Genomic DNA, 57671 nt, shown 5'->3' on the forward strand with positions numbered 1-57671 from the left:
AAAACGCGTGAATAATGTTAAATAAAGATTTTTAAATGAGTTCTGATGAACTTTAGGAAAAGAGTAAATAATGAACTCGTTCGGTATAAATAAACTTATGAAAGTGTTTGTTTATTGAGGGATTAGTAAATTACTCCAATCTACAGGGTAATTTTCAGGTTCAAAGTGGAATCATGGAGGAATGTAACAATGGAAGTATTATTTTTTAATTGGGTTCATATATAAGAGCATATGTTATGTTTTCTGCACTGGACGGCGCTTTTCTACGGGATATTGATGTTTTTGAGCGATACGTGTAATAGCTTTTTCCAAAGGTTCAATCATAACATCCATAGAGAAGCCATTTGCATGAATGATATTTTCCTGATCAATCATAATGGCGACATGGCCTTTCCAAAAAATCAAATCACCTCGTTGAAGTTTATCATGATCTGTAAGTTGTTTGCCTATCGTTTTCTGCTGCATGTCAGTATCGCGTAAAACCATTTGGCCGGACATAATCATGGAGAGTTGGACTAGCCCCGAGCAATCAATTCCGAAACCACTAACACCACCCCAGAGATACGGTGTGCGTATAAAAGTTTCGGCAACCGTAACATAATCTTCATACACGTGCCCAATAGGACTGAGATGATGGGTAAAGATTGCTTTTCCATTTTCAAGTATAGAATATGGTGTGCCATGGACCTCTATTTCATCAACAACACTTACTTTGCTGCCCATGGATAAAGGATATTCCATTGGTCCACGTAAGTCAGCCTGTAAATATTGAAAAGTGCGTGGCACTGAAACGACATGTGTCTGTTTTACATTTGATGTACAAAGAACTGTTGTATCAATATAACCGACATAACCATCTTTGAGAGATTGTCCCCATGACATGGTTTCTCCTTGTTCAAAGATGAGGAGTTCCTCTCCTAATAAGCACTCTGTTTGTCTCTCGCTTTTTTTATTGTTTTCTTTGAAAAGTCCAGCAACAGCTGTATTAACACGTTTTTTTTCACCTTGAACAAAACGCAGTGCTGTAATTTCTGTTTCAAGACGTTTATCTGCTAAATCATTTCTGAATGCATATAATCGGGGATCTTTAAAGACCATTTGTTGACCTTTCATTTTTTCTTTAAAGTGTAAGATCACAACAACTATATTTGTAAGATTTTTCATCTTCAAATAAAGCAGAAACGCAACTTAAAGCGATAAGAAATAGCTCCTAAATTTTCAGAATTACTCAATTTTGTGGTTATTTTGTGTCAATTTTTAAAGAGATTATAAAGAGCACGAATAACTTGTGCACAACCACCGACAGGGAAGCCTGGTTTTTCTTTTGGTACCCATCCGTAAAGGTCAAAATGCGCAAAATATTTGGCTTTTTCAACAAAAGAATTCAGAAATAAAGCGGCAACTACCGAGCCTGCGAAGTTATTTCCACTTATATTATTAAGATCAGCAATTGGTGATGATAACATTTCTTGATAAGGCTTCCAAAGTGGCATTTGCCAAAGGGGATCTGAAACAGAATAAGCAGATTGAGAAATTTGTTGAGCCCATTCTGAATCATTGCAATAAAATGCGGCAAGATCTGGTCCTAATGCTATACGTGCCGCTCCTGTTAAAGTTGCCATACAAAGCATGAATTGTGGACTTTCTTCATCACCATAGGCAAGTGCATCAGCAAGGACAAGCCGGCCTTCAGCATCTGTATTACCAACTTCTACACTTAAACCTTTACGACTTTGGAGGATATCGCCTGGTCTATAAGCATTGGCAGAAATTGTATTTTCAACAGCTGGAATCAAAACACGTAGACGAAAAGGCAATTTGGCATCCATAATCAGTTGAGCCAGCCCCAAAACATGTGCCCCCCCTCCCATGTCTTTTTTCATGAGTGACATGTTATTAGCTGATTTAATATTGAGTCCTCCAGTATCAAAGGTTACACCTTTTCCAACCAATGTTATTTTAGGATGATTTTCTTGTCCCCAGTGTAGATCAATGAGTCGTGGTGCAATGCTGCTGGCTCGTCCTACAGCATGGATCATTGGAAAATTATGTGTTAAAAGTGCATCTCCACAAATGCTTTGAACCTGAGCACCGTAAGTTTTCCCCAATCGGTATGCTTCTTTCTCGAGGGTATCAGGGTTCATATCATTGGCTGGAATATTGATGAGATCACGTACAAAAAAGACGGTTTTATAAATTCGTTGAAGTTCATCAAAATCAACCCTATCGCTAACAGAGAATGATAACGATTTGGAGGAAAAGTTTTGACGATAGCGGTTGAATTGGTAACTTCCAAATGCCAAGCCAAGATAGCTATTTATTTCATGGGAGGCATCTCCTTCTAAATGCCAATGTCCAGTAGGAAGTTTTTTAGCAAGAAGCCCTGTGATAAAAGGTTCATCACCGTTGCCAAGTCCAAATAAAACTTTTTTTAACTGCCCATTTTTGTGAGGAATAAAGAGTATTTGTCCTGCTTTGCCGGTAAAATCATTAGCTTTCATCCATGTTTTTGTTGATGCATCAAGCGATAACTCAGCAATATTTCTCTGATTTACCAAAAGTATGGGACAACTATTATCGATACGTATTGTGCTAAAATGAATGTGATGTAAGTCCATATTTATGAAATCCTCATAGTCGTCGAAGTGCGACATATTCAACCAAATGGTCTTTCCCTTTACGTAGAATGAGATTAGACCGTGGTCGTGTTGGCAATATATTTTCTTGTAAATTTTTCAAATTAATGGTTTGCCAAAGGTCTTCAGCAATTTTTAAAGCTTCTTTTTCGGTAAGATGTGCATACCGATGAAAGTAGGATTCAGGATTTTGAAAAGTTGTTTTACGCAAACGTTTGAAACGTTCCAAGTACCAGTGACGAATGATTTTTGTTTCAGCATCTACATAGATTGAAAAATCAAAAAAGTCTGAAACAAAAGGAATGATTTTCCCATCTTTAGGAAGATCACTGACCTGTAACACATTAATTCCTTCAACAATTAAAATATCGGGGCGATCAATGATAATTGTTTGATTTTCTAGAACATCATAGGTCATATGTGAATAAAGTGGGGCGCTAACATTCCCTATACCGGCTTTTATAGCAGAAAGAAAGCAGAGTAATTTTTTAATGTCATAGGAATCAGGAAATCCTTTACGATTCATACGATTTTTTTGCTGTAAAACAGCATTAGGATAGAGAAAACCATCCGTTGTAATCAAATCAACTTTAAGATTAGATGCCCAACGTTTCAAAAGTTCTTGAAGAATGCGAGCGGTAGTTGATTTGCCTACCGCAACAGAGCCAGCAATCCCAATGATAAAAGGCGTTTTTTTTGTTCCTTTTTGATGTAGAAATTGTTGACGCTTATGAAAAAGTTGCTGTACTGCTTCAACATGGCATGATAGCAGACGTGATAAGGAAAGATAAATACGTTGTACTTCTTCAAGATCAATGGGATCATCGATTGAGCGCAAACGTTTAATTTCATCAAAGGTTAAGGTTAGCGGTGTATCTGCACGAAATTGGGACCACTCTTGTGCCGTAAAGACACGGTAGGGCGAATATTGATCAGAAATAGATTTGACCAAGTTATCTTCTTGATCAATTTTTGAGAGAAGCGTATCAATCATTTGTGTTGGTCGAGAATTCTTTTGCTGCAGTAATTGACGAGGGACAAACAGGTAGGCTATTTTGTATTCAAATGCGCTTTATTGTGCATGTTCTCTTCTTTAAAATGACAGATAGTCTTTTGTTAGCTTATAGTCCAGTCATTCCATTGTGCGTTGATTTGTGCCAATGAGCACCCTTGTGCCAAAAAAGCCCACAAAAGTAAACGTGCTTTTACTGCTGATAAATAGCCAGACATAAGGGCACCAGAAGCAATCATATCAACTTCTGAACCTTTATAGCCATAAGTTTTGCGGGTTGTCGAGCCAGTGCAGGTACGGCTAGCGATAATAATTGGCATTTTTTGTGTATATTGTCGTATGATGTCTGCTTCTTCAAAACTGCAATGTCCTGATCCAAAACCGGCAACGACAAGTCCAGCATAATGCCCACTTTCAAGGCAGAATTTCATTAATTGTGTGTCAGAGGATAAAGAGGAGTATAAGAGTGCAACTTGATGGTCATAGTTTTGGGGAAGGTCAAATGTTCTCGGAAAAAAAATTTGATCATTAAAATACAGCAGTTTTCCTTCTAAAAGAGTTCCTAAAATACCAACGAGGCCTGATTGAAATGTCTCAATTTTGACAGTATGGCTTTTTTGAACCCAATAAGGTGAATGAATGGTATCATTGATGACAACGAGAACGCCTCTGTTTCGACTTTGTGGATGAACAGCAACGCGGCTTGCTGCTAAAATATTAGCCGGTCCATCAGCGCCTGCTTCACAAGGTATGCGCATAGCACCCGTTATAACGAGCGGTTCTGCTTTATCCCAATAAAGGGAAAGAAAAAAAGCAGTTTCCTCCAGTGTATCAGTACCTTGGGTTAACACAATACCTTCTGCACCAGCTTTTATTTGTTGTGTTGCCCACTCTATGATTTCAAAAAGGATCTTAAAAGATAAAGATCCACTCGGTAATTGTGTTAATGTTTGCGCATGAATATGAGCAACTTTATTTAAATCGGGAACACTTTTGATGAGAATATCTGAGGTTAATGTTGGTTGCATTTGGCCAAAATTGTCGGCCGCCATTGCAATTGTTCCTCCCAATGTTCCTATGGCTATTTTTTTCATCATTTTTCCTTTAAAAGACGCAAACTATTTACAAAAACTATTTAGCAACAATTTGCATTGATAACAATGATATCATTTTTTTATTTCAATAAATTGAATTGTGCTGAATCATTGTGTTTTGCAGTGTATGTTCTTAAATAAAGACAATAGTGATTGGATTTTACATTTGATGAAAAGAAAACAATATTAAGAATAGAGGTCAATATTAATGAGTTTCCTTATGGAAGAACATAAACCAGACATAATGTATGGTACAACTATTATTACTGTACGAAAAGGTGGCAAAGTTGTGATGGCTGGTGATGGACAGGTATCACTTGGGCAAACGATTATGAAAGGCAATGCACGCAAAGTTCGTCGTATTGGCAAAGGTGGAACAGTTATTGCTGGTTTTGCAGGTGCTACGGCGGATGCTTTCACTTTATTGGAAAGATTGGAAACGAAGCTTGAGCAATATCCTGATCAGCTTATGCGTGCATGTGTAGAACTTGCAAAAGATTGGCGAACAGACCGCTATTTGCGTCGTCTTGAAGCAATGATGCTGGTAGCTGATAAGAAAATAACTTTAGCGTTAACAGGGCTGGGTGATGTTTTAGAGCCAGAAGATGGTGTTATGGCAATTGGTTCTGGAGGCAATTTTGCTCTTTCGGCTGCTCGAGTACTTATGGATATGGACTTGGATGCAGAAACCATTGCTCGTAAGGCTATGGATATTGCCGCTAAAATTTGTGTTTATACCAATGATCATTTTACGATTGAAACATTGGATGCAGAATTATAACTTTAGAGAAAGCTATTTGAATGTGTGTTGTATTTTCCCCTCGTGAGACTGTTTCTGAACTTGATCGTTTTATTATTGGCCAAGATGATGCCAAACGTTCTGTTGCTATTGCATTGCGTAATCGGTGGCGTAGACAACAGCTTGATGGTCCTATGCGTGAAGAGGTTATGCCAAAAAATATCTTGATGATAGGGCCAACAGGTGTTGGTAAAACAGGTATAGCGCGTCGATTAGCAAAACTTGCTGGAGCGCCTTTTGTTAAAGTAGAAGCGACTAAATTTACAGAAGTTGGTTATGTAGGACGTGATGTTGAGCAAATTATTCGTGACCTTGTTGAGATTGCTATTTCTCTTGTGCGTGAAAAAAAACGAGAGGAAGTTAAAGTAAAGGCACACGTTAATGCTGAAGAGCGCGTTTTAGATGCTCTTGTTGGAAAGACGGCAAGTCCGGCTACTCGTGATAGTTTTCGCAAAAAATTGCGTGAAGGTGAATTAGATGAGAAAGAGATTGAAATTGAAGTAGCCGATAATAACAGCAATAGTGCTTCGACTTTTGATATTCCGGGGATTCCTGGTGCGCAAATGGGAATTATGAATTTGTCAGATATTTTTGGAAAAATGGGAGGACGTACAAAGGTCCGCAAAACGACAGTAAAGGATGCTTTTAAACCTCTCATGGATGATGAATCTGAAAAGCTTCTTGATCAAGATCAAATTATACAAGAAGCACTCCGTGTTACGGAAAATGATGGAATTGTTTTTATCGATGAGATTGATAAAATCGCAACCAGAGATGGTGGAGCAAGTGCGGCTATTTCGCGTGAGGGTGTTCAACGGGACCTTTTGCCTCTGGTTGAAGGAACAACAATTGCTACAAAGTATGGTCAAGTCAAAACCGATCATATTCTTTTTATTGCATCAGGTGCGTTTCATGTTTCTAAGCCATCTGACTTATTGCCAGAACTTCAAGGACGTTTACCCATTCGCGTAGAGTTAAATGCTCTCACAAGGGAAGATTTACGACGTATTCTAACCGAACCTGAAGCCAGTTTGATTAAGCAATATATTGCTTTAATGGCAACGGAAGAGGTTCATTTAGAAATTACTGATGATGCGATTGATGCTTTAGCGGATATTGCTGTAGATTTAAACGCAAGGATTGAGAATATCGGGGCACGCCGTTTGCAAACGGTGATGGAACGCGTTTTAGATGAGATTTCTTTTACAGCACCAGATAGAGCCGGAACATCCTTTAAAGTTGACGCTGCTTATGTAAGACAATCTATAGGTGAGCTTGCTTCTGATATCGATCTTTCACGTTTTATTCTTTAGAGTTATTGCTTATTTTCGTCTATCAGCGTGCTTCTATAATTTTGAAACCATGGGCTTTTTCATGTATCAATACTGTGCGAAAAATGTCCCTTAACAATGTCTCATAAGGCAGGTGGCGGTTAGCAACAAGAAGCAGATTGCCACCTGGCTTTAGGTATTTTGCAGCCTTTATAATAAAATGCTGTCCTAATGAAATGTCTGTTGTTTGTTGTGTGTGGAATGGTGGATTGGAAATGATGGTATCATATAGGTCTGTGATCGGTTCACACACGAGATCATGCCAATAAAAATGAATCGGACAAGAAGCCGCTTTGTGTTTAAGGTGTTGTTTAGCTGCATTCAAAGCGTTGTAGTCGGCTTCATAGAGGTCAAGAGCTGTTAATTTTTTACTTTGTTCGAGAGCAGCGTAAGAAAGAAAACCCCAACCAGCACCAAAATCCGCAGTTTTTCCTGAAATAATTTTGCGCATATGGAAAGCAAGAGCGGCAGATCCCGGATCAATACGGCCGTGTGAAAACATGCCAGAAGTGGTCTGAAATTTATTTTCAAAAGTGAGCGGTGGTGAGCGCAATTGTGCAATATGCTGTCTCTCTATTTGTTGTGGAACTTGAAGCCAGAAGACCAGTCCATGGTTTTTAGACAATTTATCGGTAACGGGAACAAATGTTTTAACCCATTTCATCATTGAGGAAGCGCCGGCAGTTTTATTTCCACCGATAATAATCCATCCACCAGGTTTGACGCATTCTAATAAATCAAGAAAACAATTTTGGTTAAAACCACGATATTTGCTCAAATGTAAAAGTGCACCATCATAGGTGAAGGTTCTATCTATTTGGGGAGCACAATGAAATTGAGCATTGGCAAATTTTAAAAAATCCGGTCGCCAAGAGGTTATAATTTTCAAATTTTTTGCCCACTCTGGAGCAGGAATTTCCGTTAAACCAAAACCCAACCAAGATTGACTTGGATTGGGAAGAGGGAGGCTATGTTTTTTAAAAGGTAAAAACAGCAACACATATAGCTCTTTCAAAATAAAATGCCATTCTAATATGAGGATGGCATTTTATTTTTCGATAAGAAGGCAAATTACCCTTCTTTTACTGGATTATCATTTGTAATTTCTTTACCGGTTTGTTGATCGATGATTTTCATTGATAACCGGACTTTACCACGCTCATCAAAGCCCATTAATTTGACCCAAACTTTATCACCTTCTTTAACAACGTCTGTTGTTTTTGTGACGCGTTGTGATGCGAGTTGAGAGATGTGAACGAGTCCATCACGTGAGCCAAAGAAGTTTACAAATGCACCGAATTCTGCAGTTTTCACAACTGTTCCTTGGTAGATAGCACCAACTTCAGGTTCATCAACAATGGAATGAATCCAGCGTTTTGCTGCTTCAATGGTTTTAGCATCGGCAGAAGCAATTTTAATTGTTCCATCATCTTCAATATTGATTTTTGCTCCAGTTTGTTCAACGATTTCTCGAATAACTTTACCACCAGAACCAATAACATCCCGAATTTTATCAACAGGAATGTTCATCACTTCGATGCGCGGAGAAAATTCGCTGAGTTCAGCACGGGCACTGGTTAAAGCTTTAGCCATTTCATTAAGAATATGGATTCGACCACTTTTAGCTTGCTCGAGTGCGATTTTCATAATTTCTTCGGTAATACCATCAATTTTGATATCCATTTGCAAGGCGGTAATACCATTTTCTGTTCCTGCTACTTTGAAATCCATATCTCCGAGATGATCTTCATCTCCTAAAATATCAGACAACACAGCAAAGTGTTCCCCTTCTTTAATCAAGCCCATAGCAATACCTGCGACAGGGCGTGCCAAAGGAACACCGGCATCCATAAGAGCAAGTGAAGTGCCGCAAACGGTTGCCATGGAGGAAGATCCATTGGATTCAGTAATTTCTGAGACAGCACGAATTGTATAGGGGAAGGATTCTTTTGTTGGCAACATAGGATGAATTGCACGCCATGCTAATTTTCCATGCCCAATTTCGCGACGTCCAGGAGAGCCAAGACGCCCTGTTTCTCCTACGGAAAATGGTGGAAAATTATAATGGAGGAGAAATGTTTCCTTATACATACCTGTTAAGGAGTCAACATATTGTTCATCCTCACCCGTTCCTAGTGTTGCAACAACAATTGCTTGTGTTTCTCCACGCGTAAAAAGTGCGGATCCATGCGTACGGGGTAAAATACTCACTTCTGATTGAATGGGGCGTACTGTTGAAAGGTTTCGCCCATCAATACGCTTTTGGGTATCAAGAATGTTCCAGCGAACAATTTTTGCTTGCAACTGTTTGAAAACGGTTGAAATTTGGTCTGCACTAAATTTACATTCCTCGTCTGTTTCTGGCATAAATTTGTTGGTGATTTCCGTTTTTATGGCATCAATTGCAGCATAACGTTCTTGTTTATCTGTAATAGTATAAGCTTTTCGTATATCCTCTTCAGCCATTTCCCGCATGACTTTTTCAAGATCAGAAAGATCTTCGGGAACAAAATCGCGTGGGTCTTTTGCAGCAACTTCGGCAAGCTTGATGATAGCATCAAGAACGGGTTGAAGGCCTTTGTGCCCAAACATAACGGCACCCAACATGATGTCTTCCGGCAATTCATGTGCTTCTGATTCAACCATCAACACAGCGCTTTCAGTTCCTGCTACAACAAGATCAAGTTTTGATTCTGGCATTTCATCGATATGAGGATTGAGAACATATTGTCCGTTACAATATCCGACACGAGCACCAGCAATGGGGCCCATGAAAGGAACACCTGATAAGGTCAATGCGGCAGAAGATGCAATCATTGCAAGGATATCGGGATTATTCTCAAGATCATGCTGTATAACGGAAACAATGACTTGTGTATCATTTTTATATCCATTGGCGAAGAGGGGGCGAATTGGGCGATCAATCAAACGTGAAATCAAAGTTTCATTTTCGGTTGGTCTGCTTTCCCGTTTTAAATAACCGCCGGGTATTCTACCAACAGCATAAGATTTTTCTTGATAATTAACGGTAAGTGGAAAAAAGTCTTGGTCTGGTTTTGGACTTTTTGCTGATACAACGGTTGCTAAGACAATAGTTTCTCCGTAGGTAGCAATCACTGCACCATCAGCTTGACGGGCTATTTTTCCTGTTTCAATGGTGAGTGGCCGCCCAGCCCATTCAATTTCTATCTTGTGCGTTTTGAACATTTTTTATCCTTAATGACCAGTGTTCATATTTTTAAGTGCTCGCACTCTGATTTTGCGGAGCATATTTTAAAGCTATGGGCAAGACAACGAGACACTTCTGTTTATTCGCGAGAAGAGAGAAGTAAATCGCAATTTAAAGACGAAGCAACGAGCAATCCTGCCCCATGATGATTATTCGCCAGTTTTTAACTAAAACCAGTAATGAAAAATGGGCGGCTTTTTAGAAAGACCACCCACCCATTTTCCTTTTAGCGGCGCAAACCTAACTTCCTAATAAGTGTCTGATAACGATTTTGGTCAACTCCTTTCAGGTAATCAAGAAGACGACGACGTTGGGAGACCATCTTCAAAAGACCACGACGAGAATGGTTATCCTTTTTATGAGATTTAAAATGGTTCGTTAAGTTAGAAATACGTTCAGAAAGTACAGCGACCTGTACTTCTGGTGATCCTGTATCACCGACTTTATTTGCGTATTCTGCAACAAGAGCTTGTTTACGTTCAGCTGTAATCGACATCGTATTATCCTTTCAAAAAATAAAGAAACAAAAGTCACCCATAGCCGAGATGTCGTTCAGCAAGGGTCTATGAAGAAACCAGAAGAGTTGAAAGCTCTCACCTGCTTTAGCGTTTATATAGGAAGGCGAGTTAAAATACTAGTCCTTAAAAGCATCTTGAAAACCTTCTTTAGAGAAAGGAGTTTGTTTTGAAATATTGATTTTAAGAGAATTTTATGAGAACTTTTAAAGAATTATGCATTCTTTTGATACAAAGATGACTGCTTTATAGAGTGTGTGTGGTAAGAAAAGCGATAAATATCGATTAAGAGGCAAAAGATGCAGAGCATTGCAACATTAAAACTTTTTCATAATTCGGTATTTCGAAATTTGTGGTCATCCACTCTTATTTCTAATTTAGGGGGGCTTATTCAAGCTGTAGGAGCAGGTTGGTTAATGGCGTTGATAAGTTCTTCGCACTCCATGGTTGGACTTGTTCAAAGCGCTACCACATTACCACTTGTGATGTTTTCTCTGATGGCAGGGGCATTAGCTGACAATTTTAATCGGCGCCAAATTATGTTGTGTGCCCAGATTATAATGATGGTTATATCCATGAGTTTAGCTATTTTATCCTATATCGGCTTTTTAACACCAGGGCTTCTTTTATGCTTTACGTTTTTGATTGGGTGTGGAACAGCCTTTTATAATCCTTCTTGGCAGGCAACAATAGGAGACATTGTGAGCAGGGAAAATATTCCTGCTGCTGTGAGTTTAAACAGTGTTGGCTTTAATTTGATGCGTAGTGTTGGTCCTGCTATTGGCGGTGCTATTATTGCAACTCTGGGTGCAGCCGCAGCCTTCTTATTTAATGCGATAAGTTACATTCCTTTAATTGGTGCTTTGTTTTTCTGGAAACCGAGCTATGAAAATAACAGATTGCCACGCGAAAGGCTTTTAGGAGCTGTTTCAGATGGTTTGCGTTATGTTGCGATGTCACCTAATCTTCTCAGTATTATGGTGAGGGCATTCCTTTTTGGTATTGGAGCGATTTCGATTTTGGCACTCTTACCAATTGTTGTACATAAAATTCTTGGAGGAAGCGCTCTTCTTTATGGAACATTGCTTGGGTGTTTTGGTCTTGGAGCTATGACGGCTGGTATGATTAATTCATCTGTACGGCGTTTTTTTCGTTTAGAGACGATTATTGCAAGTTCATTTACTGGTTTTGCCTTTTCTTGCTTTTTTTTAGCAATGAGCCGTTCATTAATTGTAAGCCATATTGCTTTGTTTCCTGCAGGCTTATGTTGGGTTTTGGCATTGTCTTTATTTAATACATCTGTACAGCTTTCTACACCGCGTTGGGTTGTTGCACGTGCTTTAGCGCTTTATCAAACAGCATCTTATGGAGGAATGGCAATTGGAAGCATAATTTGGGGTGTTTTGGCTGATGGTTATTCTCCTACCGTTGCTTTGAGTGTTTGTTCTCTTTTCTTGGTTTTTGGAGCCCTTGCGGGGATAAAGTTTAGAATTCAGGAAATACCTCAAATAGATTTGGATCCGCTTGATCATTTCAGAGAACCAGAGCTTTTACTTGACTTAAAAGCACAAAGTGGTCCGATTATGATTATGATCGATTATCAAATTCATGAAAATGATCTCGAAGAATTTCTCAAAGTGATGACACGTCGTCGCCATATTCGTTTACGTGATGGCGCTCGCCAATGGGTTCTCTTACGAGACCTTGAAAGACCTGAATATTGGACAGAAGTTTATCATATGCCAACATGGGTAGATTATTTACGCCATAATCACCGTCGCATAAAAGCAGACGCAGAGGTGAATAAGCTTCTGCGTCATTTAAATCGTGCACCTGATGGGATAAGAGTTCACCGCATGATTGAGCGGCAGACAATACCACAAGCCAATGAGATGCTTTTAAAGTCCTCTGCTGATCAATTACCTTAAAGATAAGGGGAGAATTATACAGGAAGTTTATTTTTATGGAATGAATTTGTTAATATGGACAGAAGAAAAAAGAGATATTTCAATGAGCACTTTATGCCGTTGGTAAGTTGAGGATAGATTTCTGTTGAATAAACAGTCGAAGATTATAAGTGTTGTATTTTATTTAAACTCAAGCCTTTCCCATTCTATAAAATTTTCTTAACACTAAAGATATGCACGTATATCCAGTAATGATCAGAAATAATTTAAAACAACAAAAACAAATTCTTGTGCTTTTTTATTTATAACAAGAAAAGGTTCGACTTATGCATACCTCACGAATTGAGGATTGATATGGATTATCATAAAAGGGTAAAGCAATGAAAAAAGCTTCTTCGTTTGATTGATATAAAGAATATCTTTTTAAGAGGCTGTTATGAATCAAATTGTGAAAATCCGCTTTGGTTTGAACAAGCTTTTATCGAGAGAGCCTATAGCAAGAAGTTGGCCTTTGTAGATGACACAAACCTCATCTTCATCAAGAGGTACCTCGTGATGACAAAGAGGTATAGGAATGCCCATCATGACCCGCTGTGCTTGGGTTTCGCTAAGGGTGTAATGAGAGAGGCAATCCAGTGCGGCGCCTGTTTCAATTAAAAGTGCATCAAGTGTTGAAAAGTTTCTTTTGGAAGAAGTATCATTCTCATTTGTTGCATTTTTTTCCAGTGCTACCGCTTTTAATTCGTCCCATGTGATAAGATCATCTTCGCCAAAGGGAGCCACTGCGATACGTCTTAAATCAGCAATATGCCCATAACAACCAAGATCACGTCCCATATCGCGCGCTAAGGAGCGCACATAGGTTCCTTTTCCGCAGGTTATTTCAAAGAGTGAACAATCTTTGTTAGGATTTTCTATTAATTTAAAAGTTTCTATTTCCACTTGGCGCGGTGGAATGTCAACAATCTCACCTTCTCGGGCTAGATCATAGGCGCGGTTACCAGAAATTTTAATTGCCGAAAATTGTGGAGGTGTTTGTAAAATAACACCTGTATATTGAGGAAGAAGAGCGAGTATCTCTTCTTGTGTTGGACGTTTGAGAGATGTTTTTGTTATTTCCCCCTCGAGATCGTCTGTTAAACGCTCTTCTCCCCAAGCGATTTGAAAACGGTAGGTTTTGGTACCTTGCATCACATAAGGTACGGTTTTAGTTGCTTCGCCCAATGCAATAGGTAGGAGACCAGAAGCAAGAGGATCCAGTGTCCCTGCATGTCCTGCTTTTTGTGCATGAAAGAGCCATTTGATTTGTGAAACAGCTTCTGTTGATCTCATTCCATTTGGTTTATCAAATATGACCCAGCCAGAAACAGAACGGCCTTTTCTTTTATGTTGCCGTGCCATATTTCTAATCCTCAAGCTTATCACTATGGTGAAGATCGCGGGCTACCTCAGGTGAGCGAAGCAGGGTATCAATTTTTAAAAAATTATCAAAACTACTATCAAGTCGAAAACGCAGTTCAGGCATATATTTCATTTGACGCAATGCGTGACTAATTTCTCCACGGATAAAACGGCTATGTTTATTGAGGATATCAACGACACAATCATAAGACGCATTTTTGAGAGTGCTGAGGGGAGAAATAAAGCAGGTAGCAATTTTTAAATCTGGTGACATGCGTACTTCAGAGACAGAAATCACCATATTTTTCAAGACATCATCAAGTAAAACACCGCGCTGTAGTACATGGGATACTGCGTGGCGCACTTGTTCTCCTACTCTGAGTTGCCGTTGTGATGGCCCTGCATTTTTCATCGAAATTTTATCCTTGTTACAATTACTTTTCTTTTGATCATCTTAAAAGATTTAAAAAGAACGAAGCACTTGCACATAAACCCCAATAACTTTTTTCATTTTTAGGAATAAAGCCATTGGATTATTTTATAATGTGCGATTAATATGTTCGATGCGGAAAGTTTCAATGATGTCTCCTGCGCGCATGTCTTCATAGTTTTCAAATGCTATTCCACATTCTTGACCACTTTGCACTTCATTGACTTCATCTTTAAAGCGTTTGAGTGTTTTCAGTTTCCCTTCGTGAATAACAATATTATCACGGATAAGGCGAACACCAGCTCCCCGTTCTATTTTACCTTCTGTAACACGACATCCAGCAACTTTTCCGATTTTGGTGATATTAAAGACTTCTAGAATTTCAGCATTACCAAGGAAAGTTTCACGCTGTTCTGGTGAGAGTAACCCTGACATAGCGGCTTTTATATCATCAACAAGATCGTAGATGATGTTGTAATAGCGAATTTCAATTCCTTGTGTTTTAGCACAATCACGCGCTTGTTTATTGGCGCGAACATTAAAGCCAATCACAGCTGAGTTAGAGGCTTCCGCAAGAGAAATATCACTTTCAGTGATACCACCCGCGCCAGAATGCACAATGCGTGCACGAACTTCTTCATTTCCTAGCTTTTCTAATGCTGAAGCGATCGCCTCAATTGACCCTTGTACATCACCTTTAATAATAAGGGGAAACTCTTTAACACCAGTGGTTTGTAACCTCGTCATCATTTGTTCAAGAGAACCACGAGAACCCGTTTGTCGGGCTACAGCTTTATCACGTGCTAACCGCTGGCGGTATTCCGCAATTTCGCGTGCTTTTGCTTCATGCGTGACAACAGCAAATCTGTCACCAGCTTGTGGTGTTCCTTGCATACCTAAAATTTCAATGGGTGTAGAGGGAAGCGCTTCTTTAATATGGCGTCCATGGTCATCAATCAAAGCGCGTACGCGTCCCCATTCATTGCCGGCAACAATAATATCAGAAGGGTGCAACGTTCCTTTTTGAACGAGAACCGTTGCAACAGATCCACGTCCTCGATCCAGTTTAGCTTCAATGACGACGCCTTCTGCTGTTCGTTGAGAATCTGCTTTTAAATCAAGAATTTCAGCTTGAAGAAGAATAGCTTCGAGAAGTTTATCAAGATTTTGACCGGTTTTAGCAGAAACTTCGACTTCTAAAGTTTCTCCACCCATGGTTTCAACAAACACTTCATGTTGTAGAAGTTCTGTGCGTACTTTTTGAGCATTAGCAGCTGGTTTATCAATTTTGTTGATAGCAACAATAATGGGCACACCAGCTGCTTTAGCATGATTGATTGATTCAATTGTTTGCGGCATGACACTATCATCAGCAGCTACAACGAGAACAGCAATATCTGTAACACGCGCTCCACGAGCACGCATCGCTGTGAAGGCGGCATGTCCAGGTGTGTCAATAAAGGTAATTTTTTGACCATTTTGTTCCACTTGATAAGCACCAATATGTTGTGTGATTCCACCTGCCTCACCAGAAACAACATTTGCTTTCCGAATAGCATCAAGAAGAGAAGTTTTTCCGTGGTCGACATGGCCCATAATTGTTACGACAGGCGGACGTTGACGCATTTTTTGTGGATTATCAGCGACATTAAAGATGCCTTCTTCTACGTCAGATTCTAGAACACGTTTAACAGTATGACCGAATTCAACAGCGATAAGTTCAGCAACATCGGCATCAATAATATCGCCCGGTTTCATCATTTGTCCCTGTTTCATGAGGAATTTAATCACATCAACAGAGCGTTCAGTCATACGCTGTGCAAGTTCTTGAATCGTAATAGTTTCAGGAAGAACAACCTCACGAGAAATTTTTTCTCTCGGTTCTTGGTTTTGTGCACGTTTAAATTTCTCCTGTCTGCGACGCATTGCAGCCATTGAACGTCCACGCGCGCTCCCTTCTTCATCCAGAGCACTATTAAGAGTTAGCTTCCCACGGCGTCGTTCATCAGCACCTTTTACAACTTTAGGTGCACGCACTTCTAATTTAGCAGGGTTCACACGTCGGCTATGTCGATCATCTTCTTTATTTTCATCTACTTTACGTTTTTCGATGACAGTTGTATTTTTAGATGGAATAGGGATATCAATTGGTTCTACGAAAGAGGGAATGGAAGGAGGAGGTGGAGTCTGTTCTGGTAGACTTTCTTCTTCTTGATGTATTTCTGTTTCTTGAATTGACTGCTGCAAACTTTCTTCACGTTCTTTTGCTCGTCTTGCTTCTTCTTCGGCTTGTTCACGTGTTATTTTTTCTTGGATATGTGCTTCTTCTAATGCACGAAGTCTTGCTTGCATTTCAGCAGATGAAAGATTGCTTTTAGCGACGGGCTTCTGAGGTTTTGCTTCTTCGAATCGCGGTTTAGAACGTTGAGAAGCTACATGGGGCTTTGTAATTGGCTGTTGTATTTCAACTCTTTCGTCAGGACGCGTGATTTTGCGCCGTTTGGTTTCGACAACTACAGCCTTTGTACGGCCATGGCTGAAATTTTGTTTGACCGTACCTGTTTCTAGGACTGACCGTTTTAAGGTTAGTGTCCTCTTGACTGTTATCTTGTCGTTATTCTTTTCACTCATTGTACTTCCTTCACGGCTTGTGCCGTTTTTTCACCAGGCTTGCTGTGCGTGTCATCACGATAGGCGAGCAGTTTATGTATCGTTTTGAGAAATCCTTCAGCAGCTTTGGTATCCAATAAGGCCGCATGCATAACAGGATTAGCACCAAAAGCCACCCGCATTTCATCACTTGTGAATAAAGATATGGTTTTTATCTTTCGATTTGTTTGTTGTTGTATTGTATGAATGGCTTGTGCAATTTTTCGTTTTCCATCTTCTGTAGCTTCTTTAGCGTGAAGCACGAGAAGAGTTTGGCCCGAACGGATAGCTGCATCAACTTTTGTTGCTCCCATGACAATCGCACCTGCTTTTCGCGCCATGGAAAGGCTTGAAAGAGTGGACTTTAGCAAAAGTGTATCAACAATATGCGCAAGATTTTGTGCAACCTCAACATCTGTTTTAAATTTTTTCTTAAAAGCGTTTTGTTTGATTGCTGTTTCAATGGCGGAATGGCGAGCAGAAACCCAAACGCCACGCCCAGGCAAATTGGATTTAAGATCAGGGACAATTTGATTATTAGGACCAATAACAAAACGGATCAGCGTTTCGGCTGAAGCATTTTTTCTTGTCACAATGCAGGTCCGTTCATTCATTTAAATTGTATCCACGTCCAAATTATCACTTTTTTCATCTTTTGCAGAATTTTCATTTTCTGCAGGAGTTTCTGTAACAAGATCAGCTTTGTCTATCCAACCTGCTTGCACACGTGCAGCTAAAACCATAGCTTCTGCATCAGCACGTGTAATATCAAATGGGGTCAGTATACCAGAAAAACTCTGTGTTTGACCTTCTTTACGTTCTCTCCAGCCAACCAAATCATCGACTGCATAACCAGCAAAATCTTCTACTGTTTTTATACCATCCTCGCCAATAGCAACCAACATAGCACTTGTCAGTCCAGGAATTGTTAGCAATTCATCAGAAACACCGAGCTCTTTGCGTTTTTCATCAAGCTCTTTTTCTTTATGTTCAAGATATTCGCGTGCACGGCTTTGGATTTCAGTAGCAGTTTCATGATCAAAACCATCAATGGAAGCAATTTCTTCGAGATCAATATAGGCGATTTCTTCGATGGAAGAAAAACCCTCTGATGCCATAACTTGCCCAATCATCTCATCAACGTCTAAGGATTCCATAAACAGTTTACTGCGTTCAGTAAATTCTTTTTGACGGTTTTCAGATTCTTCCTGTTCCGTTAAAATATCAATATTCCATCCTGTTAATTGAGAAGCTAAGCGAACATTTTGTCCACGACGACCAATGGCAAGACTGAGTTGGTCATTAGGTACGACAACTTCAATACGTTCCGCATCTTCATCGAGAACAACTTTCGAAACTTCAGCGGGCTGTAGTGCATTGACAATAAATGTTGCAGCATCAGGAGACCAAGGAATAATATCAATTTTTTCACCTTGTAATTCTGCAACAACAGCCTGAACACGGCTTCCTCGCATTCCAACACATGCTCCAACAGGATCAATGGAACCATCGCGTGAGACAACAGCAATTTTAGCACGAGAACCTGGATCGCGGGCAACGGACTTAATTTCTATAATACCATCATAAATTTCTGGTACTTCCATAGTGAAAAGTTTCACCATAAATTGAGGATGTGTACGTGAAAGGAAAATTTGCGGACCACGTGATTCACGGTGTACATCATTGACAAAGGCACGAATACGATCTCCATAGCGGAAAGATTCACGTGGAATTAATTCATCACGGCGCACGATAGCTTCACCACGACCCAAATCAACGATAACATTGCCATATTCCACACGCTTTACTGTACCAGAAATAATTTCACCAATTTTATTTTTAAATTCTTCGTATTGCTGATCACGCTCTGCATCACGTACCTTCTGGACAATCACTTGTTTAGCGGATTGCGCTGCGATACGTCCAAAGTCCATAGGAGGTAAAAGATCAGCAAAAAAATCACCAATTTTTGCATCCTCTTGGCGTTTGAGTGCATCGGTCAAAGTAATTTCAGTTGTATAATCTTCAACAATATCAACAATTTTAAGCAGGCGTTGTAATTTAATTTCACCTGTTTTGGAGTTTATTTCAGCACGGATATTGGTTTCTTGACCATAACGAGAACGTGCTGCTTTCTGAATAGCATCAGCCATTGCAGAAATAACAATTTCACGATCAATTGACTTTTCACGTGCAACAGCATCTGCAATTTGCAGAATTTCAAGCCTGTTAGCGCTTGTAGCCATCAATTTTCTCCTTCTTTGTGCCACTCGACGGGCATTTCCCAATGATATTAGTTCTTGTATTGTGATGTCTTTTTCGAGACATGAGAATTATCTTCGGGAATTAATTGTTGACTTAAATCTTTATTTTTTTTCAATGCGTCGCGAATAAGTTCATCGGTAAGGACCAAATGCGCGTTTATAATATCACAAAAGGGGATAGAGGTATACATAGCTTCTCCATACGCGGCTTTATCAGCGTTTAAAATAAATCCGTCTTCTGTGACATTTGTAAGTGTTCCACGAAATTTTCGGCGCCCATCAATTGTTGTTTTGGTTTCAATTTTTGCAAGATGCCCCTGCCAATGAAAAAAGTCAGATCTCCTTACTAGTGGACGATCAATACCAGGAGATGAAATTTCTAAGTGATATTTGCGTTCAATAACATTTTGTACATCCAAGAGGGGAGAAACAGTGCGACTAACAGTTTCACAATCTTCCACGGTCATAGAGCCGTCTGCGCGTTCAATCATAATCTGAAGAGTTAAACCATTCAGGCCAAGCAGTTTCACACGAACTAAACGAAAACCTAATGGTTTAAGCAATGGCAAGACAAGAGCAGCAACATGTGCCTCAACGCCATTTTCTTCAAAAAGACGAGGTTCGTCAAGAACGCTTATTTTTTCAGTTTCGTTCATATATTTTGTCCAAGTCATTTTCATCAGTTTTATGACATTAAAAAAGAGCGGGTCCAACGTCCCACTCCTCATCATAAGACCAAGAATTTAGATACTGATACTCTTAAATTCAAAACTTTTCAAGTTGTTTATAAGAAAGGCGTTTTATGATTTATTTTTTGATAAAGGTAAGATAGGTAGGTGTCCGCCCTTCGCGGAGAGCTTTTTCTTCATAACGTGTTCTTAACCATAGCGGATAAGGAGTTTTCCAATCCTTAGAGGTTTCTGCTTCCCACTCAAAATGATTATGCTGTGCACAATGGTAGAGGGTCCAGTTTACATAATCATCTATGTCGCTAGCAAAGCGAAATTTTTTACCGGTTTTAAGAACACGAGCGAAACGATTCAGATTTTTTATGTTAATGAAACGTCTTTTCCAATGCTTTTTTTTAGGCCATGGATCAGGATAGAAAAGATCTATCCCATCAAGTGATGTATTTGGAAGCCAATCAAGAAGATGTGTAGCGTCGTCATCATAAAGGCGAATATGGTTTTGATACTGTTTATGCTGTTCAAGAGACAATAACATTTTTGCCATACCATTGATAAAGGGCTCGATACCAATAAAACCAGTTTGTGGAAAATGGTCCATTTCATGAAGTAAATGTTCACCTCCACCAAAACCAATTTCCAGCCGGACCTCTGTTACTTTATCGCAAAATAGGGATGTTAAGTCGAGGGGTGAAGGGGTGTTTAAATCAATCTTAAAAGTTGGAAGAATCGTATTTATACGTGCAAGTTGACTGTTTCTTAGTCGCTTTCCTTGTCGGCGACCAAAGAAGGCTTCACGCATACGTATATTATGCTCAATCATGGTACTTTAATCATTTTTTGAAGAGTTTCAATAAGATCAGTTTTTTCCCATGAAAATGAACCATCAAGTTGTGGCTTACGTCCAAAATGACCATAGGCGGCTGTTTTTGTATAAATAGGTTTATTGAGGTCAAGATGTTTTCTAATGCCAGTGGGTGAAAGGTCCATTATTTTGCGAATAGTTGCTTCGATAATTTTCTCATCGACTTTTCCTGTTCCATGGAGATTAAGATAAATAGATAAGGGTTGTGCAATGCCAATTGCATAAGAGAGTTGAATGGTGCATCGATCTGCTAAATCAGCGGCAACAATATTCTTAGCGAGATAGCGTGCAGCATAAGCTGCAGAACGATCGACTTTTGTCGTATCTTTGCCTGAAAAAGCGCCTCCACCATGAGGAGCTGCACCTCCGTAAGTATCAACAATAATTTTGCGTCCCGTTAATCCAGCATCACTTTGAGGACCTCCAATAACAAATTTTCCTGTTGGGTTAATGTACCAGCTGCATTGATCAGAAATGGGGATATCATGCAAAGCTTGACGAATATAAGGTTCAACCACTGTACGTACTTTATTGGAATCCCAACTTTCATCTAAATGTTGTGTTGAAAGAACGATAGAGGTTACCTCTATAGGTTTTCCATTTTTATACCGTATTGTTATTTGGCTTTTGGCATCTGGTCCTAATTTTCCAGTCTCTCCTTCATTTTTATGGCGGGCCGTAGCAAGAAGTTTAAGAATTTTATGCGCATAATAAATAGGTGCAGGCATGAGTTCAGGTGTTTCACGGCAAGCATATCCAAACATAATACCCTGATCACCTGCACCTTCTTCACCATGCCGGTCCCTGGCGTTATCAACGCCGCGTGCAATATCAGTTGATTGAGGGCGTAGAAGAACATCGATTTTAACAGTTTTCCAATGGAAACCGGCTTGTTCATACCCAATTGCACGAATAGCACGACGCGCTACTGCACGAAAACGAGTAGGATTAATGAGTGGGCAACCAGTTTCATCGTAGATGAGTTCTTTATTTCTATCTCTTTTTAAAAGTGTATCAGGAACACGCACTTCACCAGCGATCACAACGCGGTTTACGCTTACTAAAGTTTCACAAGCGATTCGCACAATCCATGGATCTGTACCGGTTTTTTGTGCTTCTTTATAAATCATATCAACGATTTCATCAGAAATACGATCACAAATTTTGTCAGGATGACCTTCCGATACCGATTCACTCGTAAAAAGATAATCTTGATGCGGCATAGGAACTCCTTCAAAAAAGAAAACCAACAGTTATGAATTGCCTATTAAAGTTGCTCCTATTTGCCAAGACAATGGCAAATCGTCAATGCTGATTTATAAGATAACTGAGAGAAAAGATATCATTTTTATTTTATAGCTTATTTGTCATATCTTCTTCAGAAAGTGCTTTTGCCAAATCAATAATTTTTCGGCGCACTTTAGCATCAGATATATTCGTAAAAGCACGCATGAGTTGGATTCCTTCACTGCTAGAGCAAAAATCCATAAAATCATTATCGCTTTCAGCGAAGCCTTCTGCATGTTGTGTATGAAGGCCTTTATCAAAAAAATAAGAAACCGGAACATCCATAATTTCTGCAATTGCTTGAAGACGACTTGCACCAATACGATTTGTACCTTTTTCATATTTTTGGATTTGCTGGAAAGTGATGCCTAGCTTTTCACCGAGTTTCTCTTGAGTCAGTCCTAAAATATTACGACGTAAACGAATACGGGTTCCAACATAGACATCTATAGGATCGGGTTTTTTTCTAGTTTCAGTCATAATGCAACTCTTTATTTCCAGCATTCTGCTTCTAAACCAACATCAGATTTATGTGAGGTTGGTTTATCATATAATTAAAATAATATGTAACATTTTTTCCCAATATTACCGGTATGCGCAACACAATACTGCAATTGGGCATTTGATCACTTAAATTGTTTTGTAGAACCAAAACCAATACGGCATAATAACATAAGAATGAATAAGATAAAAGTAGTGAATATTCTATATTCATTGCTTCCTACAGGAGTAATGGGTAATGGGATTTGTGTATCAAGAGTGCCAACAGCATTCTGTCGGAGAGCTACAACGATTCGTCCATAAGAATCAATAACCGCTGATATTCCATTATTGGCTGCTCGGATAATGGGAATTCCCAGTTCAATTGCACGAAGCTGTGCTTGTTGAAGATGTTGATATGGTCCAGGTGTTGCACCGAACCATGCATCATTTGTAACATTAATAATTGCTTGTGGAGGGGGGCCTTCAAAAGTCATTTCATTGGGAAATATGACTTCATAGCAAATTAGAGGTAGATAGGAAAAACCGTTTGGCATCGTGATGGTTTTTCGCACACTGGCAGCGCTATATCCACCAATGTTATCAGCAAGAATACGTAATCCAATTTTTTTCAAGAAGTTCTCATAGGGAAGATATTCACCAAAAGGCACTAAGTGAAGTTTATCAGAAGTATTTAAAATATCACCTTCAGCATTGATGGTTGCAATTGTATTAAAATATTGTGTTTGTGCATGAGAAGGATTGTCATTGGTGCGTATAGCACCAATAATAGCCCATTGTTGGGGCTTTAGAAGAGAGGCAATGCGCATTGTTGTATCAGAGTTCTTATCGAGAAGGTAAGGAATAGATGCTTCAGGCCATATGATAAAGTCTGGTTCTGGATTTTTTCCAGCTGTTGGTATTGCACTCAGATTCATATGCGTTTCGAATATAGCTTCTCGTGTAGTATTGTTTAGTTTTATGTCTTGCGGGATAGAAGGTTGAACAATGCGCACCCAATAATTGCTTTTTGGGTAATCAGCTGTGTTTGGCATGCTATTGAGGCGGTAAAATCCAAAGCCACTGTGGACGAATATAAGCGATAAGCAGAGAAAAAGTGCGGTTTTCTTTTTTTCGTTTGTTAATAAAACTGCTGGTAAACTGTAGACTAAAACAGCAAGAATATTCATTCCGTAAAGTCCAACGATTGCATCGGATTGCATGAGCATAGGGGTTGGCATCGCTGTATAGCCAAGAGAATTCCATGGAAATCCTGTGAATAAGAATGCACGCAACCACTCTGCCAATCCTAGCGCAAAAGCTAAGACAAAAAAGCGTGCTATTCCTTTTGTCCATAATAAACTGACAATAAAACCAGAAAAAAACCAATAAAGAGAAAGGTAGAGGGGAGGGCCTAAAATGGCAAACGGCACTGCCCAACCAAAAGAAACCGGATCAGTTAATAAAGCATTACACAACCACCAAAGGCTGCAAGTAAAATAACTAAAACCAAAGATTCCACAGCTTAGAGCGTAGGTAAGAAAGCGCTTTTTATTATTCTGGATAGTATGGATTGAGTCAAGGAGAACAATAAAGAGGGGAAAAGTTAAAAAGCACAGAGGTGTCAAATAAAAAGGTGGAAGTGCAAAAGAAGTAAAGGCACCACAGAGAAACACCCACATTTGTCGCTTCCAGCCAGTAACAGAAAACAAGAAAAGTGTAAAATTGCTGAGAAAGGTTTGGTTATTTTTTAGGGGTGGCATTGTTTTCAAAATTTTCATTTTCTGGAATGCGAAAAATGCGCAACCGCTTAATCCGGCGTTTATCAGCTTCTAAAATACGAAATCGATAGCCGGGAACAGCTTCAACGACTTCACCTTTTTCAGGAATACGGTCAAGAATAGAGACAATTAAACCACCAATGGTGTCAACGTCATCACCATATTCTCCTACGATAAAATCAGGACCAAGAGCTTCCTCTACATCTTCTAGTTCGGTTCTTGCATCAACAAGCCATTTGTTATTGGGTTCACGCACGATAGCATTGTCTACATTGTCATGTTCATCTTCGATATCACCAACGACTAATTCGACAATATCTTCCATAGAAACGAGACCATCTGTGCCACCGTGTTCATCAATAACGAGAGCCATCTGTGTTCGTGTCGTTTGCATACGTGTTAATAATTTGCTTGCTAGCATGGAACTAGGAACAAAGAGAACTGTTCGAATCAAATCCAATTCACCGATTGGAGTGTGTAGATCCGTATGATTTAACTGGAGTGAATCAAATTTCTGCTCGGTTTGGGTTGAGTTAACAATAAAACGAGTCATGTAATTAAGAATATCGCGGATATGGATCATTCCTCGTGGATCATCTAAAGTTTCAGCATAAACAGGTAGGCGAGAATGTCCAATTTTCGCAAAACATTTAAGAGCTTCTCCAAGCGAGGCGTTTATTTCTAATGCTTCAATTTCAGAACGTGGAATCATAACATCATCAACGCGTGCTTCACGCAAACGTAAAATATTATGTAGCATAGTACGTTCTTCAGGTGAGAAGAGAGTTGTATCTTTTTCGTTGTTAGTATTGAGTGCAACGGTTAAATCATCGCGCAATGACTTATAATTACGGCCACGTAAAAACGAAAACAAATGATTCAGTAGGGAGTTTTTTTCTGGATGATGTATCTGTTGAGAGGCATGTTCTTCACTGTGAGAAGATATCTGATTGTTACTTGGTGTATTTATTTTGTTTGCCATAATTTTGAAATCTTCAAACTTTCTTTTTATAATAGAGACATAAGAGGTTTTAAATTGTATGATGGCGATAGCGATTTAAGAAGGCTTATTTTTATCATTTTAAGATAATTCAGTATAGGGGTTTTTTATGGAAAGCTTTTGAAGGATTTCTCTTTCAAGCTTTTCCATGTGATGCGCTTCGTCATCTGTTTCATGGTTATAGCCAAGCAGATGGAGTAAACCATGAACAATCATATGCGCCAAGTGATCCTGAAATAATTTTCCTTCTTTTTTTGCTTCAAGCGCAACAGTTTCTTGTGCAATAATGATATCACCAAGCATAGGTCCAGGAGGATCTCCAGCTTTAAGTGGATAAGCAGGAAAGGATAACACATTCGTGGGTTTGTTTTTATTACGCCATTGCGCGTTGATCTGTGCCATATGTTTGTTATCCGTAAAAAGAAGACTGATTTCGCTTATAACATTGTCCAATGAAACATGATGCATTGTTGTTTTTAATATTTTTTCAGTGATATTATAAAGTGTTTTCTCATCATTCCATCCAGAGCTCTCAACGGTTATATCAATAGTAATCATGACAAATCAAACTCACTTTTTTGATGAAGCGCTTGAGGATGGTGTTTCTTGAATTTGTATAGCAGAATCATGATCATAAGCACGGACGATAGCGGTAACAAGGGGATGGCGCACAACATCTTTTTCATTGAAGCGAATAATGACAATATTTTCTACGTGTGAGAGAATGCGTATTGCTTCGATTAAACCTGATTTTTGTCCGCTAGGCAAATCAATTTGGCTTACATCACCGGTGATGATCATACGTGTTCCTTCACCAAGACGTGTGAGGAACATTTTCATTTGCATAGGGGTGGTATTTTGGGCCTCATCAAGAATAACAGCAGCATGGGTAAGTGTTCGCCCGCGCATGAATGCAAGAGGAGCAATTTCTATGACACCAGAAGCTAGAATGCGCTCTACTTTCTCAGCAGGCATCATATCATAAAGGGCATCATAAAGTGGACGTAAATAGGGGTCAACTTTTTCTTTTAGGTCTCCAGGAAGAAAGCCCAGATGCTCTCCAGCTTCAACGGCAGGACGTGAGAGAATAATTCGTTCAATAATACCACGCTCCAAAAGCATTGCAGCATGAGCAACAGCGAGGTATGTTTTGCCTGTTCCTGCTGGTCCTACACCGAATACAAGTTCGCTATGTTCCATTGCACGTATATAAGCATCTTGTGTCGGAGTTCGAGCATGGATTGTTTTTTTATGGGTACTTAATCGTGCAGCGATAGTTTTTTTCGTAGGTTGGGGTGTTGTGGAGGTTTCTTGCTGTTTTTGTAGCAAATTTGCCATGGCAATCACTCCTTCTGTATCTGATAAAGTGAGCTCTTGATGTGTTTTGGCGCGTTCATAAAGCTGCTGTAATACATATTCCGCGCGTTTTATAGCGGAAATAGTTCCACAGATGAGAACTTCATTTCCACGTGGATGAATACTGAGTCCGAGTTTTTGTTCGATATAAACAAGATTTTCGTTGAGTTTACCAAAAACTACTTTCGCATCTCTATTATTTTCGAAAATTAAAACAATATGCTTCACATCTTGTGTGCTTGCTTTTCTGAAAATACGCGTATTTTCAGGGTTAGCATTTATTTTTTCCTTAACGCGCTTTCCTTTTTCGGTTGAAGCTTTCAACCTATTCTCCTGTATTCACATAAATTTTGCACATTTTCTTGAAAAAACTTTATAAAAAACAATTTTTCTATGCATAAAGCATAAAGTGCAAGCTTTAGATGTAATCATTTTCCTCAAAAATAAAAGGTTTTTTTTGAAGCCTATGTTGTATACAAAGTATGAAAGGCATATCTACACATTTGCTATTTCACCGACAAAACTGTTTGAGCTTACGTCTTTAATATGAATTGTTATCACAGTGCCTGTAGAGGACTCTGTATCTACGGCAACAGGTAAAAGCCAAGGAGAACGACCTACCATTTGTCCCGAATGACGCCCAGCTTTTTCAATGAGAACATCAGTTGTTTGACCAATTTTAGAACGTAAAAATGCATTTTGCTGTTCAAGAAGAAGCACTTGTAAATGTTGAAGCCGAGCATCTTTTACAGTTTCATCAACATGATTTTTCATTGTTGCCCCAACTGTTCCAGGTCGCGGTGAATATTTGAAAGAATAGGCTGAACTGTATTGTACTTGTTTAATAAGTTTAATAGTTTCTTCAAAATCTTCATCTGTTTCTCCTGGAAATCCTACAATAAAGTCACCTGAAAAAGCAATATCAGGTCGCGCGGTACGAATTTTTTCGATAAGCTGAAGATAATGAATGCTTTTGTGTTGGCGGTTCATTGCTTTTAAGATACGATCTGAACCTGATTGAACAGGAAGATGCAGGTAAGGCATTAATATATCAAGGTCTCGGTGAGCGGCAATAAGGCTGTCATCCATATCTCGCGGGTGGCTGGTTGTGTAACGGAGACGCTTTAAACCATCCAATTTGGCAAGGTGATAGAGAAGGTCGCCAAGGCGCCAAGTTTTTCCATTAGCACTTTGTCCATGCCAACCATTTACATTTTGTCCAAGCAGCGTAATTTCTTTGACACCGGCTTCAATGAGTTGGCGTGCTTCCTCAGTAATTTGCTCGACAGATCGTGATATTTCGGCACCGCGTGTGTAAGGAACAACACAAAAAGTACAAAATTTGTCGCAGCCTTCCTGCACTGTTAAAAATGCACTCACGCCTCGTTTTCTTACAGCGCGTTTATTATGAGGTGGTAAGTGAGCAAATTTATCTTCAACAGCATAATCTGTTTCGATAACTTTTTTTCCTTGTTTGGCTTTTTTTAACAAGTCTGGCAACCGATGATACATTTGCGGACCAATAACGAGGTCTACTGTTGGAGCACGGCGCAAAATTTCACTTCCCTCAGCTTGTGCTACACAACCAGTTACGCCGACCATCAAAGGCTTATCAGGTGTTCTTTCTTGACGCATCACACGTAAACGTCCAAGATCAGAATAGAGCTTTTCTGCTGCTTTTTCACGAATATGGCAGGTATTAACAAGAATAAGATCAGCATCATTTGGTGTTTGTGTCGTAACATAACCTTGTGAATGGAGACTATCAGTCATTCGCTGGCTGTCATACACATTCATTTGACACCCATAGGTTTTGATAAAAACCTTTTTAGGTGTAACTGGAGGCGTATTTTTAGGATTTACTTTATTCATGATGCATGTTTAAATGTTTTTCACGCAGATCTCAATCTGTTTGCTTAAAAGTTTTTTGCATAATGATTGCATCTGTGCGGCTATTTTTTGACTGGTAGTAAGCAGGTCGTTTAGCAACTTTTTGAAATTCGAAATGTTGATAAAGGTTTAAAGCAGAGAGATTTGTTTCTTCTACTTCCAAGAACAGTTTTATAGCGCGTTCGTGGTGAAGATGGCGGAGTGTGCTATCGATAAGCAAGGTACCAATTCCTTTTCGACGAAAATGAGGGTGAACAGCAATTGTGATAATTTCTGCTTCATCTAGAATGAGACGGCATAGACAAAAGCCTAATATTTGATTTGGTTGACCAATGAAGGAGGCTTTGTATCCGAAAATAGAGTGATCTGTTAAGAAATTATCAAAAGCTTGTTTTTCCCAAGCAGGGGTAAAACAATGCTGATGAATTTGGTGGAGGGAAGCACTATCATCGGCTTGGAGGAGAGCAATCCAAAAATGTTTTTTTATCAATGAAAATTTAAACATCATTTTTTACGTGGTAAAATAAAACCTGTTTGTTGTTTTGCATCAGCATTGCGTAAATAGAGTGGACGGGGTGGATTTTGTGGCTTTTTGTTTGCGGCAAGGTGGGCATAGTTTACAATATCAGCTGCTTCGCAGAGGGTTTTATTTTGCACAATTGTTTTGTTTACTTTATTCTTTTTTATGTATAGCGCAATGATATCAGCTGCTGGACCGGTTAATGTCGTTTGCTGTGGTAAATCTTTGATAATATTTTCAATTGTTTTTAAGCCAGGCGCCCCTAAAGGTGTAAGATCTTCATTAAAGTTTTGATAATAGAACATGTCTCTTCCAGCTTCAATAACAACAGAGATTGCTGAGGTAGTATTTTTGTTGCTTGTCTGTGCCGCTAATGCTTCCATTGCACTGATACCAACAGCTGGTATTTTGAGTGCGAGTGCCAAAGCTCTTGCTGTTGAAACACCTACACGCACACCGGTGAAGGATCCAGGTCCAATATTGACAGCAATGCGATCAACCTGATTAAGAGGCATATTAGCTTGGTCAGTTACTTGTGCAATGTATCCAATCAGTTTTTCAGCATGTCCTTTATTCATGCGTTCGCTGATGCGGGCAATGACAGATTTATGACGAAGGAGTGCAACAGCGCAATAAATTGAAGCAGTGTCTATAGCAAGGATAAGCATAAAATATTCTCATTTAATGTGATAAAAGACCACTGTATTTTCAGTCCCTGTTTGTTTTGTTGATGTGTTGCACAACATTTTAAAAAGATGCAGATTCAAAACATTATATGATTCAATTCAATTAATTTTATCATAATAAGACTGCAGGCAGTAAGAATGAGTATGGAGCAGGTTGAAACTAAAATAACACGCCATCCTGCTTTTTTTAATGATCGGACATCAACGCCTAACCCCAAAGCTGCCATTGAAATGACAGTGAACAACTGAGCAATAAATCTAATGGGGATGAGTGTGGTTTCAGGCATAAGATTGCTGGAGCGGATCAACATCATGATAATAAAACCAATGATAAACCATGGAACAAGAGTGTGCCAACGCAAACGCGTTTGTGCCGATCGATGGTAAAGAATTGATAAAGCAAAAATAAGAGGACCTAACATAAGAACGCGCACCAATTTAACAACTGTTGCAATTTGAACACTTATAAAAGAAACAGATGCCGTAGCTGCTAAAACCTGTGGTACAGCATACACCACCATACCCGCAAGAACACCATATTGGCTAAAGGATAGATTGAGGAGTGGATGTAAAAAAGGGAGGAATAAAATAATAAGAATACCCAAAAGAGCGGTAAAAGCAATTGATGCTGCTATTTCCTCATGTTTTGCTTTAATGACAGGTGCAACGGCGACGATAGCCGAATTACCACAAATAGCATTTCCACAAGCAACGAGCATTGCTAAATGTGAAGAAAGCCCAAAAAGTCGACCGATAGAAAAACTCATAAGGATGGTGATGAATATTACAAATATAATACTAGCAAGTAAACTCCAACCCGCTGAAAAAACAGCATGTATGCTAATGCTTGCCCCTAGAAGAACAATAGCAAATTCAAGCAGTGTTTTTGCACAAAAAGTTATACCTTTTTGAAAATATGTTGGTAAAGCAAAGCAACTACGTATAATCGATCCTAAGAGAATTGCTAAAACAAGATTCTCGAGCCATGCTTGTCCCAAAAGTTGTTTTTCTATAACTTCTATACCATACGCTAAGATTGATATCAGTAAACATACCAAGATACCAGGACCAAAGTCGTTTAAAAGGGAGAGATTTTTCTTTATCAATTTAAGACTTTGCCCCAAAGGAATGATAGTGTCAAATAAGAGCAGTGATAGCAAAAAAAGTGAGAAGAACAAAGAGAAAAAAGTTTTAAAGATTTGTTCTTGCTTGTAAGGCTGCGGCCAAGGTTCCATCATCAAGATAATCTAATTCACCTCCTACAGGCACTCCATGGGCAAGCCGGGTTACTTTAATTGAAAAGTTGGAAAGCTGGTCTGTGATGTAGTGAGCTGTTGTTTGTCCTTCAACAGTGGCATTAACAGCTAAAATAATTTCTGTAATTGAGTTTTTTACAACACGCTGTACTAGGGGGGCAATGTTAAGTTCATCTGGGCCTATTCCATCTAAGGGAGAGAGTCGTCCACCCAAGACATGATAACGGGCTGCTAAAGTTTTTGCACGCTCAAGAGCCCACAGATCAGCAATATCCTCAACAACAATAATTGTTGTATCATCGCGGCGGGGATCTGTGCAAATGGAACAGGGGTCAGTTGTATCGACATTCCCACAGACAGAGCAAATACCGACTTTTTCTACAGCTGCTTGTATCGCTGTTCCTAAAGGTTCCAATAAGGATTCCTTTTTTTTAATGAGGTGAAGTGCAGCACGACGTGCTGAACGTGGACCAAGACCTGGTATTCGTGCTAAAAGCTGAATGAGACGCTCAATTTCAGGTCCTGCAATATATTTAGACATATGTTTATCCCCCGAGATTAAATGCAATCCGGTTCATTTAGAGTGGCAGTTTTAAACCCGATGGGAGCGGCAGCCCTGCTGTTATACTTTTGGTTTTTTCTTCTATAGCTGTTTCGATTTTTATTTTAGCTTCATGGTGAGCTGCTACAATGAGATCTTCAAGAATTTCAGCTTCTTCAGGATTGAGTAATGAAGGATCAATTTGAATCGCCACTATAGCATTTTTGCCGTTTAAGGTGATGCTGACAAGACCACCGCCTGCAGAGCCAATGGCTTGCATATTCGCCATTTCCTCTTGAATTTGCTGCATTTTTTCTTGCATTTCCTTGGCTTTTTTCATCATGTTCATCATGTTACGCATAGAAATGGGTATCCTTATTCATCATTGATATCACTTTCGTTTTTTAAAGTATCAGCATTTTTAAAGGTATTGGGGAGCAAATCAAGATCGTGTTCTTGTTTATTCAAGCGAATATCGACAATTTTTGCTTCTGGAAAATGGTTGAGTATTTTTGCAATATCGGGATCTGTTTGTGCATTAGAAAAAAGAGTCTTTTGGATAGCCACATTTTCTTCTTGTAGAGTTGGCCCCCCTCCTTCATTAACAAAAGTTATAGTCCAACGTTTTTTTGTCCATTGGAAAAGTACTTTTTCGATATTACGGGCAAGTGAAAGAGGAGCGTTTTCAGCAAGTCTTAAGGTAATATGTCCCGGTTTAAAAGAAACAGGGTGAACAAATTCTTTAAAAAAAATTTTGAAAGAATCATCATTATATTGTTCAGCTAATTTAACAATATCGTGCAAAGAATTAATAATGATGGGTTGCGCTTCAGTCATCTCTTTTACTTCTTGCACTGATGAATGCGATAAATCTGCAATATCTTTAGAAAGTGCAACAGATGGAGAAGTTTCAAAAGCTTTTGTTTTTTCAAGGGTGTTTGTGTTTTCAAGATGTAGAGTTTTGACTGAATCTTTTCGTTGTAAAGAGTGGTCTAATTGGTTGTCAAACGGTGTTTTTATAGCGGATTGATTTTGTGATGTGTTTGAAATATCTAGGACAGAAGAGGTACAGACAGCTGTTTCTTTTGTCGTATTATTTACATTTGTGGATTCTTGATGCGAAGCATTTGAAACAATTGTGGGGGGTGTTTTTTCTTGGGCAAGCTTTTTCAAAGTTTCATCAAGCGTTGGTAGATCAGCAGTATGTGCAAGACGAATAAGTAACATTTCGGCAGCTTGGAGGGGATGTGCGGTTTGACTAACTTCTTGTAAGCCTTTGAGCAACATTTGCCAGTTTCGAGATAAAACAGGGATGGAAAGTTTTTTTGAAAACTCTAGGCTTCTTAAACGTTCTTCTTCAGAAAGCGAGAGATTTTCAACTATCTCTGGAGTAAAACGTAGACGTGTAACCAGATGATTAAAATCGGCCAATTCTGTCAATATAGTAAGAGGATCAGCGCCTGCATCATATTGGCTGCGTAATTCATGCAATGCCTCTACAACCTTGCCTTTCATAATGAATTCAAAGAGATCAATGATACGTGCTTGATCGGCTAATCCTAACATGACGCGCACTGCAATGGCACTAACCTTGCCATGGCTATGCGCAATTGCTTGATCAAAAATGGACAGTGCATCACGTACAGAGCCTTCAGCAGCGCGAGCAATCATAGAGAGCGCTTGCTCTTCTACTTCTACGTTTTCATATTTTGCAATTTGGCGCAAATGCGCAACCAAGACTGCTGATTCAATGCGCCGAAGGTCAAAACGCTGGCAACGTGAAAGGATTGTAATAGGAACTTTACGAATTTCTGTTGTTGCAAAAATAAATTTGACATGCGCTGGTGGTTCTTCAAGTGTTTTCAACAAGCCGTTAAATGCTTGCGTTGAGAGCATATGCACTTCATCAATAATATAGACCTTATAGCGTGCAGAAACAGGGCGGTAACGTATTTGTTCAATAATTTCACGAATATCATCAATACCTGTATGTGAAGCTGCGTCCATTTCTATAACATCGATATGGCGTCCTTCAATGATTTGCGTGCAATGTTCACCGAGTGTATCCAATACAGTTGTTGGTTGGTTAATATCTTTAGTTTTGTAGTTGAGCGCCCGTGCCAAAATACGCGCTGTTGTGGTTTTACCCACTCCACGAATTCCTGTGAGCATCCACGCTTGTGCAATGCGCCCTGTTTCAAAGGCATTTGTAAGGGTACGCACCATTGCCTCTTGACCAATAAGATCAGAGAAATTCTGAGGTCGATATTTGCGGGCAAGAACACGATAGGTTGTTTCTACCGGCGTATTTTTCATCAACGATTCCAACTTTGAAGCTCTTTATGGTACATTCCAATAATACAAAGGCACAGATTAACACTGTACATTAATATAAAAGGATTTTTTCTCAATCAATTTATTTTTTGAAAGAACAGGACAATTTGCTTAAAGAGAGCCAAATTTCTTCTCTGCTTATACACAACGTTCCTTTAAAAATTCAAAATGCTTCACCAAAAAATGATAAAGATATGATTTACTTGATAATAAAGGAGGCTGGTACAATGACCCGTACCAAAACTCGTTGGGGCTGCTTCTTTCCAGACCTGACCCAGTTGGCGAGCAGTTCGTCCACCACCAACCTCCCAATCTCATATTGTCGATTTAAAATGAAAAATCAAGCTAAGAAACAAAAAAATATGACAAGAGCGATAAAGAAATTTTCTTTTGAGTTAAACTTATACCATAAACAATCAATAGGATGAAAATTCATTAACTTTCATTGAGAGAGTGCATCATATATTATTAAATATGAACAAAAGTTTTTATTTTTTACAAGATTAAGGAGATGTTAATTAACGAAGATCTGTTTTGGAGTTTTTTGGCAGGAATATGCATTTTGGGGGAAATATTTTAAAATGATGAAAAGTTTTCAACAATCAAAACGAGAGATTTAACATACAGGTTATTGAATAAATTGAAATTAGAAAATTGGGGGGAAAATAGTGTTACCAAAGAGCATATTCCCTATATTACATCACTTTCAATAACGGACGGGACGGATCTTTAACAGTCCGAAAATACGCCTCATTGACTTAAATGTTCGCTCTATAGCGGTCAAGACTTGAAAACTGAAAAGCAAAGCCGAGTTTTTTTGATGCGATTAAACTATCAAGCGGATTGAATATTTTTATGAAAAATTGCTCTGATGTTCTGATAATGAAACAATACAAAATACAATTGGCTGCAAGAGTTACTCAATATTTAATTTTCCGCAATTTCGTTTGAATAGTTTGATTTTGTTAAACAAAACACAAACGTCCCTTTAAAAAACAGGCATTGATAGCTTACTCTGCCCGATTTAAAAAAGCTCACTTCAACAATTACAGAAATCTATACAAATTTAAATGCTTTTGGAAAGACTATCAATCGTAATCCCCTGTATCACAATTTGTTCCAATAATTCTTTTCTTAGTAACATTTTTAAAAACATAATTCCCTGACGGAGGGAAGCTTACAGTGAGAGATTTTACACCTTTAAGCCTAAAAATTTGATGTTTTTTATTATGTGTTATTTTCTTCTCATCATCAGCAACAATTTTTAACTTTTCTAAGTCAGAAGGGGAAGAGTAAGATAAAGTAAAAGACGCTCTCTTGGGCTTAAATATTTTACAAGAGTATTCAACACCGTGATGCATCTTATCGGGTGTGCCAATCTTAGCACTTTCACCTGGCGCAAAATCCCATTCTTTTTCACCAAATCCAGCAAACGCAACACTGGAGTAAACAAGAATATTGGCAGCTAATAATCCTTGACTGAAAATTTTTTTCATTTTTTTCCCTTTTGTTCTAAAATATGATTAATGATAAATCAGTTTTTGTAAATAGAAAAGATCAAATCTATAAAGCAAAAAGCGGGGTGCAACTGTACTTTGCAGCTTTATAAAAATGATTTTGAGCATTTCTTGAGTTCTAAACAATCAAAAGCAGTTTGATGTATTCTGAGAGAAATTTAAATTATTTAATGACCTTATTTAGAAGGTTTATAGTTACTCTTTTAAAATAAAATCGAATAAAGATTATATCTTTTCTCCAAGGGCTCTCTTTTGTATGGGGGAGATGGGGAGCCAAAGGAAATTATGAATTGTTATTTATGGTGTTTTTTGTCTATGCTTAGATTGTATTCTTTGTTGTCCACAAAAATAGACAATTAATTGTTCCTCATAGATGTGCTGTTCGATCATTTTGAGCAGGATAAATACCGATAATGCGCCATTCAGCAGAGAAGAAAGCGAGTTCTTCTAGAGCAAGTTTCATCATAGGCTCTTCAGGATGCCCCTCAATATCAACGAAGAATTGTGTTGCATTGAAATTTCCACCAATTTGGTAGCTTTCTAATTTTGTCATATTAATACCATTTGTGGCAAATCCCCCTAGAGTTTTATAAAGGGCAGCTGGTACATTGCGCACACGAAAAAGAAGACTTGTGATGATCTTTTCGCCATTTTGGGGTTTTGGTATATGTTTTTGAGAACGCGAAAGAATGACAAAACGCGTAATATTATGAGGACTATCTTCAACATTTTTTTCAAGAATATCAAGTCCGTAGAGATCAGCGGCGATCAGAGGAGCTAAGGCTGCTTGTGAACGTTTTGCATCATTTTTAATCAATTTTGCGGCTCCAGCTGTGTCAGCAGAGGTAACAGGTATCCAGCCATGATTGCGTATAATTTTACGGCATTGTGCAAGGGCATGTGTATGGCTATGTACGGTTTTAATTTCTTCAAGCGTAACACCGGGTAAAACCATGAGTTGAAAATGAATAGGTAAAAAATATTCACCAATAATATAAAGGGATGATTGCGGTAAGAGGTGATGAATATCCGCAACGCGCCCAGCAAGAGTATTTTCAATAGGAATCATAGCAAGATCAGCTTGTCCACTTTCTACAAAGTTGATGGCATCTTCAAAAGTAGTACAGGGTACAGCATCCATCTTGGGAAACAGTTTGGAGCAAGCAATATGAGAATTTGCACCATATTCTCCTTGAAAAGAGATTTTATTAGTTTTTTTAAGTGTTTTCATGCTAAAATCTTACGGACTCTTTCAAGATCATGTTGTGTATCGACGCTTAAGGGAATGGTATCGACTATTTCTACATCAATACGCATATTATGTTCTAATGCGCGTAATTGTTCAAGTTTTTCACGTTGTTCGAGGGGAGAGGGGGTAAGCGCCACAAATTTTTCAAGTGCCTCGCGGCGGTATGCGTAGATTCCAATATGATGAAAAAGGGGGCCTTCTCCATAAGGTGCTGTTGTGCGGGTAAAATAAAGAGCACGAAGGCGATTTTGAGAAAGCGGTGTCCCAATAATTTTGACGACATTGGGATTACTTTTTTCGTCTTCTTCAATGATTTTGGCACCCAAAGTTGCGATATCGGTGAGATTGTTTTCTAGAGGGCGTAAAGTACTGATGATTTCATGAGGCATTATTGTTGGCAGATCACCTTGTAGATTCAAAATTGTATTGTAGCGTTGTTCAGGATCAATACGTGTTAAAGCTTCATAAATGCGATCAGATCCAGATTTATGATCGTAAGATGTCATGATACATTCATGCCCATAAGTTGTTACAGCTTTAGCGATATTATTATTATCTGTTGCAACGAGAGTCCGCCCTATTGCAGCTTTTTTTGCTTTTTCAACAACATGAACAATCATCGGTTTTCCGGCAATATCAGCAAGAGCTTTTTGGGGTAGGCGAGTTGATCCTATACGGGCAGGAATAAGAATAATAGGTTCAAGTGTCATTTTAGCGTTCCCAATACCGTGTGTAATGCATTTATAATATTGTATGTTATAAGGAAAAAGCTTAAACTAAAAATGGTAATGAAACCGTGAACATTTGAGTTTTTATGAATCGTCCGAGATTTGTTTATTTTATTTGTGCTTGTTTATGTGTGCTGGCTATTATTTGGGGAATTTCTATACTCAGTGATATAATCTATGATAATTCTCCATCGGTTCAACATCCTCATATAGTTACCAAGAATGACGTATCCAAAGAGAAGCAGCAGGTATCTGAGAGTTCTTTATCACTAAGAGATCGTCTTCAACAAGGCAATCTTGAAAATGGGCGTAAAATTTTTCACCAATGTGCTATATGCCATACCTCTGGACGCAATGAATCTGGTCGTGTTGGTCCAGTGCTTTGGGATATAGTGAACCGTCCTTTGGCGGCGGCACCAAGCTTTGCTTATTCACGAGCATTGCGTGCAAATTCTCATCAAAAATGGGATTTTGTAACTTTAGATCGTTATATACAATCACCCCGTAAAGCGTTTCCAGGAACCATTATGTCTTTCCGTGGAATAAAAAATGATCAAGATCGTGCCGATCTTTTGCTTTATTTACGCAGTTTGTCTGATCATCCTGTCCCTTTGCCAATGGATAATAAAGAAAGCGAAAGAGATCAGACTAAAGATAAATTATTTCAAGAATAAACTATTTTAGAAAGAGATGTGATTGTTTTTTAGACTTGCATTTATAATGACAGTTTCAATCTATTTTCGTTGTATAGCAAGATTCACTACATAACATAAAATATGTAGATATTTGAGTTTAATACGTTGGTTTATTATTGGCACACGGTGGTTTTCTATTATTAAAGAGTTTTCCATTAGAACTTTAAAATTTATGCAGTTCGTTCTGCTCAGAAAGCCCTTTTGTTTTCTTGTAATACATTGTTTATAAGCAGTTTTTTTATCAAGAATAAAAGTATATTACCAAAATTTATCCGGTAAAGTAATAGAGGGAAGGCGTTGAATTTGATACCCATTTAAAATTGTGATAAAGGTTCAGTTTGCATTTTCTCTTTAATTATTGGAATGTAATAAAATATACTTATGAGTGATTGAATCACAATAATCCAAGCAAGGTTGGAAAATACAAATATCAGGCAAAGCTCTATTGAGAGTTTTGTTTAAAAATAAAATCACTCTCATTTTTATCAAAGAAAGCAAGTAAAGAGTTGTGTTGTGGGGCATTTGAATTTTGTTGAAGTTAGCCGATTAAGGGTCATAGAAACGAAAGCTCGACAAAAACAGGTTTTATTTGTCGTTTGCGAATGCAAAAGAGAGTTTTATATGCATTAGGGTGTTTTCTATTTTTTAAGGAACTTTATGCATATTTTTATCAGAAGATACACGCTAGGTCATATATAAAGCCTATTGACAATAATAATATGTTGTTTCAGGCTTCTTTCTGTTACATGAGTGATGAATTAATGGAGATATTTAAGTTAAGGGAGCATTACGTATCATATAGGCTTTAATTGATAAAAAAGATTCTTTTCTCTAGAATAGCTTTTGAGGGAGATGTTTTATTTAATTTGAATACATGGGAATAATGGAACAGCAATGTATTTATAAAATACATCTGTTTTCTTATCTGTAAAGGGAACACATTTTTGGTGCCAGTTCAAAGAAGTTTGTTATCAATAAGAAAAAAGACTGGGGAAATTTTGTACTTCTCGCTGCACAATGGATTGAAAAAAAACGATAGAAGAAGCTCATAATTTGTTATCGCCAATCATGTTAAGAGAAGACTTTAACCGTTTAGCTTTTTCCCAACCATTTCCTTATGTTAGTAAAAACATCGGACAATATCTTCAATAATCGGTATTCGAGAAATCATTTTCATTATCAAAGTTACGGTATGAATCCAGAGTCCATTCAACGTATCCTTTTACAAGAAGTAGTAGTCATTTTAGGATGTGGAGGAATTGGTCATCATGTCTCAGCGATATTTGCGTCCTCTGGTGTGGAAAAATTAATTCTTGTCGACAATGATGTCATCGAGATAACCAATCTTACCAGACAAATTTTTTTACTGAACAAGATGTTGAACTTTCTAAGACAACTGTTCTCGGGTGTGAGTTGATACAAAGAAACAATCAAAGTGAGGTAAGTGAATTACAAATGTTGATCACTGTGAAAGAAGATATTAACAAACTGCCTAAAGCCGATTTGTGGATTATTTCTGCTGATGAACCTGAACATCTGGTACCATGGATAAACGAATGGTGTGTAAAAAATAAACAAGCTTATATTAATTCCAGCTATGTTAATGACATTGCTGTATTTGGACCCTTTTACATACCTGGAAAAACAGGTTGCTATGCATGTAGCTCATTCATAGGTAATCTCCCTGAAAAAAGCGATGGTTTAATCTATGAGGCTTGCGCTGCTATTAACAATAATTTTAAAGTTGCAACATTTCCTCCTGTGAATGCTCTTTCAGCTGCCATGTGTGCGAATGATGCTCTTAAATTTCTGGGGGGATATGGTGATCTACTTTCCGCAGATCGCCGCGTGGGGATATGGAGTAGCAAACTCTTTACAGAAGAGCGTTCCTTAAAAAAGAATCCTCATTGCAAAGTTTGTGGAACAAAGCAATGAATAGACCTCGAACGCTTGCTATAACCTATGGATCTTACCATGCGATACGAATGCTAATCGGTGTTTATCACGCCATTTTTCTGATGTCTATGGGGGTCACTCTTTCCCAATTGGCTTTGCTGCAAATCGCCTTTTCGGTAACTGTTTTGCTTCTTGATTTTCCTTGTGCTGTTTTAGCTGACAGATATCGACGTAAATATTCAGTCACGGCTGGAGTTTTTATGACGGGAGTGTTTTATCTTCTCTGTCTTCAAGCTCCCAATATGACAGTGCTCATTGTTGCACAAATCCTCTATGCAGCAGGAATTTGCCTCATTGCCAGTGCCATTGACGGCTGGATTTACCATTCTCTAGGCAACAGACAAGACCATTTTTCGCATTATGCACATCTCTCTCACCAGATAAACTCTTTTGGTAGCATTATCAGTGGTATGATAGGAATTGCAACGATCTATTATTCTGGGCAATATTTTATGGGATATATTATCTCAAGTTTGATGATGGGAATAATTTTTTGTATATTTCTTATTGTTCCTGAAGAAAAAGCATTTGTGGGGGACGGAACAAAAACAAAGACGATTTTGCAAAATGCTAAGGAAACGCTCTGGATATTTCAAAACACTGTAGGAGGAGCGTGGTTTATTTTGTTGATGTGCCTGTTTAGCGCTGGCATTCAGGTTATTTATCACTTCTGGCAGCCGATAATACTTTCAGGTGGAAAAATTGACCACCTCAACAGCTCGCAGATGTTAGTACTCATGTTCTGCCATATCGGAACCTTCTCGGCTCAATATTTTTCCAATTCACTGATGTCAAAATATCACGTGTTTGATCAAAAATATAAAAACTCTATAAAGTGTTTCTCGTTTTTTTCTGCCCTTATGTGTATGGCTCTTTATTTTTTTGTCCATAGCAGTCAAATTATTGCGTCAATCATGGCATTTTCATTAATTCATGGATTTATTTGTACTGTGCCGATAGGAGCAAAGAGTTTGTTTTTCTCAGAGCTTAACCAAAAACAAACCCAACATATTTCTGGCATTGTTGGTGCTGCATCCTTTTGCGGAAGAATATTTTCAATAGCAACATTAAGCGTTATTTCATTTCTCCCTGCAAAAATTGCACCGTCTTATTACCTTTTATTACCAACTTTAACTTTTTTCATGTGTGGTTGGGTTACTATCAAGTGGATGTCGCTTTCTGGTAAATCTATTTTGAAAAATATAAAAATGCACTTGAAAAAGTGATTGTTTCTGCAGCCTAATAGATTAGAAAAACGATTAAGATGCGTTTTATGCATGAAATAAGATAATCTCTTAACAGAATTTTCTATGTCGTAAATGACTAAATGAAGTGCATTGTAATCATCTGGAATTCTATACTGCTAAATTTGGGTTTATTGCATTGAAAACAGTTTCTAAGCTTTCTTTTTTGCTTTTACTCAAGAATGGAAAGAAAAGAATTTTTTCAAAAGAAGTGAGGATAGTAAAAAAGAGGAGATTATTGGTTTATTGAAATTTTACATGCAATTGATGGCTTTTTTCCCTGCTATGTTATCCATATGTTTCTTCTCGTTGACAGAGATAGCCAATGACTCTCGCTCGCGCAATAATTCTCAAGCTACGCTTTATCTACTTGATGAACCAATATTTTCTCTTGATATAAGTATGCGGAGAAAAATCATTGATATTTTGTATAAGACATAATAGATAATAAGTTGATTTATAATGATAATTTACATATTTTGCATGTTGAATTATCTCCTGAATATTATAAGATTTTCTTATCTTAAATCTTCTCATTTATTTGCACGTCATAAGCAGGGATGTTGTGTGGATAAAAACTTTAAAAAAGTAAAAATGCCTCTCATGAATGTTTTAATGAAAGAGCTATCGCAACATTGGGGGTTGATAAATAGAATGATAGCGCCGGTTTGCGTCTTCGCAAGTGAAAAGAGGATGGTACACAATGGCTTATAGCTATACTATCGGATTTCATTGTGAAATGAGTTTGGGTGCTTTAAGAAATGTTTCGTTAAAAAACCGTGAACTGGCAACACAATGGTGTTTTGTTTTACGTGAGGGTTGTGATTTCATGAAAGAGTATGACAAACAAAAGCGTGAAAAGACACACAATCTCCATTATCTAAAAGATATTGCTATAGATGCTTTGGAAAGCCGTAAAGTTGCATTAAAAGCTGATGATAAAGGTGGGAATTGACTTTCTTTACAACTTCATATCCTCCCTAAATAAGGCTATTGGTTTGTTTCAGAGATTACGCAAATCGGTATACACAATGTGTTCGTCCTCATTTACATACAAAAGCTACAACAACAGAAATGTTATTTTGTTTATAAGCCATGATTTGAAAATGATTAAAGGATTGATACATGAAGTGATTGTTAAGTATGGTAAAAAGATGGTTGAGTATGGTTCTGCTAGTTGTATTTTTTGTCCCCAAACTCTTTACAGGCAAACCTTGGTACCTTTCACATTTGCACTGGAGTCTGATTATTTATAGGTAAAGACACTAAATTGTGCTGACAATCCATTATAAAGAAGAACTTTTCCTACTAATGGTTCACCAATATTTGTGATAAGTTTAATGACTTCCATGGCTTGGAGTGTTCCGATGACCCCTGGTATAATACCAACAATTCCGTTTTCAGCACATGTTGGGAGAGTTCCTGGAGCTGGTGGATTGGGAAAGAGATCTCGATAGTGAGGATTATTGTCTTTATATGGCATGAGCACTGTCACTGAACCATTGAAACGCTCTACAGCACCACTTATTAAAGGTTTTTCACATTGGGCAGCATGATCAGCAAGCAGGTAGCGTGTGGCAAAGTTATCACTGCCGTCAACAATGATATCGTAGGCATTTAACAGTTTATCCACATTACTTTTATCTAAGCGTAGATTGTGTTTTTCAACCACAACATGGGGATTTATTTCTTTTAAAGTGGTTTTTGCACTCTCAGTTTTTTTTTGGTTAACCATGTTTGTTTTGTGTATCACTTGGCGTTGTAAATTGGAAAGTGAAACGATATCGTCATCGACAATACCAAGTGTACCAACGCCGGCAGCAGCCAAATAGATGAGAACAGGAGCACCAAGTCCTCCGGCTCCAACAACAAGAATGCGTGCAGCTTTCAGTTTTTTCTGCCCCGCACCACCAATTTCGGGCATAATAATGTGACGTGCATAGCGTTCGATTTCCTCATGGCTTAATTTTGTATTTGCTTCTTGTATCATGAGTTCTCTCTTGTCATCGTTCTTTTAATGTTTACTAAGTTTATAGCATATAGACTAGTTTACTTTTCGTATAGGGAGGTTTTATTCATGAAAATTGCCATTCAGATGGATCACATTTCAACGATTCGCATTCAAGGAGATACAACATTTGCACTTGCCTTAGCAGCGCAAGAACGTGGGCATTCACTTTTTCATTATACACCAGACCATTTATCGATGCGCGATGGTTGTATAATTGCACGATTAGAACCATTGAGGGTCCGTGATGAGGAAGGAAATCATTATGAATTAGGGGAGCCTGTACGTACAGAGTTAATGGATATGGACGTAGTCCTTTTACGTCAAGATCCGCCTTTCGACCTCAATTATATTACCACGACGCATTTGTTAGAACGCATTCATCCTAAGACGCTTGTGGTGAATGATCCAGTATGGGTACGCAATAGTCCAGAAAAAATTTTTGTTACTGAATTTCCTGATTTAATGCCAGAAACATTAATTACAAAAGATATTGCAGAAATAAGCGATTTTAGAGCGACATTTGGCGATATCATTCTTAAACCACTTTATGGCAATGGAGGAGCGGGTATTTTTCATTTAAAAAAGGATGATCGCAATTTAACTTCACTTTTGGAAATGTTTGCACAAATTTATCGTGAACCTTTTATTGTTCAGCGTTATTTAGATGCAGTACGAAAAGGGGATAAACGGATTATTTTGCTTGATGGTGCTCCTGTTGGCGCGATTAATCGTGTTCCAGTAGAAACAGATGCACGCTCTAATATGCATGTTGGAGGACGCGCGGAAAAGGTTGATTTTACAAAACGTGATTATGAAATTTGCGAACGCATTGGTCCAGCTTTAAAAGAACGTGGTCTTCTTCTTGTAGGGATTGATGTGATTGGAGATTATATAACAGAAATTAATGTGACGTCTCCTACGGGTATTCGTGAAATTAAACACTTTGGTGGTGCAGATGTTGCCCATCTTTTTTGGGATGTTGTGGAATCCAAACGTTCAAATTAAATTTATTTGAAGAGAGAATATTATTTTTTTAGAAAAATGATGAATGTTTCTTTTTTATATTTGTTATAATGCAAATGTGAATTACAATTGAGATATTATATAATATAGGCAGAGAATTTTAATTTCTCTTCTAAGGAGTTTATAGATGAACAAAGTGTTATCAGTTGGGATGGGACTGATTTTGGCAATTATATTGACAAATGTTAGTAATGCGCGTGATCAAATACAGATAGCGGGTTCGTCTACAGTTTTACCTTATCAAAAGATTGTTGCTGAGACATTTGGAGAAACGTATCCTCATTTTAAAGTCCCGGTTATTGAATCGGGTGGAACAGGAGCTGGTATTAAAGAATTTTGCCGTGGTATTGGAGAGAATACAATTGATATTGTTAATGCTTCACGGCCGATGAAGCCAAGTGAATTGCAGTCTTGTTTTGATGCTGGAGTAAAAGATGTAGAAGAAATACGCATCGGGTATGATGGTATCGTTTTTGCGACGGATATAAATGGTCCTGACTGGAAATTGCAGGCAGTGGATGTATATAAGGCACTTGCTGCTCAGGTTTTTGTAGACGGAAAATTGCAGCCAAATAAGGTTTCGAAGTGGAATGCAGTCAACAGTACTCTTCCTGAGTGGACGATAGCAGCTTATATTCCTGGAGAAAAGCATGGAACACGTGAAGTTTTTGAAGAAAAATTACTCTTTGTAGGCTGTAAAGCCAGCGGAGCAGTTGATGCGATGAAATCTTTGGGAATGGATGATAAGGCAATTCATGCTGCTTGTGTTGCTGTACGTAAGGATGGAAAGGCTGTTGATATTGATGGGGATTATTCTGAAACCTTTGCGCGTCTGACTTCTAATAGAACAGCAGTTGGGGTTTTTGGTTTGTCTTATTATGAAAATAATGCTGATAAGTTAAAGGTTGCCCGTATTAATGGTTTTGCGCCAACCGTTGAAACGATTATACGTGGCGAATATCCAGTTTCACGTCCACTTTTTTTCTACGTTAAGAAAGCACATCTAGGTATCATTTCAGGTTTGCGGGAATATATTGACTTTTTTCTTTCTGATCAAATGATTGGTCCAGAGAGCCCTTTGGCTGAATATGGTTTGATTGCTGCTTCTGAAAAGGAGCGCCAAGCGCAGCGTTCTGCTTTTTCTGCTGGTAGAGTCATGAGTTTGAAATAATTTTCTAAATCCGCAGTATAGAAGTTTTCTATGGTGTTTTTTTATAAAAATTGAAAGACAATATGCGCATTTCCGTCATTCTTTTTCTTTTATTTTTTCTTGGATTTGTTGGCTTTTGTATTTCTTATATGCGAGTTCGTTCTCTTGAATACGCACAATACAAGATGCATTCTCGTGCGTATTATCATGCGTGGTGGACATTTTTAATGACTGTGATTCCACCTCTTATTTTCTTAATTTTTTGGGATGGTGGGAGTGCAATTTATTTAGAGTATGATCTCTCTCGAGAAGTTGAGGCGTATAGTTCCCATATAACGGGGCTTGTGAATCATGATCTTATTTTGGAGATTATTCGAAATTTGATCAAAATGATTCATCACTTTGATGGGGAGCTTGCTACGGCTTCGTATGAAGAAGTGCGAGCACAATTATTTGCAAAAGGGTTTGTTTTACCTCATGGGGCATCAGAAGATCTGTTAAGAAGAGCACAGTCATGGGTTTCTTCTTCTGAGAAGTTACAGTTCATTGGTCATGGTTTTCTTTTTGTTATTGCATCCTTTGGCTTTATCTTTGGAATAATACAAATTGCTCCACGTCAGCGTGCGCGCAATAAGGTTGAATGTTTGATCGTTGTCGGGTTGGTTTGCGCATCTATAGTTGCGGTTGTAACAACAGTAGCCATAGCGCTTTCCATGTTTTTTCAAACGATCAGTTTTTTTCAATCTGTCCCCTTATCCAATTTCTTTTTTGGAACGGTTTGGGATCCACGTTTTTCGGCGAGTGGTTCGAGCAATACAGTAGGGCAATTTGGTCTTATACCACTCCTTGCTGGTACGCTTTATATTGCGCTTGTGGCAATGCTTTTTGCTGTTCCTATAGGGTTATTTTCGGCTCTTTATATGGCCGAATATGCTTCTACTCGATTACGATCAATAGTAAAGCCATTGTTAGAAGTGCTTGCTGGTATTCCAACCATTGTTTATGGTTTTTTTGCTTTGAAGGTTGTAGGGCCTTTTTTACGTGACCTCTCTATTTCTCTCTCTGGTGGTGTTGGTTTTATTATGGCCCAAAGTGTTTTAACAGCTGGAGTTGTGATGGGAATTATGTTGATACCTTTTGTCTCCTCTTTGTCGGATGATGTTATAACAGCTGTTCCACGCATTTTACGTGAAGGATCTTATGGTTTAGGAGCAACGCAATCTGAGACGATTAAGAAAGTGGTTATACCAGCGGCGCTTCCAGGAATTATGGGAGCAATTTTGTTGACAGCATCACGTGCAATTGGAGAGACAATGATTGTGGTTCTAGCAGCAGGTGTTGCCGCGAACTTAACACTTAATCCCTTTGAAGCAATGACCACGATGACAGTTAAGATTGTTAATCAATTAACAGGTGATTTTGAGTTTAATTCTCCACAAACTCTTGTCGCTTTCGCGTTAGGGATGACACTCTTTATTATGACTCTTTTGATGAATATTCTTGCTCTTTACATTGTGCGTAAATATCGGGAACAATATGAATGAATGAAGATTTTCTTGTCTCTCGTCGCAATATTGGACTCAAACGTAGATATTGGGCTGAACGTCGTTTTCGAGCGTATGGTTTGATTGCTATTTTTATTGGTCTCTTTTTTTTATTTGCACTTTTATGGTCTATTATTAGTCAAGGCTATACAGCTTTTTTTCAAAGTGAAATGACATTATCGATTTATTTGGATGAGCGGGTCATTGATCCAAATGGTCAGCGTGAGGCAAATTCACAAGTTCTTATAACTGCTAATTATCCTCTGCTCGTACGGAATGCTTTGGTAAAAAAGCTTAATATAGATCAAAATGATCGAAATGCGTTGCGAGATGTTAATCGTATGTTTTCAAATGGTGTACGTGTTCAACTTCGTGAAATGGTGACAAAGAATCCAAAACTGATTGGAACAACGCAAAAAGTCAAAGTGTTAGCGGCAGCAGATGTTGATTCTGCTTATAAAGGACAGATTGACTTGCATGTAGCGGAAAAAAACCGCAAAGTTTCTAATCGCCAAGTAGAATGGATAAAACGTTTAGCGCATGATGGCACGCTTTATAAAACATTTAATTTTGGTTTTTTTACATTTGGTGCTTCAAGCCGCGCTGAAACTGCGGGATTAGGAGTTGCGATCATTGGTTCTCTTTACATGATAGCTATCGTTTTAGTAATTTCGCTTCCAATAGGGATAGCAACAGCTCTTTATTTGGAAGAATATGCACGCAAAAATAAATTCACAGATTTTATTGAGGTTAATATTAATAATCTTGCAGCTGTTCCTTCGATTGTTTTTGGTCTTTTAGGACTTGCTGTTTTTGTTAATTTTTTTGGCTTACCACGTTCAGCTTCTTTTGTTGGTGGGCTTATCTTGGCTCTTATGACTCTCCCTACCATTATTATTGCGACACGTTCTGCTTTGCGGGCTGTTCCTCTTTCTATTCGCGCGGCAGCTTTAGGGTTGGGGGCATCAAAAACACAAATGGTTTTTCATCATGTTGTCCCTTTAGCAGCCCCTGGTATTTTGACAGGCACAATTATTGGTGTCGCTCAGGCTCTGGGTGAAACAGCCCCATTGCTTTTGATTGGCATGGTTGCTTTTGTTGTAAATATTCCTGCGACTCCAATGGAGCCAGCGACAGCTTTGCCTGTTCAAATTTTTATGTGGGCAGGTGAAGCAGAGCGTGCTTTTGTGGAAAAGACTTCGGGCGCTATCATTGTATTAATGATTTTTCTTGCAATCATGAATATTTCTGCTGTTTTTTTACGTCGACGATTTGAGCGGCGCAAGTAACTTCAATAAAGCAATTACTTCGATAAGGTTTATGTTTTAAAGTAAGGTGAGTTTTTGTAATGAAAATTAAAATGCGTGGTCAGGATGTAAAAGTTTTTTATGGGGAGAAAGCAGCACTGCATGGCATTACTCTTGATATTCCTGAACATCAGGTTACAGCTTTGATAGGTCCTTCAGGTTGCGGTAAGTCAACTTTTTTACGTTGTTTTAATCGTATGAATGATACGATTGAAGGTGCAAAAATAACGGGTCTTATTACCTTAGATGGGCAGAATATCTATGACCATAGGATTGATGTTGTAGAATTGCGTGCTCGTGTTGGTATGGTTTTTCAAAAGCCGAGTCCTTTTCCAAAATCTATATTTGAGAATGTTGCTTATGGGCCACGCATTCATGGTTTGGTTAAATCGCGTGCAGAATTGCATGATGTTGTTGAAAGAAGTTTGAGGCAGGCTGGGTTGTTTGAAGAAGTAAAAGATCGTCTTGATGATGCAGGAACAAGTTTATCAGGAGGACAACAACAGCGTTTATGTATTGCACGTGCTATTGCAGTGAGTCCTGAAGTTATTTTGATGGATGAGCCCTGTTCAGCGCTAGATCCAATTGCGACGGCGCGTATTGAAGAGCTTATCGATGCGTTACGAAAAAATTATACCATTGTTATTGTGACACATTCTATGCAACAGGCAGCACGGGTTTCTCAATATACTGCCATGTTTCATTTGGGGCATTTGGTAGAAGTTGGTGCAACTGAAATGATTTTTACTTCACCAAAAGAACAACGTACGCAAGATTATATCACGGGGCGTTTTGGATAGGCAAATTGAGGAGTATAAGATATGTCTAAGAACCATACTGTCCGTTCTTATGATGCAGAACTAAAATATTTGAAAGCAAGGATTACAGCAATGGGGTGCCATGCAGAACGCATGATTGAATGTTCTGTTGCATCAATTGTGTGTAGTGATCTTCAACTTGCGACGGCAGTTATTGCTGATGATTTATTTTTAGATGAAGCAGAACGTGACATTGATGAAAAAGCGATTACCATTATTTGCAAACGTCAACCAATGGCTGTTGATCTACGTGAGATCATTGGTGCTATTCGTATTTCTTCTGATCTTGAACGGATTGGGGATATGGCCAAAAATATTGCTAAGCGAACGGTAGCACTTTCAGAAACGCGTCAATCGGCTGCTTTTTATCATGGGCTTGAAACAATTACAGCTTTAGCCCTCAATCAGTTAAAGGAAGTATTGAGCGCTTACACGAGCCGTTTATTGGAATGTGTTGACGCGGTACGTGAGCGTGATGGTAAAATTGATGCTTTATACACGTCTCTTTTTCGTGAGCTTCTAACATATATGATGGAAGATGTACGCAATATTACGGTTTGTACGCATTTGCTTTTTTGTTTAAAAAATATTGAACGAATTGGTGATCATGTTACCAATATTGCAGAAATGCTGCATTATATCATAACAGGTTACCATATGTCTTCTGATCGTCCTCGCGATGATCTTACCTATAAAGTTGGGGTGGGGGAGAAAAAAAGAGATTAAATTTTCTCTCAGCTATTAAAATCAGCTTTTTTTATGAAAGATAAAAACCATTAAGATACTTTCTTACAGCTTACAGTATGGTTGTATGTAAAGTATGCGAGGTATATTATAGGTAAACGTAAGAAACAATGTAGAAATTTTAGGTCAATATTGCGGCTTTTGAATTTTTCTTTTGGTAGATTTGCTACAGAGAGATATTGTCACCTGTTTATTTTAGGGTGGAGGAAAAACTGCTTTCTGATTATTTTCTCAAATTTGTATTAAAGAGGATATGCGTATTTATTTTGTTATGCAGACAGCTTTAGTTTCATAACTTTTGTATATGTAACTTTATTAGAATATTTTTAGAGGCATAATATTTTATCGCTCTTAAAGCGTGAGAAGCAATATTGCATAGCTATTTTCAAAATAATAACAATATCGATTGATTAACAATTTTTTATTTTTTACTTAGCATAAATATAATATCTTTGAATGACTCCTTGTATTAAAATTTTACTAAGTTGTAACAATTAACGGTATACTTTCTTAGAAGATACATATACAACATATGCAATCTATTCAAATTTTGAATGCTTTAAAGACGTAAAAAAATTGTGTTATATTAAGTGTTATATAAAATGAAAAAAAATTATTGGACTGTTTTTTTAATCTGTTTTCTAGTGCCATTTGTTATTGTGGGGTGTGCGACAGATCATTTTGGTGCTGGTAAAGTGAATGAAAATAAGAAGACAAAAACAGTGATGTATCCATTGACAGAGCGACAATGCCTGATGCGTGCAATGTATTTTGAATCCAATCGTACAAGCCGTGAAGGAATGATTGCTGTTGGAACTGTTGTGATGAATCGTGTTAATTCATCTGCTTATCCCAAAACGATTTGTGGTGTTGTTGGTCAGTACAAACAATTCGCTCCTGGTGTTTTAACGCGCCCTATGACGGAACCTGCTTCTGTTGCCCGTGTTAAGGAGGCCGCTGATGCTGTTTTACGCGGTGAACGCGATAAGAAACTGAAAAACGCTAAGTTTTTTCATACAGCAGGTTTATCTTTTCCTTATAAAAACATGCATTATGTTCGTGTTGCGGGGGGCAATGCTTTTTATGAAAAGCGTTCACGTAATGGATTGCTACAGGTTCCTTCTAACGATCGTCCTTATAATGTTGCTTATGCTTTTGCTCAAGAACGTTCTGGCAATATACCGAGTATCATGCATGCAAGTTTAGCAAGTAAAGAAATAAAAGTAGAGGAAGAACACAATGTGTCTTCTTCGATAGAAGTCGCTCAGGTGAATAAAGTGCGTGCGACGTCTTTTGTTACAGTACAACTTAATAAAGTTCCTATTCCCGCAGATGCACCACATCGTGTGGGTCAGGAAGGAGAAAGCAAATCAATTGTAGCTTATACTATACCCTCATCAGATCAGTTAAATGCAATTGTTACAATGTTAGAAAAACCGTACATCAACAGATAGTTTTTTCACAGCCAAAGTAAGGATATTGGTAATGGAGTTTGATATGTATGAGGCGATTTCGCCTGAAAAGCTTAATCGTCTTGCAGAAGTTACAGTAAAAGTTGGGTTAAATTTACAAGAGGGGCAGGATCTTATTTTAACGGCTCCTGTTTCAGCATTACCACTTGTTCGGCGTATTGCATATCATGCTTATAAGATTGGTGCCGGCGTGATTACACCACTTTTTAGTGATGATATATTATCGCTTACACGTTTTGAAAATGCACATACTGCGAGTTTTGATTGTGCACCTTCTTGGCTATATGAGGGAATGGCAAAGGGTTTTGGAAATGGAGCTGCACGTTTGGCTATTGTTGGTGATAATCCTTTGCTTCTTTCCAATCAGGATTTTGATAAGATTGCCCGTTTAAACAAGGCTACGTCAATGGCTTATCAGCCTGCTCTCAAAAAAATATCGAATTTTGCCATGAACTGGTCAATTGTTGCTTATCCAACAGCAGGATGGGCTGAGGCGATATTCCCTTCTTTACCACTTAATGAAGCGATTAAGAAATTAGCGGATGCAATTTTTGCTGCTTCACGTGTTACAGAAGAGGATTCTGTGCATGCGTGGGGTATGCATAATGCAACTTTGAAGAAACGGTCATCTTGGCTCAATGAGCAGCGCTTTTCTGCTTTACATTTTACAGGTCCAGGGACTGATTTAAGAGTTGGTTTGGCAGATGATCATGAATGGCATGGTGGTGCATCGGCGGCTCAAAATGGTGTTGTTTGCAATCCTAATATTCCGACAGAAGAAGTCTTTACCACTCCTCATGCGCATAAGGTTGAAGGTTTTGTTCGTTCGACAAAACCCCTTTCTTATCAAGGAACGCTTATTGATAATATTGAAGTACGGTTTGAAGCAGGGCGTATTATTGATGCACGTGCTTCAGCGGGCCAAGAGGTTTTGCAAAATATTTTGCAAAGTGATGAAGGTGCGAGTCGATTAGGAGAAGTTGCTCTTGTTCCACATTCTTCACCAATTTCTAAGAGCAACCTTCTTTTTTACAATACATTATTTGATGAAAATGCAGCATGTCATATTGCTTTAGGTCAATGTTATTCCAAATGCTTTTTAGATGGAGCATCATTGACGGCGGAGGAGATTGCAGCGCGTGGTGGTAATAAAAGTATGATTCATATTGACTGGATGATTGGATCTGGTGAAATCGATATAGATGGCATTGCACAGGATGGCACAAAAGTTCCTGTATTTCGTAAAGGTGAGTGGGCTTAATATTATCGTTTGCAATGGCACTTTGTTAGAAAATATGTAAATTAAAAAAGAGTGATGCCCGAGCTTCCTGAAGTAGAAACCGTTCGTCGTGGGTTGGAGCCCGTTGTAACGGGTGCGAAGATTACCTCTGTCACACTTCACCGAAAGAATTTGCGGTTTCCTTTCCCTGAGGCGTTTTCTAAACGGCTTATAGGAAGGACAATTATAGAACTTGATAGACGTGCAAAATATTTATTGTTTCATCTTTCGCACAATGAAACGATTTTAAGCCATTTGGGCATGTCAGGATCATGGCGTATAGAGGATGATCTTTTAGGAACAACATCTTCTGTTCCAGACAAACTTGTTAAGCATGACCACTTTGTCATGGATATTCAAGTAAAAGACGGCAAAGTTTATCACCTTATTTATAATGATGTTCGTCGCTTTGGCTTTATGCTTTTAGTTGAGACGGGCAGGCTTTATGAGCATCCACTTTTAAAGAAGCTAGGGCTCGAGCCGATGAGTAATGCGTTTTCTGGTCGTTATTTACAAAAGGCTTTTGTTAATAAAAAAATATCCCTTAAGGGAGTTTTGCTTGATCAGTCTATTGTTGCGGGTCTTGGAAATATTTATGTTTGCGAAGCGTTATGGCGTAGTCGTTTATCCCCGCAACGTGGCGCATTTACATTAGCGTTGAAAAATGTACGTGCACGTGAATTGGCAGATTCTTTAGCACAGAATATACGGGATGTAATTTCTGAAGCAATTTTGTCTGGTGGATCTTCTTTACGCGATTATGTACAGGTAGATGGTTCTCTTGGTTATTTTCAACACGCTTTTTCGGTTTATGGACGCGAAGGAAAAGAATGTTTGCAATGTGGCACGCCTATTATACGCATTTTGCAGTTGGGGCGTTCAAGTTTTTACTGTTCACAGTGTCAAAAATGAAAGAGTTCTCTTGCAAAATTCTACGAGAGGCTTAAAGTCATACTGATAATTAATAAGGTTTGAGAGGTTTTTTTATGCTTAATAAAGTACTAACACATCTTGATGATAATATAGAAAAGAGCCTTGAACGCCTTTTTTCTCTTTTGCGTTTTCAATCGATTTCAACGGATTCGGCTTATAAGGATGAGTGTCGTAAAGCGGCTGATTGGCTGGTAGAAGATTTAAAAACGATAGGTTTTGAAGCTTCACGTCGAGATACACCAGGGCATCCCGTGGTTGTTGGGCATCATCCAGGACCTTCAGATGATTGTTTGCATGTTTTGTTTTACGGACATTATGATGTTCAACCTGTTGATCCACTTAGCTTATGGGAAGATGATCCATTTGCACCTTCTTTAAAAGAGAGGGATGGAAAGAAAGTGATTTGTGCTCGTGGAGCTTCAGATGATAAAGGTCAAGTTATGACATTCATTGAAGCGTGTCGTGCCTATAAGAAAGAAACAGGACAGCTTCCTGTAAAAGTTACTATTTTATGTGAAGGCGAAGAAGAAAGTGCTTCTCCTTCTCTTGCTCCTTTTTTAAAAGCAAATAAAGATGAACTGAAGGCTGATTGCGCATTGGTTTGTGATACGTCGATGTGGGATGCAAATACACCCTCTATTGCTCTTTCTCTTCGGGGGATTATGGCAGAAGAGATTACCATTACAGCTGCTAATCGTGATTTGCATTCTGGTGCTTTTGGAGGCGTAGCGGCCAATCCCATTCGTATTTTAACGAAGATTCTAGCAGGTCTTCATGACGAAAATAATAGGGTAACAATTCCTGGTTTTTATGATGGTGTAGAAGAAACGCCTGCACATATTTTGCAATTATGGAATGCGCTTGATTGTAGTGCTGAAAGCTTTCTTGGTCCTATAGGGCTTTCTATTCCTTTTGGAGAAAAAGGACGCGGTCTCTTAGAGCAGATATGGGCGCGTCCTACAGCAGAAATGAATGGGATTAGTGGAGGCTACGAAGGGGAAGGGATGAAAACGGTTATTGCGTCTCAGGCAAGCGCAAAAATATCGTGTCGTTTAGTCCATAAACAAGATCCAGAGAAAATACGTCAAGCTTTTCGTGATTATGTCCGCAGCGCGATACCTGCTGACTGTACGGTGACATTTAAGAATCACGGTTCTTCTCCAGCAATGCAGCTTCCCTGTGATTCATCCTTTATCAAGGCAGCAAAGGATGCTTTGTCACAAGAGTGGGAAGTGCCTGCTGTATTAACAGGTATGGGTGGTTCGATTCCCGTTGTCGCAGATTTTCAGTCAATCCTTGGCATGGAAAGTCTTTTGGTTGGTTTTGCCTTGTCTGATGACCGTATTCATTCCCCTAATGAAAAATATAATCTCACATCATTTCATAAAGGGCAGCGATCTTGGGCACGTATTCTTGCATCTTTAGCAAATAGGAGGGTAAATGACTGAGATCCGCGTTCATCAAGGTGATTTACCAAACTTAGAGAATTATCAAAGAGATTCTGTTGCGATTGATACCGAAACTTTAGGATTACAACCATACCGAGATCGTTTGTGTGTTGTTCAGCTTTCTTCTGGAGATGGCACGGCTGATGTTATACAGATTGCGAAAGGGCAGAAGAGTGCTCCCAATTTGGTCAAATTGCTTGAAGATAAGGCCATCACCAAGATATTTCATTTTGGGCGTTTTGATCTTGCTATTTTAGCACATACATTTGGCATTATGCCTGAGGTAGTTTTTTGCACAAAAATTGCTTCGAAACTCACACGTACCTACACGGATCGTCATGGATTGAAGGAAATTTGTAATGAATTGCTCAATATAAATATTTCTAAACAGCAGCAATCTTCAGATTGGGCGGCAGAAACGTTATCACAGGCACAAATTGAATATGCGGCATCGGATGTGTTATATTTGCATCGTTTAAAAGATATCTTTGAAGAACGCTTAAGACGTGAAGAGCGCGAAAATGTTGCAGAGGCATGTTTTCAATTCTTGCCTATGAGAGCAAAACTTGATCTTTTAGGATGGTCGGAGGTTGATATCTTCGCGCATAGCTGAGTTGATAAATTGGTTTTTAACCAGAATAAGAAGAGTCATTGATGTAACAAAACAAAAGCCCGTAGTGTACGGGCTTTTGTTTTGTTATCTATTTTTATAAGAGTGTTTTATAATATCATTCTGATATAAAGAATGCTCTTTCATTTAAAAATTGAATAAAAATACATTTATAAATTCGTATTTTTTGTGTTTATAACTGCCTTTATTTTATTAAAGTTTACAGAAAAACAGAGTGCTTTATAAGGGGGTAAGAGTAGAAGATACATAACATTCACAGAGAAAGTTTTTTCTATGTGAATTATCAAATTTGCATTATCTATACGAAAAAAGATCTTTACTCAAAAAATGCATTTGTAAACACCCATTTTGTTTGTTGTACAACTGAAAGCAAATTCTATTCTCATTGGTTATAAAGTCAGTGATTTCGGTATTGGTATAGCTAAAAAAATCATTTTTTTAAAATTAAACTGCAACAAATTTTCATTTTTTAGGATTCTTAACTTTTTACCTATGAAGCGTATCATTTTCTATGGAAATTTGAAGTGAGGGCACTAGGTAAAACTCATTATGGATATTTTATAAGGAGTTAGATCTATGAACCTGAAATATTTTATTACAGCTTTTACTACTTTTGCTTCAATTTCTGTCGCTCAAGGAGCAAGTTTGATGGTTGCTCAAAAACTGAAGCAGAGTATATCTTCCGCTATTTCTTCGAAAGATTCTTTTTCTACTAAACAAGCTAGCAATAGTTTGTCTGAAATTATTCAAACGAATTTTTCTTGCATTGATAATGGTCAATGGAAAAAGGCGGTTAAGCTGGTACCTGTAGCGTCTTTTTCTAAACGAAAAGGACCTGGGAAGAAAAGAGGTCGGCCAAGTTTGTCTACGAGAGGTCCAATGAGTTATTAATAAGCAAAGCTGCACGTAGTTTTACTCTTGGTAATTTATGAAGTCTAAAGGAGGGGAGAAAGTAGGGTGCTAGGAGTGTAGATTTGCGCTTTTAGTTGTGTGGTCTGTTTGTGAGGAGAGAGAATGTATCTGATATAAAATGAAGAGTATTCTATTTTAGTAAAAGGAAAGGTGTAAGAGCAATAAAGAGTTGCAGTATCGTGTGTTTGGAGAGGAATTGTTGTTTTTTTTTATTTTGGAAATTTTGTGCTGTGATGAGGAGTAGGATTGAGACTGATAAAGAGTATAAGATGATGGAGCTGTATAAAAAATAAATGCGTAAGGAGTTTTTAAAAGAGAAAAGAACTGGAATTATAAAGCTGCGGTGTTTTTTTTGCAGTATGTGTGGTTTTTGTGATGTTGTATGTGGAGAAGCACGCTTTCTTTTCAATTAAGAGAGAAATCTAAAAGGATAAATTATTGCATATGGGTGTGACAGTTGAAGCTGAAGATGATGTTCGTGGACAGTGGAGGGGGCATGCCGTATTTGGCAACAACCGTTAGAGCATGATTTTCATAGAGAATGCTGTTTAGATTTTGAATAAAATCCATAAAGAACAGCAGGAAATTTGAGTGAAAGGATTAATTTCTACGTTGGCAGAGCTTAAGAATTACCATTTATTATAGATCAAATGGCGGGAGGGAAGAGAGAGGGGGGCTTTTTGTTTTTTTTATGAGTGTATCATTTTTACTACAGATATCTGTAGGATGGGCTCTATATGCAATCCTGTGTTCAAATATTCAGCTATGGAGAGAAATTATGAATATGAAATGGTTAATAACAGCTTCTGCTTTCGCTTTTGTTTCAGCTTCAGCAGCACAGGCAGCAGATGTTATTGTTCCCTCTAATCCTACGCCTGTTGCACCGGTTGTTGTGGCGCCAACTTTTTCTTGGACAGGTTTTTACATTGGGGGGCAGATTGGTGGTTTTTCGAGTAAAACAAAAATGGATATTCTCAGTAATGGGAAAAATATTCCAGTAGATGATGACTTTTTGCCTAAATTATCAGGTTTTATAGGGGGACTGTATGCAGGCTCCAATA

At 38.3% G+C, this 57671-nt stretch carries 49 protein-coding genes, 1 other RNA gene and 2 pseudogenes (1 of these 52 only partly in view); 20 read left to right on the forward strand and 32 right to left on the reverse strand.

What is annotated here, in order from left to right:
* Positions 1 to 234: 234 nt before the first annotated feature.
* From NPX99_RS01905 to NPX99_RS01920, 4 genes are all read right to left on the reverse strand, one after another.
* A complete protein-coding gene (locus NPX99_RS01905; RefSeq protein WP_269030266.1) occupies positions 235 to 1098 on the reverse strand; it encodes a C40 family peptidase in 864 nt (287 codons plus the stop codon).
* A 152-nt stretch (positions 1099 to 1250) separates the two neighbouring features.
* Complete coding sequence (locus NPX99_RS01910) at positions 1251 to 2618, reverse strand: leucyl aminopeptidase family protein (protein ID WP_269030082.1); 1368 nt, start codon at positions 2616 to 2618, stop codon at positions 1251 to 1253.
* Positions 2619 to 2631: 13 nt separating this feature from the next.
* Positions 2632 to 3576 carry a type I pantothenate kinase gene (coaA, locus tag NPX99_RS01915; RefSeq protein WP_269030267.1) on the reverse strand — a complete coding sequence of 315 codons (945 nt, stop codon included), beginning with the start codon at positions 3574 to 3576 and terminating at the stop codon, positions 2632 to 2634.
* Between the two features lie 176 nt (positions 3577 to 3752).
* Positions 3753 to 4742: an asparaginase gene (locus NPX99_RS01920; protein WP_269030268.1), complete on the reverse strand. Its 990-nt coding sequence runs from the start codon at positions 4740 to 4742 to the stop codon at positions 3753 to 3755.
* A gap of 220 nt (positions 4743 to 4962) precedes the next feature.
* Between NPX99_RS01920 and hslV the strand changes: the two are divergent.
* Positions 4963 to 5543: pseudogene (gene hslV / locus NPX99_RS01925) on the forward strand (ATP-dependent protease subunit HslV).
* Positions 5544 to 6854, forward strand: a complete 1311-nt coding sequence (gene hslU, locus NPX99_RS01930) for an ATP-dependent protease ATPase subunit HslU (RefSeq protein ID WP_269030084.1) — start codon at positions 5544 to 5546, stop codon at positions 6852 to 6854. It begins immediately after the preceding pseudogene.
* Between the two features lie 22 nt (positions 6855 to 6876).
* Here hslU and NPX99_RS01935 read toward each other — a convergent pair whose 3' ends face one another.
* From NPX99_RS01935 to rpsO, 3 genes are all read right to left on the reverse strand, one after another.
* Positions 6877 to 7872, reverse strand: a complete 996-nt coding sequence (locus NPX99_RS01935; protein WP_269030085.1) for a class I SAM-dependent methyltransferase — start codon at positions 7870 to 7872, stop codon at positions 6877 to 6879.
* Between the two features lie 71 nt (positions 7873 to 7943).
* On the reverse strand, positions 7944 to 10079 hold the full coding sequence (gene pnp, locus NPX99_RS01940; protein ID WP_269030086.1) for a polyribonucleotide nucleotidyltransferase: 2136 nt from the start codon (positions 10077 to 10079) through the stop codon (positions 7944 to 7946).
* Positions 10080 to 10327: 248 nt separating this feature from the next.
* Positions 10328 to 10597, reverse strand: a complete 270-nt coding sequence (gene rpsO, locus NPX99_RS01945) for a 30S ribosomal protein S15 (RefSeq protein WP_004858631.1) — start codon at positions 10595 to 10597, stop codon at positions 10328 to 10330.
* A gap of 318 nt (positions 10598 to 10915) precedes the next feature.
* On the opposite strand from rpsO, the gene NPX99_RS01950 reads away from it, so the two are divergent.
* Complete coding sequence (locus NPX99_RS01950) at positions 10916 to 12544, forward strand: MFS transporter (protein WP_269030087.1); 1629 nt, start codon at positions 10916 to 10918, stop codon at positions 12542 to 12544.
* A gap of 420 nt (positions 12545 to 12964) precedes the next feature.
* On the opposite strand, the gene truB is transcribed toward NPX99_RS01950, so the two are convergent.
* From truB to NPX99_RS02070, 24 genes are all read right to left on the reverse strand, one after another.
* Positions 12965 to 13924: a tRNA pseudouridine(55) synthase TruB gene (gene truB / locus NPX99_RS01955; RefSeq protein WP_269030088.1), complete on the reverse strand. Its 960-nt coding sequence runs from the start codon at positions 13922 to 13924 to the stop codon at positions 12965 to 12967.
* A gap of 4 nt (positions 13925 to 13928) precedes the next feature.
* Complete coding sequence (gene rbfA, locus NPX99_RS01960; protein ID WP_269030089.1) at positions 13929 to 14336, reverse strand: 30S ribosome-binding factor RbfA; 408 nt, start codon at positions 14334 to 14336, stop codon at positions 13929 to 13931.
* A gap of 126 nt (positions 14337 to 14462) precedes the next feature.
* On the reverse strand, positions 14463 to 16985 hold the full coding sequence (gene infB, locus NPX99_RS01965) for a translation initiation factor IF-2 (RefSeq protein WP_269030090.1): 2523 nt from the start codon (positions 16983 to 16985) through the stop codon (positions 14463 to 14465).
* Positions 16982 to 17617, reverse strand: a complete 636-nt coding sequence (locus NPX99_RS01970; protein ID WP_269030091.1) for an RNA-binding protein — start codon at positions 17615 to 17617, stop codon at positions 16982 to 16984. Before NPX99_RS01970 ends, infB begins: the two co-directional genes overlap by 4 nt.
* Positions 17618 to 19249: a transcription termination factor NusA gene (gene nusA / locus NPX99_RS01975; RefSeq protein ID WP_269030092.1), complete on the reverse strand. Its 1632-nt coding sequence runs from the start codon at positions 19247 to 19249 to the stop codon at positions 17618 to 17620.
* 47 nt (positions 19250 to 19296) lie between these two features.
* Positions 19297 to 19947, reverse strand: a complete 651-nt coding sequence (gene rimP, locus NPX99_RS01980) for a ribosome maturation factor RimP (RefSeq protein ID WP_269030269.1) — start codon at positions 19945 to 19947, stop codon at positions 19297 to 19299.
* A gap of 127 nt (positions 19948 to 20074) precedes the next feature.
* Entirely contained in the window at positions 20075 to 20776 is a 702-nt protein-coding gene (locus NPX99_RS01985; protein WP_269030093.1) for a tRNA (guanine(46)-N(7))-methyltransferase TrmB, read from the reverse strand.
* Entirely contained in the window at positions 20773 to 22041 is a 1269-nt protein-coding gene (gene metK, locus NPX99_RS01990; protein WP_269030094.1) for a methionine adenosyltransferase, read from the reverse strand. The genes NPX99_RS01985 and metK overlap by 4 nt, the downstream gene beginning before the upstream one ends.
* A 130-nt stretch (positions 22042 to 22171) precedes the next feature.
* A complete protein-coding gene (locus tag NPX99_RS01995; protein WP_269030095.1) occupies positions 22172 to 22585 on the reverse strand; it encodes a helix-turn-helix domain-containing protein in 414 nt (137 codons plus the stop codon).
* A 146-nt stretch (positions 22586 to 22731) separates the two neighbouring features.
* Positions 22732 to 24366 carry an apolipoprotein N-acyltransferase gene (gene lnt / locus NPX99_RS02000; protein ID WP_269030096.1) on the reverse strand — a complete coding sequence of 545 codons (1635 nt, stop codon included), beginning with the start codon at positions 24364 to 24366 and terminating at the stop codon, positions 22732 to 22734.
* Complete coding sequence (locus NPX99_RS02005; RefSeq protein ID WP_269030097.1) at positions 24329 to 25348, reverse strand: hemolysin family protein; 1020 nt, start codon at positions 25346 to 25348, stop codon at positions 24329 to 24331. The genes lnt and NPX99_RS02005 overlap by 38 nt, the downstream gene beginning before the upstream one ends.
* Positions 25349 to 25447: 99 nt before the next feature.
* Complete coding sequence (gene ybeY / locus NPX99_RS02010; RefSeq protein ID WP_269030098.1) at positions 25448 to 25924, reverse strand: rRNA maturation RNase YbeY; 477 nt, start codon at positions 25922 to 25924, stop codon at positions 25448 to 25450.
* A 12-nt stretch (positions 25925 to 25936) separates the two neighbouring features.
* Positions 25937 to 27046 (reverse strand): PhoH family protein, encoded by a 1110-nt coding sequence (locus tag NPX99_RS02015; RefSeq protein ID WP_269030099.1) that lies wholly within the window; start codon positions 27044 to 27046, stop codon positions 25937 to 25939.
* A 171-nt stretch (positions 27047 to 27217) separates the two neighbouring features.
* Positions 27218 to 28594 (reverse strand): tRNA (N6-isopentenyl adenosine(37)-C2)-methylthiotransferase MiaB, encoded by a 1377-nt coding sequence (miaB, locus tag NPX99_RS02020; RefSeq protein ID WP_269030100.1) that lies wholly within the window; start codon positions 28592 to 28594, stop codon positions 27218 to 27220.
* A 31-nt stretch (positions 28595 to 28625) separates the two neighbouring features.
* The gene (gene rimI / locus NPX99_RS02025; protein ID WP_269030270.1) at positions 28626 to 29117 is read right to left on the reverse strand and encodes a ribosomal protein S18-alanine N-acetyltransferase; all 492 of its coding nucleotides are present in this window, start codon (positions 29115 to 29117) and stop codon (positions 28626 to 28628) included.
* Positions 29117 to 29800, reverse strand: coding sequence for a tRNA (adenosine(37)-N6)-threonylcarbamoyltransferase complex dimerization subunit type 1 TsaB (tsaB, locus tag NPX99_RS02030; RefSeq protein WP_269030101.1), 684 nt, complete (start codon positions 29798 to 29800; stop codon positions 29117 to 29119). The genes rimI and tsaB overlap by 1 nt, the downstream gene beginning before the upstream one ends.
* A 95-nt stretch (positions 29801 to 29895) precedes the next feature.
* Positions 29896 to 30924, reverse strand: a complete 1029-nt coding sequence (locus tag NPX99_RS02035; protein WP_269030102.1) for a YeiH family protein — start codon at positions 30922 to 30924, stop codon at positions 29896 to 29898.
* An 85-nt stretch (positions 30925 to 31009) separates the two neighbouring features.
* Complete coding sequence (gene recR, locus NPX99_RS02040; RefSeq protein WP_269030103.1) at positions 31010 to 31615, reverse strand: recombination mediator RecR; 606 nt, start codon at positions 31613 to 31615, stop codon at positions 31010 to 31012.
* Positions 31616 to 31652: 37 nt separating this feature from the next.
* Positions 31653 to 31976, reverse strand: coding sequence for a YbaB/EbfC family nucleoid-associated protein (locus tag NPX99_RS02045; protein ID WP_269030104.1), 324 nt, complete (start codon positions 31974 to 31976; stop codon positions 31653 to 31655).
* A 14-nt stretch (positions 31977 to 31990) separates the two neighbouring features.
* On the reverse strand, positions 31991 to 33931 hold the full coding sequence (locus NPX99_RS02050; RefSeq protein WP_269030105.1) for a DNA polymerase III subunit gamma/tau: 1941 nt from the start codon (positions 33929 to 33931) through the stop codon (positions 31991 to 31993).
* A gap of 229 nt (positions 33932 to 34160) precedes the next feature.
* Positions 34161 to 34258: signal recognition particle sRNA small type (gene ffs / locus NPX99_RS02055), an RNA gene on the reverse strand.
* Positions 34259 to 35037: 779 nt separating this feature from the next.
* Complete coding sequence (locus NPX99_RS02060; protein WP_269030106.1) at positions 35038 to 35445, reverse strand: hypothetical protein; 408 nt, start codon at positions 35443 to 35445, stop codon at positions 35038 to 35040.
* A 388-nt stretch (positions 35446 to 35833) separates the two neighbouring features.
* Positions 35834 to 36697, reverse strand: coding sequence for a prephenate dehydratase (locus tag NPX99_RS02065; protein ID WP_269030107.1), 864 nt, complete (start codon positions 36695 to 36697; stop codon positions 35834 to 35836).
* Positions 36694 to 37425: a 3-deoxy-manno-octulosonate cytidylyltransferase gene (locus NPX99_RS02070; protein ID WP_269030108.1), complete on the reverse strand. Its 732-nt coding sequence runs from the start codon at positions 37423 to 37425 to the stop codon at positions 36694 to 36696. Before NPX99_RS02070 ends, NPX99_RS02065 begins: the two co-directional genes overlap by 4 nt.
* A 104-nt stretch (positions 37426 to 37529) precedes the next feature.
* On the opposite strand from NPX99_RS02070, the gene NPX99_RS02075 reads away from it, so the two are divergent.
* From NPX99_RS02075 to NPX99_RS08795, 4 genes and pseudogenes are all read left to right on the forward strand, one after another.
* On the forward strand, positions 37530 to 38117 hold the full coding sequence (locus tag NPX99_RS02075) for a c-type cytochrome (RefSeq protein WP_269030109.1): 588 nt from the start codon (positions 37530 to 37532) through the stop codon (positions 38115 to 38117).
* A 1213-nt stretch (positions 38118 to 39330) separates the two neighbouring features.
* Positions 39331 to 40073 (forward strand): annotated as a pseudogene (locus NPX99_RS02080) (ThiF family adenylyltransferase).
* Positions 40070 to 41320, forward strand: coding sequence for an MFS transporter (locus NPX99_RS02085; RefSeq protein ID WP_269030110.1), 1251 nt, complete (start codon positions 40070 to 40072; stop codon positions 41318 to 41320). The pseudogene NPX99_RS02080 and the gene NPX99_RS02085 overlap by 4 nt, the downstream one beginning before the upstream one ends.
* 721 nt (positions 41321 to 42041) lie before the next feature.
* The gene (locus NPX99_RS08795; RefSeq protein WP_442864043.1) at positions 42042 to 42293 is read left to right on the forward strand and encodes a hypothetical protein; all 252 of its coding nucleotides are present in this window, start codon (positions 42042 to 42044) and stop codon (positions 42291 to 42293) included.
* Positions 42294 to 42584: 291 nt separating this feature from the next.
* On the opposite strand, the gene NPX99_RS02095 is transcribed toward NPX99_RS08795, so the two are convergent.
* Positions 42585 to 43328 (reverse strand): molybdopterin-synthase adenylyltransferase MoeB, encoded by a 744-nt coding sequence (locus tag NPX99_RS02095; RefSeq protein WP_269030111.1) that lies wholly within the window; start codon positions 43326 to 43328, stop codon positions 42585 to 42587.
* Positions 43329 to 43415: 87 nt separating this feature from the next.
* Here NPX99_RS02095 and gshB point away from each other — a divergent pair, with 87 nt between their 5' ends.
* The 13 genes from gshB to NPX99_RS02160 form a co-directional block, all read left to right on the forward strand.
* Positions 43416 to 44354, forward strand: coding sequence for a glutathione synthase (gshB, locus tag NPX99_RS02100; RefSeq protein ID WP_269030112.1), 939 nt, complete (start codon positions 43416 to 43418; stop codon positions 44352 to 44354).
* A gap of 145 nt (positions 44355 to 44499) precedes the next feature.
* Positions 44500 to 45543: a substrate-binding domain-containing protein gene (locus tag NPX99_RS02105; protein ID WP_269030113.1), complete on the forward strand. Its 1044-nt coding sequence runs from the start codon at positions 44500 to 44502 to the stop codon at positions 45541 to 45543.
* A gap of 62 nt (positions 45544 to 45605) precedes the next feature.
* Positions 45606 to 47066, forward strand: coding sequence for a phosphate ABC transporter permease subunit PstC (gene pstC / locus NPX99_RS02110; protein ID WP_269030271.1), 1461 nt, complete (start codon positions 45606 to 45608; stop codon positions 47064 to 47066).
* Positions 47063 to 48355, forward strand: coding sequence for a phosphate ABC transporter permease PstA (pstA, locus tag NPX99_RS02115; RefSeq protein WP_269030114.1), 1293 nt, complete (start codon positions 47063 to 47065; stop codon positions 48353 to 48355). The genes pstC and pstA overlap by 4 nt, the downstream gene beginning before the upstream one ends.
* Before the next feature lie 59 nt (positions 48356 to 48414).
* The gene (gene pstB, locus NPX99_RS02120; protein WP_269030115.1) at positions 48415 to 49173 is read left to right on the forward strand and encodes a phosphate ABC transporter ATP-binding protein PstB; all 759 of its coding nucleotides are present in this window, start codon (positions 48415 to 48417) and stop codon (positions 49171 to 49173) included.
* Positions 49174 to 49194: 21 nt separating this feature from the next.
* On the forward strand, positions 49195 to 49917 hold the full coding sequence (gene phoU / locus NPX99_RS02125; RefSeq protein WP_269030116.1) for a phosphate signaling complex protein PhoU: 723 nt from the start codon (positions 49195 to 49197) through the stop codon (positions 49915 to 49917).
* Positions 49918 to 50537: 620 nt separating this feature from the next.
* Positions 50538 to 51389 carry a cell wall hydrolase gene (locus NPX99_RS02130; protein WP_269030117.1) on the forward strand — a complete coding sequence of 284 codons (852 nt, stop codon included), beginning with the start codon at positions 50538 to 50540 and terminating at the stop codon, positions 51387 to 51389.
* A gap of 31 nt (positions 51390 to 51420) precedes the next feature.
* Positions 51421 to 52668 carry an aminopeptidase gene (locus tag NPX99_RS02135; RefSeq protein ID WP_269030118.1) on the forward strand — a complete coding sequence of 416 codons (1248 nt, stop codon included), beginning with the start codon at positions 51421 to 51423 and terminating at the stop codon, positions 52666 to 52668.
* A 54-nt stretch (positions 52669 to 52722) separates the two neighbouring features.
* A complete protein-coding gene (mutM, locus tag NPX99_RS02140) occupies positions 52723 to 53598 on the forward strand; it encodes a bifunctional DNA-formamidopyrimidine glycosylase/DNA-(apurinic or apyrimidinic site) lyase (protein WP_269030119.1) in 876 nt (291 codons plus the stop codon).
* A 74-nt stretch (positions 53599 to 53672) separates the two neighbouring features.
* Positions 53673 to 55067 carry a dipeptidase gene (locus tag NPX99_RS02145; RefSeq protein ID WP_269030120.1) on the forward strand — a complete coding sequence of 465 codons (1395 nt, stop codon included), beginning with the start codon at positions 53673 to 53675 and terminating at the stop codon, positions 55065 to 55067.
* Positions 55060 to 55680, forward strand: a complete 621-nt coding sequence (locus NPX99_RS02150) for a ribonuclease D (RefSeq protein ID WP_269030121.1) — start codon at positions 55060 to 55062, stop codon at positions 55678 to 55680. Before NPX99_RS02145 ends, NPX99_RS02150 begins: the two co-directional genes overlap by 8 nt.
* Positions 55681 to 56274: 594 nt before the next feature.
* Positions 56275 to 56589 carry a hypothetical protein gene (locus NPX99_RS02155; RefSeq protein WP_269030122.1) on the forward strand — a complete coding sequence of 105 codons (315 nt, stop codon included), beginning with the start codon at positions 56275 to 56277 and terminating at the stop codon, positions 56587 to 56589.
* A 799-nt stretch (positions 56590 to 57388) separates the two neighbouring features.
* A protein-coding gene (locus tag NPX99_RS02160; RefSeq protein ID WP_269030123.1) for an outer membrane protein crosses the window boundary here: on the forward strand, positions 57389 to 57671 show its start. 548 nt of this gene lie beyond the right edge of the window; the window shows 283 of its 831 coding nt (coding positions 1-283); it begins with the start codon at positions 57389 to 57391; its stop codon lies off the right edge, out of view.

This window comes from Bartonella sp. 220B, assembly GCF_026930205.1.
GTDB lineage: Bacteria > Pseudomonadota > Alphaproteobacteria > Rhizobiales > Rhizobiaceae > Bartonella.

Bases quoted from the DNA above. Each gene is read 5' to 3' on its own strand.
- NPX99_RS01905 (WP_269030266.1), bottom strand. From the start codon at position 1,098: ATGGTCTTTAAAGATCCCCGATTATATGCATTCAGAAATGATTTAGCA.
- NPX99_RS01910 (WP_269030082.1), bottom strand. From the start codon at position 2,618: ATGGACTTACATCACATTCATTTTAGCACAATACGTATCGATAATAGT.
- NPX99_RS01920 (WP_269030268.1), bottom strand. From the start codon at position 4,742: ATGAAAAAAATAGCCATAGGAACATTGGGAGGAACAATTGCAATGGCG.
- hslU (WP_269030084.1), top strand. From the start codon at position 5,544: ATGTGTGTTGTATTTTCCCCTCGTGAGACTGTTTCTGAACTTGATCGT.
- pnp (WP_269030086.1), bottom strand. From the start codon at position 10,079: ATGTTCAAAACGCACAAGATAGAAATTGAATGGGCTGGGCGGCCACTC.
- rpsO (WP_004858631.1), bottom strand. From the start codon at position 10,597: ATGTCGATTACAGCTGAACGTAAACAAGCTCTTGTTGCAGAATACGCA.
- NPX99_RS01950 (WP_269030087.1), top strand. From the start codon at position 10,916: ATGCAGAGCATTGCAACATTAAAACTTTTTCATAATTCGGTATTTCGA.
- truB (WP_269030088.1), bottom strand. From the start codon at position 13,924: ATGGCACGGCAACATAAAAGAAAAGGCCGTTCTGTTTCTGGCTGGGTC.
- rbfA (WP_269030089.1), bottom strand. From the start codon at position 14,336: ATGAAAAATGCAGGGCCATCACAACGGCAACTCAGAGTAGGAGAACAA.
- infB (WP_269030090.1), bottom strand. From the start codon at position 16,985: ATGAGTGAAAAGAATAACGACAAGATAACAGTCAAGAGGACACTAACC.
- NPX99_RS01970 (WP_269030091.1), bottom strand. From the start codon at position 17,617: ATGAATGAACGGACCTGCATTGTGACAAGAAAAAATGCTTCAGCCGAA.
- nusA (WP_269030092.1), bottom strand. From the start codon at position 19,249: ATGGCTACAAGCGCTAACAGGCTTGAAATTCTGCAAATTGCAGATGCT.
- rimP (WP_269030269.1), bottom strand. From the start codon at position 19,947: ATGAAAATGACTTGGACAAAATATATGAACGAAACTGAAAAAATAAGC.
- NPX99_RS01985 (WP_269030093.1), bottom strand. From the start codon at position 20,776: ATGATTGAGCATAATATACGTATGCGTGAAGCCTTCTTTGGTCGCCGA.
- metK (WP_269030094.1), bottom strand. From the start codon at position 22,041: ATGCCGCATCAAGATTATCTTTTTACGAGTGAATCGGTATCGGAAGGT.
- NPX99_RS01995 (WP_269030095.1), bottom strand. From the start codon at position 22,585: ATGACTGAAACTAGAAAAAAACCCGATCCTATAGATGTCTATGTTGGA.
- lnt (WP_269030096.1), bottom strand. From the start codon at position 24,366: ATGAAAATTTTGAAAACAATGCCACCCCTAAAAAATAACCAAACCTTT.
- NPX99_RS02005 (WP_269030097.1), bottom strand. From the start codon at position 25,348: ATGGCAAACAAAATAAATACACCAAGTAACAATCAGATATCTTCTCAC.
- ybeY (WP_269030098.1), bottom strand. From the start codon at position 25,924: ATGATTACTATTGATATAACCGTTGAGAGCTCTGGATGGAATGATGAG.
- miaB (WP_269030100.1), bottom strand. From the start codon at position 28,594: ATGAATAAAGTAAATCCTAAAAATACGCCTCCAGTTACACCTAAAAAG.
- rimI (WP_269030270.1), bottom strand. From the start codon at position 29,117: ATGTTTAAATTTTCATTGATAAAAAAACATTTTTGGATTGCTCTCCTC.
- tsaB (WP_269030101.1), bottom strand. From the start codon at position 29,800: ATGCTTATCCTTGCTATAGACACTGCTTCAATTTATTGCGCTGTTGCA.
- recR (WP_269030103.1), bottom strand. From the start codon at position 31,615: ATGTCTAAATATATTGCAGGACCTGAAATTGAGCGTCTCATTCAGCTT.
- NPX99_RS02045 (WP_269030104.1), bottom strand. From the start codon at position 31,976: ATGCGTAACATGATGAACATGATGAAAAAAGCCAAGGAAATGCAAGAA.
- NPX99_RS02050 (WP_269030105.1), bottom strand. From the start codon at position 33,931: ATGAAAAATACGCCGGTAGAAACAACCTATCGTGTTCTTGCCCGCAAA.
- NPX99_RS02060 (WP_269030106.1), bottom strand. From the start codon at position 35,445: ATGAAAAAAATTTTCAGTCAAGGATTATTAGCTGCCAATATTCTTGTT.
- NPX99_RS02065 (WP_269030107.1), bottom strand. From the start codon at position 36,697: ATGAAAACACTTAAAAAAACTAATAAAATCTCTTTTCAAGGAGAATAT.
- NPX99_RS02070 (WP_269030108.1), bottom strand. From the start codon at position 37,425: ATGACACTTGAACCTATTATTCTTATTCCTGCCCGTATAGGATCAACT.
- NPX99_RS02075 (WP_269030109.1), top strand. From the start codon at position 37,530: ATGAATCGTCCGAGATTTGTTTATTTTATTTGTGCTTGTTTATGTGTG.
- NPX99_RS02085 (WP_269030110.1), top strand. From the start codon at position 40,070: ATGAATAGACCTCGAACGCTTGCTATAACCTATGGATCTTACCATGCG.
- NPX99_RS08795 (WP_442864043.1), top strand. From the start codon at position 42,042: ATGGCTTATAGCTATACTATCGGATTTCATTGTGAAATGAGTTTGGGT.
- NPX99_RS02095 (WP_269030111.1), bottom strand. From the start codon at position 43,328: ATGATACAAGAAGCAAATACAAAATTAAGCCATGAGGAAATCGAACGC.
- gshB (WP_269030112.1), top strand. From the start codon at position 43,416: ATGAAAATTGCCATTCAGATGGATCACATTTCAACGATTCGCATTCAA.
- NPX99_RS02105 (WP_269030113.1), top strand. From the start codon at position 44,500: ATGAACAAAGTGTTATCAGTTGGGATGGGACTGATTTTGGCAATTATA.
- pstC (WP_269030271.1), top strand. From the start codon at position 45,606: ATGCGCATTTCCGTCATTCTTTTTCTTTTATTTTTTCTTGGATTTGTT.
- pstA (WP_269030114.1), top strand. From the start codon at position 47,063: ATGAATGAAGATTTTCTTGTCTCTCGTCGCAATATTGGACTCAAACGT.
- pstB (WP_269030115.1), top strand. From the start codon at position 48,415: ATGAAAATTAAAATGCGTGGTCAGGATGTAAAAGTTTTTTATGGGGAG.
- phoU (WP_269030116.1), top strand. From the start codon at position 49,195: ATGTCTAAGAACCATACTGTCCGTTCTTATGATGCAGAACTAAAATAT.
- NPX99_RS02130 (WP_269030117.1), top strand. From the start codon at position 50,538: ATGAAAAAAAATTATTGGACTGTTTTTTTAATCTGTTTTCTAGTGCCA.
- NPX99_RS02135 (WP_269030118.1), top strand. From the start codon at position 51,421: ATGGAGTTTGATATGTATGAGGCGATTTCGCCTGAAAAGCTTAATCGT.
- mutM (WP_269030119.1), top strand. From the start codon at position 52,723: ATGCCCGAGCTTCCTGAAGTAGAAACCGTTCGTCGTGGGTTGGAGCCC.
- NPX99_RS02145 (WP_269030120.1), top strand. From the start codon at position 53,673: ATGCTTAATAAAGTACTAACACATCTTGATGATAATATAGAAAAGAGC.
- NPX99_RS02150 (WP_269030121.1), top strand. From the start codon at position 55,060: ATGACTGAGATCCGCGTTCATCAAGGTGATTTACCAAACTTAGAGAAT.
- NPX99_RS02155 (WP_269030122.1), top strand. From the start codon at position 56,275: ATGAACCTGAAATATTTTATTACAGCTTTTACTACTTTTGCTTCAATT.